Source organism: Cephaloticoccus capnophilus (assembly GCF_001580045.1).
GTDB lineage: Bacteria > Verrucomicrobiota > Verrucomicrobiia > Opitutales > Opitutaceae > Cephaloticoccus > Cephaloticoccus capnophilus.
The window spans coordinates 57,672-114,820 of sequence record NZ_LSZP01000032.1; the positions used below are offsets into that span (position 1 = coordinate 57,672).

Sequence of the window (57,149 nt, forward strand, 5' to 3'; positions counted from 1 at the left end):
TCTCCGCCGAGGCCAAAATCTTGCACAGCGTGCTCACCACGCGCAGGTAATCGCCCGGGCTGGATGGCGGCGTGCCCAACACGAAAAGCAGGTGCACCGGCTCTTCGCAGTTTTCAAAATGTAAGCCCTCTGCACTACGGCCCACTGCTAAAACGACTCGTTTCACATGCGCCGTCCGCGCGTGAGGCAGCGCGACGCTGTTTCCGAGGTACGTGCTATCCAGCCGCTCGCGCTCGATGACTTGCTCAAAGAAAGGCTCGAAGCCGCCCACATCGGGATGCGTGCGGAGCGGCTCGGCCGCTTCGCGCAACGCGGCTTCGTGCGTGGTCGCGCGCAAATAGAGCGTCACCAATTCGGGAGCAAGCAGGGTAGAGAGGCGGGCGTTCATTGGGGCAAGGGGCTTTCGTTTAGTCAGGCCAACTCACTCTTGGTCATTTTCCGGATCAAGGGCCTCGGGCTCAGAGATTGACGGGCCAGACTCAGTAATGGCCGCAGCGTCCGCTCCAGCAGTAGCGGAAGGCGCAGTTTCACTGACGCCATTTTCCGCTCCCGATTCGGCATTGGCCGCGATCGCCGCCGCTTCCTGTTCTTCGTCGGTTTCGACGATGCGCGCGATAGAGAGAATGCTGTCCCCGGGAGCGAGCGTGAGGAGTTTTACGCCTTTGGCACCGCGACCGGTTTCGCGAATTTCGCGCACGCGGGTGCGGATGCTTTGGCCTTTGGTCGTCAGGAGCATGACCTCGTCGCTCTCGTGAACGCTGAGCGCGCCCGCAACCGCCACGCTACCGTCGTCAGGCAGGTCGATCGCGATAACGCCGGTGCCGCCACGCGAGATAAGTCGGTAATCGGCAAAAGGCGTGCGCTTACCCACGCCGTCCTCGCGGGCGACGAGCAGCCGCGCGTCGTGGTCACACACTTCGATCGCTTGCACGTAGTCGCCCTCCAGCTTGAAGCGCATACCGGTGACCCCTTGGGTGCCACGGCCTTGGTCGCGCAGGTCGCTTTCTTTAAAGCGCACGGCTTGGCCGCGATGGCTCACGAGCATGATTTCGTTTTCGCCGTTGGTCAGCACGCAGCCCACGAGGCTGTCGTCGTCCAAGAGCTTGATGCCGCGCAGGCCGCCTTCGCGCGTCGCGTTGGCGTAGTCGGCAAGGCTGGTCTTCTTGGTAATACCGCTCTTGGTCGCCATGACCAGGTGCAGGCCCGGGTCGAAGTCTTTCACGCAAATCATGGCCGCAATCCGCTCGCCCTCGGAGAGCGACAGGAAGGATTTCACGGACTTGCCCTTGGAGGCGCGCGTGCCCTCGGGCACGTCGTAGACCTTCTTTGCGAGGCACTGGCCTTTGGTCGTCAGGAAGAGGATGTAGTCGTGCGTCTCGGCAGTGAAGAGGTGCTCCACAAAATCCTCTTCATACGTATCGGCTCCGATGATACCTTTGCCGCCGCGCTTCTGGGAGCGGTATTCGGCAACGGGCGTGCGCTTGATGAAACCGAGATGCGAGACGGTGATGACGCAGCCCTCGTTGGGGATAAAGTCCTCCATGCGGAACTCGCCCGCCGCAGCCGTAATCTCGGTGCGCCGCGCAGTCGCGTATTTCGCCCTCATTTCGAGCAGCTCTTTTTTGATGAGTGCAAAGAGTTTTTCCTCGGAGGCCAGAATCGCGCGAAGCTCCTCGATGAGCCCCATCAAGTCGCGATACTCGGCCTCGATTTTATCGCGCTCCAGGCCGGTGAGTTGGTAGAGGCGCAGTTCGAGGATGGCGTCCGTCTGCCGCTGCGAGAGCGGGTACTTCTCCATCAAGCGCTCGCGTGCTTCGAGCCGGTTGGCCGAGCTGCGAATGATTTTTACAAAGTCGTCGAGGTTATCGAGGGCGATCAGGTAGCCCTCCAAAATGTGCGCGCGGTCTTCGGCTTGGCGCAGGCGGAACTGCGTGCGGCGCGTGATGACCTCGCGGCGGTGCTCGATGTAGCACTCAATCAGCTCCTTAATATTCATCTGCTTCGGACGCTTTTGGTCGAGCGCGAGCAGCGTAACGCCGAAGGAGGCTTCGAGTGCGGTCTTTTGGTAAAGTTGGTTGAGGATGGGGCGAGCCTGCTCGCCGCGCTTGAGCTCTAAGACGATGCGCGTGTTTTCGTCGGACTCGTCGCGCAAGTCGCGGATCCCATCAATCGCCTTGTCGGAAATCAGCTCAGCGATTTTCGAGACGAGGTTGGCACGGTTTACGTTGTAGGGGATTTCGGTGATGATGATCACCTCGCCGCCCGTCTTCGTCTCCTCGGTGTGTGCGCGCCCGCGAATTCGCACGATGCCGCGCCCCGTCGTCAAATAGCTAAGGATGCCCGCGCGGCCCGCAATCGTGCCACCGGTCGGAAAGTCGGGGCCTTGGACGATCGAGCAGAGCGCATCGACTGATATCGCCGGGTTATCAATGATGGCGCAGGTCGCATCGATGATTTCACCGAGGTTGTGCGGCGGGATGTTGGTCGCCATACCGACCGCGATCCCCGTCGAACCGTTCATCAACAGATTCGGCAACGCGGAAGGCAGGACAGTCGGCTCAGTGGTGGACTCCTTGTAATTGGGGACGAAGTCGACCGTGTCTTCATCGATGTTTCGGATGAGGTCTTCGGCGATTTCGTTGAGTCGCGACTCGGTGTAGCGATAGGCAGCGGGCGGGTCGCCATCGACCGATCCGAAGTTTCCCTGCGGGTCGATCAGCGGGTAACGCATCACCCAAGTCTGCGCGAGCCGCACGAGCGTGTCGTAAACCGAGGAGTCGCCGTGCGGGTGGTAGTTTTTCAAAACCTCGCCGACGACACCCGCGCACTTGTCGAAGGGGCGATTGTGCAAGAGCCCTTCGCGCATCATCGCGTAGAGGATGCGCCGCTGCACAGGCTTTAGCCCGTCGCGTGCATCGGGCAGCGCGCGTGCGACGATGACCGACATCGAGTAATCGATGTAGGCCGTCTGCATGATATCGGTGATGTTCGCAGAAGAGAGTTTTTCGTTGGAGGTAAACACGGGCGAGAAAAGGGAGACAGTGGAGTGCGGCAGGGATTACGACGGTGACAGGCGCGTGGTGTGCGCAGCGCGGGAGAGCGGCCAGTGTGAGTTCAGACGTCGAGGTATTGGACGTTGAGTGCGTTATCCTCGATGAATTGGCGGCGCGGCGGCACTTCGTCGCCCATCAGCAGTGTAAAGAGCGCGTCGGCCTTCGCCGCGTCGTTAATCGAGACCTTCAGGAGTCGGCGTTTTTCGGGATCCATCGTCGTCTCGAAGAGTTGCTTGGGGTTCATTTCGCCCAAGCCCTTGTAGCGCTGAATCGTGAGTCCCTTGCGCCCGAGCGTGCGGATGTGCGCGACAATATCGAGCGGCGCGAAGAGCTCGGTCTTCGACTCGGATTTTTGGCCCGGATTTTCGGTAATGACAAAGCGAGCCTCGGGGGTCGCCGTGAAACGCCTAATATCGAGCCCGATGTCGGCGATCGCTTTGAGGAGCTTGGCCATCTCTGCACTTTCAAAAATCTCGTGCAGGGTGACTCGTGTGCGCGGCGCGTTGACGGCAGGTGCGGCGGACGATGAGGGCGGCGCATCGACGGCAGCGGGCACCGCTTGCGTTTCCGCTTGGGCGAGTGCGTCGGGAGCAGCGTTTAACGCGGCATCCGCACTCTGGGCTGCGTTTTGCTCTGCATTTTCGCTGCTTGGCAAAAGGGGTTCGCCGGCGTCGGCGTCGAGATCGTATGCCGCGACAAAGTCGGCGCGGGCGGCTTCGTCGCGGAGGAATTCGTGTCGCTCGTCGTTACCCGTGCGGATGCGGGCGAGGTAGCGCGGAAGCGCGTGCGTCTCGCGATCGTGCGCTTCGAGGTAGTCGGGGAGCGAGGCCCCGTGGCGGGTGACGCTCGTCCCGAGTTTTTCGAGCGACGCGAGGTGCTCCACAATTTGGTCGATTTGCGCGGGCGCAAAAACGTGTCCGTCTTTTAACCGCGTGAGGACGACGTCCTCGGAGCCGAGTTCGCGCAAGATGCGGTTGAGCTGCTCGTCGTTGTCGACGTATTGCTCACGTTTCTTGCGCTTGATTTTGTAGAGCGGTGGCTGGGCGATGTAGACGTAGCCGAGGTCGAAGAGGCCGCGCATCTGCCGATACAGGAAGGTGAGGAGCAGCGTGCGGATGTGGGAGCCGTCCACATCGGCGTCGGTCATGAGGATGACTTTGTGATAGCGGGCGCGCTCGCCCTTAAACGCCGAATCATCCTCGCCATTACCGATGCCCGTGCCAATCGCGGTGATGAGGGTGCGGATTTCTTGGTTGTCTAAAACTTTGGCGAGCTGGGCCTTCTCGGAGTTAATGAGTTTCCCGCGCAAGGGGAGAATGGCTTGGTAGCGGCGGTCGCGGCCTTGTTTGGCGGAGCCGCCGGCGGAGTCGCCCTCCACGATGTAAAGCTCGGTGAGCGCGGGGTCGCGCTCGGAACAGTCGGCGAGCTTTCCGGGCAAGCCGCCGCCGCTGAGTGCGCCTTTACGAATGGTTTCGCGGGCTTTGCGCGCCGCTTCGCGGGCACGGGCGGCGTTTAGGCACTTATCGATGATGCGCTTGGCAAGCTGCGGGCTGATCTCGAAGTGCTTCATGAGCCCTTCGTAGGAGGCCGAGCCGACGATGCGCTCCACTTCGGGCGAGAGGAGTTTGACCTTGGTTTGCGACTCAAACTTCGGGTCGCTGTGTTTTATGGAGATGACAGCAGCGAGGCCCTCGCGCACGTCGTCACCGGTGATTTGCGGGTCTTTGTCTTTTAAGAGGTTGTTCGACTTGGCGAACTGGTTAATCGCCCGCGTGAGCGCACTGCGAAAGCCGGAGAGGTGCGTGCCGCCATCGGGGTTATGGATGGTGTTGGTGTAGCAGAGGACTTGGTCGTTGTAGGAGTCGTTGTATTGGAGGACGACTTCGACGTGAATCTCGGCGGGTTTGTCGTCGATGGGCTCCGTATTGATTTTTGTAATACGGATCGGCTCCGGGTGCAGGGCAGTTTTACCTTGGTTGAGTTGGCGGACGAACTCTTCAACGCCGTTTCGGTAAAAAAAGGTCTCTGGCTTCGCGTTGGCGGGGCGCTCGTCGAGGAAGACGATTTCGAGGCCCGAGTTGAGGAAGGCGAGTTCGCGCAGCCGCTGGGCGATGCGCTCGGCGACGAAGACCGTGGTCTCGCGAAAAATCTCGGGGTCGGGCTTAAACGTAATGTAGGTGCCGGTGCCGCGCGCCTTACCGATGACGTCGAGCTTTTTGACGGTTTTGCCGCGCTCGAAACGCATGTGGTGAAGCTGGCCTTCGCGCGAAATCTCGACCTCAAACCACTCGGAAACTGCGTTGACGCACTTCGCTCCCACCCCGTGCGTGCCACCGGAGAACTTGTAGCCGCCTTGGCCATATTTACCGCCCGAGTGCAGCGTCGTGAGCACCAGCTCCACCCCGGGCAGGCCCGACTCCTTATTAATATCTACCGGGATGCCGCGGCCATTATCGCGGATGGAGATCGAGCCATCGACATGGATGTTGACCTCGATGCGCGAGCAGTGCCCGGCGAGGTGCTCGTCCACCGAGTTGTCCAACACCTCGGAAACGCAGTGGTGCAGCGCGCGCTCGTCCGTGCCGCCGATGTACATGCCAGGCTTCTTGCGGACGGCCTCCAGCCCCTTGAGCTGGCCGAGCTGGTCGGCGTTATAAACGTGGTCGTTGGTGGGGTTTTCCAAAATATCGGAGTCAGGAGAGTCGGACATGTAGCGCGTTGGTGAAGAGGGGAAAAACGAAACGGGGGAGCCTCGTTTCAAAGCGTCGCGCGAGCGAGGATTTATTTGCGTAAAATTGGGCGAAAAAACACCGCACGTCGCCGCGAAACTGCGCCCCCTGCCGCCCGTTTCGATTGACCGCGCTGCGCCGCCCGCCCCACTGTGCGCACCACCATGCCGAGCCCTGCGATTGAAACTCTCCTCATCTTACAGGCTCGCGACACCCGTCGCCGCGACCTCGAAGCGCAAATCGCCGCCACCCCCGCCGAGGTCGCCGCAGTTGAAGCGCAAATCGCCGCCGAGCGCGCCGCAATCGACCGCGCACGCGACGGACTCCGCCAGTTGGAGTCCGACAAAAAACTCCTCGAAACGGAAATCGGCTCCGCCGAGGCCAAGCTCGCCAAATACCGCACCCAGCAACTCGCCGTTAAGAAAAACGACGAATACCAAGCGCTCACCCGCGAGATTGAGGCGATGGAAGCCAGTATCGGCGCGCTCGAGGAGCGCGAGCTCGAGCTCCTCTACGCAATCGACGCCGCCAAAGAGCGCTTCGACGCGGCCGAAGCCACGCTCCAACAAAACATCAGCGGCCACCAAGCGCGCATCGCCACGCTGCGCGAGCGCGAGCAAAGCCTGCGTGTGGAGCTTATTGACGCGCAGAGCGAAATCGCTGCGGCACGCGCTCCAGTCGCCGATCCGCTCCTACGCCTCTATGACCGCATCGCCGCGCGCCAATGGCCAGTCATCGTGCCGCTGCAAAACGGCATCTGCGGTGGCTCGCACCTGCGTGTCTCTTCCGACGTCGACTCCGCCGCCCGCGCAGCCAGCCGAATGACCGCCCCCGCCGATGACCCCGCCGCGCTGGAGCAACTCGTCCTCTCCGACCAGTCGGGGCAGATTTTGTATTGGGTCAGCGCTCAGTGAGCGCGGCCAAAACAAAACAGTCTGCGACTGTGCACGCTTGGGGCCGGTAAGCCGGATTCTGTTCCGCGCGCCAGCAGCGGTAAACCGCCCCCGCGCGCTTCGATTGTCATTTATCTCAAGCCGAGAGAAAAAAGATCCCCTCGCCTTGGCTCGTGCGGCTCCTCGCAGCCGAGGCCCTAAGGCCCCAGCTCCGCGAACCGCGACGCGCTGCAGCATACCCGAGACCTATAGGACGGGCCGCCCAGTCTCCTATTTTGCCTTGCACCGGATGGGGTTTTTCGTGCCGCCGAACGCTCACGCGCGACGCGGTGGGCTCTTACCCCACCTTTTCACCCTTACCCGCTTGGCGCAGTTACGAAGAACCACGCCGCACAGGCGGTTTGTTTTCTGTGACACTATCCGTCGACGCGCCTTGACGCGCGCCGCCCATGCTTGAGGCCAAAACCTCTCGCACGGCATCCTGCCCTGCGGTGTCCGGACTTTCCTCTCCGTAGCGTTTTGAAAGAACTGCGGAGCGACAATCAGGCCCCAAACGTGCGGCGCGCACTAGGACGCGCCTCCCTCACCACTACGAGCCATTTATTTTGACTAAGCTTAATTTATTGACCTGCGCCCTCAGCTTTGGCTCGTTCGCCGCTTTCGTTTAACGACTCCCCTCAATGGCCAACACCAAATCCGCTATCAAAGCCGCGCGTAAAACCGTGCGCCTCACGGCTCGCAACAAAGCGACCAAGACCCGCCTAAAGACCCTGCACAAGAAGCTCGACGCAGCCGCCAAAGCAGCCGATCCCACCGCACTCAAAACAGCCGCTGCGAACTACGCCTCCGCGATGGATAAGGCGGTAAAAAGCGGCGTCGTTCACAAAAACGCCGCCAACCGCGCCAAATCCCACGCGGCGATTAAGCTCAAGCTCGCCGCCTAAGCGCGCCCCGCAAGGCCAGCCCATACACGCCGCAGCTCACCCGCTGCGGCTTTTTTCGTAGCTTAGCCAAGCACAGACTCTTGCCGCCGCTTCTACGTAGAGCGACTGGCGCAAGTGCCCAGCACATCGCCCATGCGCGCGTAGGTCTCGATATGGACTGCGCTTTGAGCGACGAGGTCAGGCGCAAATTGGATTCGCCCGCGTTGGAAAATCGTAATCACGCAGGAGCCGCCAAACGCGAAAAGCCCCTTCTCCTCGCCTCGCGCAACAGCCCGTCCCTCGACGTAGCTTTGGCGAATGCTCCCGACATTGGTCGCGCCAACTTCGAACATCGCTACGCGCCCAAACGCCTCGGTCTCCATCAGGGTCAGCATCCGTTTATTTTGCACGAGGTAGCCGATGTTTCGCCGAAGCGCGATAGGGCTCACCGAATAGAGCCAACCCTTTATCAGTCGCGCGGGGCCCGGACTGCCCGATACCGGAAAGTGAAACCGGTGATAGTCCACCGGACAAAGGCGTGAGATCAGCATCGCGCCGCCCGAAAACTCCCTCGCTAGTGACGCATCAGCGAAGAGTTCGACGAGCGAAAACTTCGCTCCCTTCACGTAAAACCCAGCCGCCGCGTCCACATCGGGAAACACGAGATGCCGCCCATCCGCCGGAAGCACCGCCACACCCGCGCCCTCTGAAATCGGACGGCACTCCGGCTTTAGCGTGCGATAGAAAAACTCGTTAAAGCTGCGATAGGTAAAAGCCGACTTGGCGAACTCCTCCACATTAAGATCGTACTTCGCAATGAAGGGCAGCACCCGCAATTGGCTCCGCCTCCTGCTCATTTTCCACCCGTAATAGGCCGAGAAAAACTTGCGCCGCGCCAAGAGCCACAGCCCTGCCCGCCCCATCGGGTTCTCATAGGCAAAGCGCAACCAACGCTCGCCAAAGATTTGCTCGGTTTCGAGTGCCTGCGTGTAGCGGTTGTAAAAGCGGATAGGGTCAGCAGCCATATGAAAAGGAGGCGCAGAGAAGGCGGAAAAGAGCGGAGACTGACCAATCGCGACAACCAACACCAGTTTCGAGTTTACAGCCTGCCGCTCAACCGTAGCGTCCGCCTCCGCTGTTCTTTCAGCGACCTTGCCCGGGTGGCGGAATTGGCAGACGCAGCAGACTCAAAATCTGCCGCCCTTTAAAGGCTTGTGGGTTCGACCCCCACCCCGGGCACGTTTTTAGGCGCGTTCTTATCGGCCCATAGCCGCTCGCGGCTGCAGCGCTTTTATAAAAACCGCTCGTCCAAGCGTAAACGCCCCTCCGCCCCTAAAGAAACGAGTCATTACTGGTATTTACTCTTGAAGGGCTGAGTGCCCCTGTGTGCGGTCGGGGCCGTGTCTACACCACCGATTTTGATGATAGGGCTCCCCAAGGGCAGCCTAGAAGAAGCCACCAAAAACTTATTCCACAAGGCCGGCTGGCGCATCACCACCAGTTCGCGCTCCTACCGGCCAGCCATCGACGACCCTGAGCTCGAAGGCCGCTTCGTCCGCGCACAAGAGCTTAGCCGCTATGTCGAACACGGCTTCTTCGACTGCGGGCTCACCGGCAGCGACTGGATTTGCGAAAACGAGAGCGACGTCCACGAAGTCTGCGACCTCATCTACAGCCGCGCCTCCTCAACCCGCTCGAAATGGGTTTTGTGCGTGCCCGAGTCCTCATCGATCACCCGCCCCGAAGAGCTCGCCGACAAACGCGTGGCGACCGAACTGGTCGGCACCGTGCGCCGCTACTTCGCCGAGAGAAAAATCCCCACCCATGTCGAGTTCTCTTGGGGCGCGACCGAGGTCAAAGTCCCCGACTTAGTCGACGCGATTGTGGACATCACTGAGACGGGCAACTCCATCCGCGCCAACAAGCTGCGAATCATCGACACGCTCCTCGAAACCAACACCAAGCTCATCGCTAACAAGCGCAGTTGGGAGAACCCCACAAAACGCAAAAAAATCGAGACCCTTGCGCTCCTCCTCCAAGCCGCGCTCGAAGCCGAGACCAAGGTCGGCCTAAAACTCAACATCCGCAAAGACGCACTCGACAAGGTGCTCGCCACCATCCCCGCGCTGCGCAACCCGACCATCTCCCCGCTGAGCAACCCCGACTGGGCCGCGCTCGAAACCATCATCGACGACCGCGTCGTGCGCGAAATCGTCCCCCAACTCAAGTCGCTCGGAGCCGAAGGCATCGTCGAGTATCCGCTCAACAAAGTTGTTTACTAAAGCGTAGCCACCTAGCGAGCGCGGGCACCTGCCTCTCGCACTACGTGTGACCTGCGCTCCTGTGCTCGCCCTCCGCTCCTCACACACGCCGCGCTGCAAATCTCCCATCATCTGCAGCGACTACGGCGCAGTCGCACACACACGCACCGCCACCTCCCTTCCGGCCCCTCGCCCCACCTGTAATGAAACGCACACTCGGCCTCCTCCAACACGCCTGCACGAGCGCCCCCGCCGCAAACCTCGAAAAAACGCTCGCGCTCGCCGAGCAGGCCGCGCGCGGCGGGGCACAGATTATCTGCACGCAAGAGCTGTTTCGCTCGCAGTACTTTTGCCAGAGCGAGGACCACAGTAACTTCGCGCTCGCCGAGGAAATCCCCGGCCCCAGCACTGCCGCCTTCCAGGCGCTCGCCAAGAAATACGGCGTCGTGATCGTCGCCTCGCTCTTCGAAAAACGTGCCGCCGGACTCTACCACAACACCGCCGTCATCATCGACAGCGACGGCGCGCTTTTGGGCATCTACCGCAAGATGCACATCCCCGACGACCCGCTCTTTTACGAAAAATTCTACTTCACCCCCGGCGACACCGGCTTTCGCGCTTGGCGCACAAAGCTCGGCAAAATCGGCGTCCTCATTTGCTGGGATCAATGGTATCCTGAAGCCGCCCGCCTCACCGCGCTCCAAGGTGCGGACATCCTCTTTTACCCGACTGCCATCGGCTGGCACCCGTCCGAAAAAGCTCACTACGGCGCGACCCAACACAGCGCGTGGGAAACCATCCAGCGCGGCCACGCAGTCGCCAACGGCTGTTATGTCGCCGCCGTCAACCGCATCGGCCACGAGACGCCCATCGGCGGTGACGGACTAGAGTTCTGGGGCCAAAGCTTCATCGCAGGCACCAGCGGCCAGATCCTAGCCAAAGCCAGCCCTGACCGCGAAGAAGTCCTTCTCCACGAAGTCGACCTTGGCTCACTCGACGTCACCCGTACGCACTGGCCCTTTCTGCGCGACCGCCGGATCGACGCCTACGGCGATATTACAAAACGCTTCCGCGACTGAGAACATGGGCCTAACGAGCGAGCCAATTTCCGAGCATGGATTCCGCATGCCCAGTGAGTGGGAGCCGCAAGACGCCGTATGGCTGTCTTGGCCGCACAACCGCAAAACTTGGCCCGGCCAATTTCGCCCCATCCCCTACGCCTTTGCCCAATTCGTCGCCGCAATCAGCCGCTACGAATCCGTCCGCATCAACTGTGCGCAGCCCCTCCAGCCCCGCGCCCAACGACTCTGTGCCAAGGCAGGCGCAGACATGACGCGCGTCCACTTTTACGACCATCCGACCAACGACGCGTGGTGCCGCGACCACGGCCCAATTTTCGTAAAAAAGCGCACGACCGGTGAAGTCGCCGTAACCGATTGGCACTACAACGCGTGGGGTGACAAATACCCGCCCTACGATCTCGATAACCGCATCCCTGCCCTCATCGCCGAAAAACTTGGGCTGCGCCGCTTCGCCTACGAAATGGTGCTCGAAGGCGGCTCCATCGACGTCAACGGCCGCGGCCTGCTCCTCACCACCGAGCAATGCCTCCTACACCCCAACCGCAACCCGCAGCTCAACCGCGCCCAGATTGAGCGCAGACTAATAGACGCGCTCGGCGTCACTCAAATCCTTTGGCTCGGCGAAGGCATCGTCGGCGACGACACCGACGGCCACATAGACGACATAACCCGCTTCTACAGCGCCGCCGGCATTCTCACCTGCATCGAGCCCAACACCCGCGACCCGAATCACGAAATCCTAGAAGCCAACCTAGAGCGACTGCGCGGCTTCCGCACGCCCGAGGGTGCCCCCTTCGACCTCGTCACGCTGCCCATGCCGCGCCCCCTCGCCTTCCAAGGCCAGCGCGTCCCGGCCAGCTACGCGAATTTTTTAATCATTAACGGCGCAGTGCTCGTCCCTCAATTCCGCCAACCCAAGCGCGACGCCGAAGCCCGCGAGATAATCGGCCACTGCTTCCCCGACCGCGAAATCGTAGGCATCGACTGCTACGATCTCATCTGGGGGCTCGGCACCCTCCACTGCCTCTCCCAACAACAACCGCAGTGAGCTGGCAAAAAAAACAGCCTGCGGCTGCGCTCGCGCGACGCGCCCCTTTAGAAAAGTTCGGGCTGCGCGTAGCGACGTTGGGCTTCGGCTTGAGCGCTTTTCATTTCTAGCTCGCCCAGTAAACGAAGCAACTCGCCCAAGTTGATGTGCTGCGATTGCGCCAACTCCTCGCGCGTGAGCGTCGGCAGCGAAAGGTCAAAACGCGTAAGCTGCCGATTCAGTCGCAGCCGCTCCGCCGCGCTGGCGAGTTCTTGCCGAAAGCGCTCGGGCTTTATCTCGGCTGCATTCGCGAGGACGCCTTCCAAGGAGCCATGCGCCTGCAGCCACTTCGCGGCAGTCTTCGGGCCCACGCCCGCAAGGCCCGGGATGTTGTCCGACGTGTCACCCACGAGTGCCAAAAAATCGGCGATTTGCCCGGGGCCGACGCCAAACTTTTCGGTGACACCCACCGCATCGAGATGCCGCCAACCGATGCGCGGATTGGCCGTAGGCGGCGGCAAAAGCAGCGTCACTCCCCCGCCTACGACTTGGGCAAAGTCTTTGTCCGCGCTAACGATTCGGACGGTGTCCCCACCGCCCGCCAAAGCCACCGCTTGGGCCGCGAGCAAGTCGTCGGACTCCACGCCCTCGCGCTCGATACCGCCCAAGCCCATCGCCCGCGTAAGCTCCCGAATAAACGGTAGCTGCTGGGTAAGGGCCTCGGGCGTCTCGCGCCGCTGCGCCTTGTACTCTGGATGCAGCGCGAGCCGCTCTTGCGAACCGCCAAGATCGAAAAACACCAGTGCGCCGCCGGCCGGCCTCTGCTCGTCGATCAGCCGCCACAAGGCTTTTACCCAGCCGTGTAGCGCGCCCGTAGGGAAACCATCACTACTGCGCGTGAGTTCGGGCATCCCGTAGAACGCGCGAAACGCGAGATTAAACCCGTCGATAAGAAGCCAGTTTGCCATATTGGCCGGAGCCCACCCGCGACATAACGCACACGCAACGCGGAACTGGTGGCTGGACGCTAATGCGCGCGGCGGCGCCCAGGCTCCGCCTCTTCGCCTACGGGGTGCGCGACTGGCTGCTTTCGGGCGTGATGATGACGGGGTTTTGAAAGAGAGCGTTCGCGCTCACATTAGGCAGGGCTTGTTTCTTCGGTGCGCCACCGGGGCTAAGCAGGTTGGCCGTTACGAAGATGAGTAGGTTACGCTTTTGCGCGCTCTCGCCCTTCGACTTGAAGAGTCGTCCGAGCACCGGGATGTCACCGACCACGGGCACCTTGTCGTTGACCTTTTTGACCTCTTCGCGCGTGAGCCCGCCCATGATGAGTGTCGCCCCATCCCAGATCGTGACCTTTGTCGAGATGTCACGCACAGAGAAGATGGGTTGGTAAAACCCGGAGGGCACGTTGACGGTCGTGCTGCCGGAAATCGCAACGCTAGGGCCGCCGTACTCCACAAAGCCGTCGAACTCGGTAACACGCGGGTTGAGGTCGAGGCTGATGCTGTAGTCGTCCTCCTCAACGGTGGGCGTGACCTTGAGCTCCACGCCAATGTTACGCGTCGTGAAGTCTTGGGGCGTGCCCGCAGTGATCGCCACACCCGCCGAGCCACCGCCGCTCGCGCTGCCTGTGCCGACTTGGCTTTGCGTTTGCCCAAAACTCTGCGGGTAACGCAGTTCTTGGGCGACGGTGATAGTCGCCGGGTTGCCCGAGAGGACGGTGACTTTGGGCGCGCTGAGCAGGTCCGTCCCCTGCTTTTGCGAGAGTGCGCGAATGACCGCGTTGACGTCGAACTCGCCAATCACACCGGTCACGCTCGCGAGTGCACTCGCGCCGACACCGAGGTAAGGCGCGTTGGGAATCGCCGGCGGACTGTTAGCAAAAACGGTGTCAATGCCCGCCGTGATTTCGCCGCTTGGGCCAATCGTCACGGGCCGCGTGATGCTGCCCTGCTGTGTGGCGACGTTGCTCGCAAAGGCAGTCGAGAGGTTGCGCCCCGAAGTCATGTAGCGGGCCTGTGCGCCGGCGTTGCGCTGCGTCGCTTTGGTATTGAGGTTCCAGTTTACGCCAAGCTCTTCGAGCGCACCTTCCTGCACTTCCATAAACTTGGCCTCAATCTCGACCTGCCGAATGTCGTTGTAGCGGTTCAGGATGTTGCGGATTCGCTCCAAGTTTCGCGCAGTATGCGTGACGATGATTGAGGAACCGTCGTAGGCGAGGCTGCTGTCGGGCACTGCGTCAAAGTTCACGCCCGCCTGCTGTAGAAAGTGGCGCAGTGCCGGAGCCTCTTGGCCTGTTGGCGGCGACTCATTACTCGCACCGAACGAGGAAAACGGGCTCGGCGACACAGAGGGCGTGGAGGCAGCGCCGTTGCCCAAAGTTTGGCCCGTCATCCTCAAAACCGTTGCCCGCGAAACAGGGAAGAATCCCGTTTCGAGCAAACTCGACTCACCGCCCGGCCGCACCACCACCGCATCACTTTGCACTTCGTATTGGTAGCCGACCGCTTGGGTCACGAAGTCCAGAACGCGCCGGAGTGACGTATTGCGCAACGTGAGCGTCACGAGCGGCTGCCGGTTACTCGGGTCGAGCAAGACGATGTTGGCGCCGCGTGGGGCGCGAGTGCCTTCGCCCTCACCCGCCCCTTGGGCACTGCGGTCAAACTCGACTGACGCCGCGCTCAAAGCACTCACCACGCGCCCAATTTCCACGCGGGTGAAGCTCACGTTGGGCAGCACGATTTCGTCCAGCTTGCGAACAAGCGGAGCAAGGGCGGCTTCGTCGAAGGGATCACGCCCCTGCTCTTGGAAGAGCCCCGGCCTGCGCCAACTTTGGTCTACCTCGGCCAACATTTCTTGGCGCGTTTGAAGCCGCGGCGGTGTGCGCCGCGCCTCAAGCTCCTGCTCCAAACGGTCAATCGCCGCCGCCAACTCGCGATTTCCCGGTGAGCGCTGGTCAAGCTCACGATACGTCGCCAATGCCGCCTCGGGCGCTCCCGCCACATACTGGCTCCGTGCCCGCAAAAGCAGAGTTTTAACCTCAGCATCGCCGAGCGACTGGGAGTGCGACGAATCGCTAACCAAAGGCTCGGGCGCAGCCGACGCACTGCTCCCAACGCCCACACTGCCCTGCTGCGCATAGAGTGGCGGGCTGCCGGATGGCGCAGAGCTGAGCCCGACAAACAAGGAACCGAAAAGGAGAGTGTTTTTTGAAAGCATGGGAGTCTTGGGGGAAAGCGTTCAGTACTCGGGGCTAGTGCGGGGAACCGGCAGGTGCGGATTCGAGCGTGAAGACGAGCCACTCGGACTCGGGGGCAGTGGCGTGGCTTTTCATAACGGCACGAGGCTGGGGCGCGCATTGGATTTCTGAGACGGTGAGCAGTGCCCCTTCTTCGCCAGCCACCACGTCGCCCTCGCGTAACTCAAGGCGCTCTCCATACCACTCCACTTCTGCGATTAACGCGTGCCCCTCGGCGCGCTCGCCTTCGTAAAGACTGCGCCGCTCCCCCTGCACGTCGCGAATCCTCGCAACGGCCCGCGGCGCGCGAAATGGGGTGCCTTCATCGTGAGCGACGGACTGCATCTCTACACGAAAGTCGAGCACCTCAATACCGAGTGACTCCACGCGATCACCTCCTCGCAAAAGTAGCAGCTCGCCGCTCTCTCGATTTTCAAAAAGTCCTAAAAATGGGCCAACGCAGTCACCCCTTAAGCCGTCGCTCCCAGCCCCCCCGATATAGCCACTGAGTTGCAGCGGATAGTCTTCGCGGCGCACGCCCAGCAGTCGCGGCACAGTGAGTTCCCCGTTCTGTGAATCAGGCAGTGCGTGGGCCGTAAGCGCAGGATCAGCGGAAGGACGCAGCGCTTTGACGCGAAACTGCTGCTCGGCCGGATGGTAGAAAATCTCCGGAGGCGTAAAGACATCGAAGATCCACTGTGGCCCGCGTACTTGCGACTCCGGCGCAGGCCAAGTCATTACCCGCTCGGGCGAGTTTTCAGAAAAACGGGAAAATCCTTCCGTCAGGGCTTCGACCTCTTCTTCTGCACCTAGCTCCACATAGTCGAGTGTCACGAGGAACTCACTCCCACTCGGTCGCACCAGCAGCTCAAAGCCATCGCTATCACCAGTCTCGCCGAAAGAGCTCAATGAAAGTGCAGCCGTAGGACGACCTCGATCAGGAATGACTTGTCGCTCTGCACCGGGCTCAACTGTCACGCTGCGCACCAGGACGGGGAGCCGATCACTCGCTAATTCGTTAAGCCATGTGCGGAGTACCGCAGTCGTTCCGAGAAACCGGATTTGGAAGCGATAGCTCGCGTCCGCCGAACCGGACTCGTCTTGCCAAGGTGCTTCAGGAGATGCGTTTCGCTCTTCGCGAATGACTGCCAGTAGCCGTTGGGGCTTGCTGCGAAAGAGAGCCCCCAACACTCGCTCAAGGCCGAGCCGCTGCGTGTAGACCCGTAAGATATCCGCTTCAGAGGGCCCTACGTTGGCGTAGGCACGAAACCCAAAGAACTCGTCTTGTGCGATTTCGATACCCTGCTCGCCCGCGAGGCCCGCAAGCGCCTGCCTATAACGCGCGATCTCAAAGTAAGCCGCACGGCTGTTCGGCGGAGGGGGCGAGTCGCAGAGTGCACGCGTAATTGAGTTATCCCGCCACAGCGACTCGGCTTGGCCGACAGCATTGCGCAGCTCGGCGAATTCACGAGCGAGTGCATCCGCCACAGCTTGAGTCGGCGCGGGCTCAGCATTGGCAAGACTCGTTAGCCACCCCTCTTTAGCGGCAAGTTCCGACTTGGCTTTGGCCAAGGTCTTCGCCCCCAGAAACAGACTCACACCTTGCCCCACAAAAGCCACAGCTGCCGCAACGAGCAGAAGTAGCGCAGCGCGTGAGCGAGGTTTTGCGAACATGGTCGGCTAAGGGATTGAGCAAAGTTTTGGCGAAACGACTCAGAGGAGTTTTTCGGGAGCGATGAGGATCGTGGCATCGAAACGAATGACTCCCGGGCGCTTGCGATCATAGCGCTCGCCCACAACTCCCTGCACGAAGTCCAAAGCCTGTAGTGAATCGAAAAACCGCTGCAGCGACTCGTCCGTGCGACCGCTTTCCAAAAGCCAGCCACCGATCTCGATGGTCGCCGCCTGAGGCGAACCCGTTTCGTCGACTTGGTCCGTGCTCGGCGCGTTGTAGTGGAACCGCTCCAACCACACATCGCCCACGCCGATAAGTCGCGCCTGCAAGTCCGCAAAAAAACCGAGCCAGCTTTCCCGTTGAGCGTTGAGTGCATCGAGGTGGGCGAGTCGCACGCGAAGCGCGTCCACCTCTGTTTGCGCTTGGGCGTTAAGCGCTCCTAGCCGAAGAAGCGGAGCTGCCCTTGCATCGACTGCCGCGGCTCGCGTGTGCAGTGCTGCAATCGCCGAGCGTTGTTGGAGCAGCAGCAGAAAAGGTAAAAGCACGAGTAGCGCAGCAGCGGCTAGCCCCCATCGACGCCGGGCTCGCACTTCTCGCGCAACACGCCGCCCCAGCGGAAATAGGTTGAGTACTTGCGCCTCGGGCAAAGCCGCGCCCAAGGCTAGGCCATAAAGCGCATACAAATCGCTAGCGCCAACTGGCGCTCTTCCCACCGACGAAGGCGCGACCTCGATACTAGCGGGTGTCGGCAACTCGAAAACTGGCAGCGAAAGCCTTTCCGCAATTTCCTCACGTAGCCCGAGCAGCACACTCCCTCCTCCACCGAGATAGACCCGAGTCGGACTAAGCACGCCCGACTGGCGAAGGTACGCAAGTTTCGCCAAAAGGAGTTCGGCGCCGAGTTTTTGCACAAAGGGACTGGCCGCCTGCCCAACAGCCTCGCGTAAAAGAGCTTCGCTTTCTTGCGACGGCTTGGCGTTTTCAAGTAACTGCGAGGCGCGTCGCTTGGCTGCTTCAGCTTCGGCAAAATCGCAGCCCAGCCCCTGCGCAAGCGAGCGTGTTACCGTGTTTCCGCCAAAATTGAGCGTGCGCAAGTAAGGGGCCGCCCCACCGCCACCGATAATCACTTGAGTCGACCGTGCGCCAACATCGACGAAAAGCGAGGGCGCGTCGACTTCACGCGAAAACGCACGCCAAAGCGCGAGTGCCGCAGGCTCGCAATGAGTCGGCAATAAATGCGCGGACTCCGCCGCCGCGCAGAGTGGCTCCACAGCGTCGAGCTTCGCCGCAGAAATCAGGATCTCCATTTCCTCTCCCTCGTTTCGCTGCACCACCGCGCCCCATGAAACCTTATCGAGCGGAAACGGGATAGCCTGCCCAACCTCGAAACGCAGCGCTTGGGCGAGGGCTTCACCCGCAACAGCAGGCGTTTTAACCCGCTTGGTAAGTGCAAGATGCCCCGGTATCGTGAGCCGGCATTCACGCTCCCGGCCAAACCCGATCCGCCCCCAAACCCTATCGAGTGCGGCACCGACTTGCGCGAGCCAAGCGCTGCTGTGCGCGGGCGAGCAAACGAAGTCCTCACGCGCATAAGCTTCGAGTCGCAGCGACCTAGCGGCCCCACCACCCGCCTCCCTGCTTTCCCCACGAAGCGAAAATACCCCAGCCGAGACGTGCGCACCGCCGCAATCAATGACCACTCGCTGCTGCGTTCTCTTGGGGAGCATAGGCTTCGGGGGTGAACCTGCCGCGCGGGGTGGCGCGTCTCGCTTGATGAGCGGCAAAGGCTTATTCGGAAACTAACACGCTGTCACCTTATAATGTGCATAAATCCTTTTGCGCGAACCGTGTGCAGTGCGTGCCAATTGGCACGCACAAAAACAGACAGTGGCCTACGCTATTTGGGGCGGCCAACTGTGGCCGATTTCGGAAAACGAAGTGCTCTAAAAAACGAAGCGCTCTACTTTCCAGCCCGCGCACACGTAAAAAACAACGGGCCGCCAGCAAACGACCGGTACGCTACGAGGCGCATTGGCCGGTGCGCCAGCAAGCGACCGGTGCGTCTCGCAGCGGCCAGTGCATCTCGCGACACCCGCTGCGTCTCGCGCCGGCCCATCGCTCCTCGCAGCGGCCGATCAATAAAAGCGGTCTAGGACCGCCGTTTTACGCTTTTGATTGTCCACTTGGTGACGGTGAGGCCCTTGGCGGAGCGGGTGGACAGTGGCACGCGCGTTAGATCGAAGTCCAACTCGCGAATACGCGCGCCGCTGCGCCCGTCGATCGCGATGTGCACCGCCTTGGGCATCGCTGCCTCGCTCTCTGCCACATCCAAATACACCACGCGCGCCGGGCCCTCCGTCTTCGCAAGCGAGTAGAGTTTGTCGCGAGAGAGCCCGCCGATCTGGAAGCGCTTCGCGAAGGCGCGGCCCGTCTTCTCGTCTTGGTAAATCAGCGTGTAAAACCGGCCGTCGCCCTCCTTCGGCCAAACGCCGACGTGTAGGATATTGCGGCCCATAAAAACTTTATCCGCGACCTTCGAGACCTTGAGCGAGCAGTCCGCCATAAGGCACAAAACGCTGTCGAGGATGGTGCACTCTTTTACAAATTCGTGCTGCCGCCAATTCAGCCCGATAAAGCCTTCCTCGCGATTCACGTAGAGTCGCTGGTTTGCCGAGGCGACTTCCGCTGCGCTGATTTGCTCAATCTCATCGTAAGTCGTCCGCCGCTTATGGCCTTTGCCAAACTTTTCCTGCAAGCGCTCAAACCACGCGATCGCGTAATCGATCAAGTGCGCGAGGTCATGCTTCACGGCCTCGATTTCGGCCTCGATTTTCTTAATCCGCTCGTCCGCCTGAAAGCGGTTGTAGGCGGAGATTCGCTTAATCCGAATCTCGGTCAGCCGCGTAATATCGTCTTCGGTCACCTCGCGACGCAGCCCCGCAATAAACGGCTTTAGCCCTTCGCGAATCTCTTCGAGCACCTCCTCCCATGTCTTGGATTTCTCGATACGCCGGTAAATCCGCTCCTCGATAAAAATCCGCTCTAGCGAATCCCAGTGCCACTGTTGGTCGAGCTCGCCCAAGCGGATTTCCAACTCGCTACGCAGCAGCTCGACGGTGTGGTCAACACTCCGCCGCAAAATCTCGCGCACGCCGATAAACTGCGGCTTATCGGCCCCCGTCTCAGGATCGCGCACAATCACACACGCCGAGGGCGACAGATTCATCTGCGCCTGCGTAAACACATAAAGCTGCTGTGTGACTTGCTCGGGGTCGCTCCCGGGCGGTAAATGAACGAGCAGTTCGACTTTATCGGCGGTGTTATCGTCGACATGTTTGACCTTGATTTTGCCCTTCGTGTTGGCGGCCACGATCGACTCGATGAGCGACACCGTATTCGTCCCGTAGGGCAGCTCGGTAATGGCGAGGAGCGTCTTGCTGCGCGTTTCTATTTTCGCGCGCACGCGGACTTTTCCGCCGCGCTCGCCGTCGTTGTATTCGGAAAAATCCGCAATCCCGCCGGTCGGGAAATCGGGGTAAATCCTAAACGCTTTTCCTTGCAGATGGTTAATCGCCGCGCGGCACAGGTCGTTAAAGTTGTGCGGCAGGATCTTCGTCGCCAGCCCCACGGCGATGCCCTCCGCGCCTTCGAGTAAGGTGATGGGAAACTTGGCGGGCAAGGCGACCGGCTCTTTCGCTCGCCCATCGTAGCTGAGCTGCCAAGTCGTCGTTTTCGGGTTAAAAAGCACCTCGCGCGCAAAAGGCGTTAACCGCGCCTCAATGTAACGCGGGGCCGCCGCTTCGTCCGCAGTAAAGGGGTTTCCAAAGTTGCCCTGCGGCTCAATCAGCCAGCCGCGCTGCGCAATCGCGACCAGTGCCGCACCGATGGATGCGTCGCCGTGCGGGTGCAGCCGCATGGTCGTGCCGACGATATTGGCGACTTTGTGAAAGCGGCCATCATCCATGTCCCAAAGCGTGTGTAGGACGCGGCGTTGCACGGGTTTTAGCCCGTCATCGAGATGCGGCACCGCGCGGTCGAGAATCACATAGCTCGCGTATTCGAGAAACCAGTTCCGGTAGTGCTTTCGGAGGGCGGGCTCTTGAGCGGGAGCTGCGTCTACCGGGTTTAACCCTTCATCTTCCAAATCCGCCAAACCGGGGGACGCAGCCCCTTCTTTTGGGCGAGCTTCAGCACCGGTCGCGGCGTCAGCGCTATTCGAAAACTCGAGTTCGGCTTGGTCGGTAGTCTTTTTTGAAATACGTTTAGCCATGAGGGTTTAGGCGGCGGGAGAGAGGGTTTCGACGAGGTCTTTTTCGACGCGCAGGTTATCGATGATGAACTCTTGGCGGCGCGGCGTGTTCTTACCCATGTAGAAGCCGAGGAGTTCCTCGCTGTCGTGTAGGTGTGCAAGTGATACGGGCTCGAGCCGGATGTTCTCGCCGATGAAGTCTTTAAACTCGCTGGCAGAGATTTCGCCCAAGCCTTTGAAGCGGGTGATTTCGTGGCCCGCGCCGAGCGCGGCACTGGCGGCCTGTTTCTCGGTTTCGGAGTAGCAGTAAATGGTGCGGCGTTTGTTGCGCACACGGAACAGCGGGGTCTCCAAAATGTAGAGGTGCCCGGCGGCGATGACTTCGGGGAAAAACTGCAGGAAAAACGAGATAAGCAGCAGTCGGATATGCATGCCGTCGACGTCGGCATCGGTGGCGATGACCACGCGATTGTAGCGCAAGCCGTCGAGCCCGTCTTCGATATTGAGCGCGGATTGGAGGAGGTGAAATTCCTCGTTCTCGTAGATGACTTTTTTGGAGAGCCCGTAGGTGTTGAGCGGTTTGCCTTTGAGCGCGAAGACGGCCTGCGTCTGCACATCGCGGCAGGCGGTGAGCGAGCCCGCGGCAGAGTCGCCCTCGACGATGAAGAGCGTGCTCTGCTCAGCGAGCGCGGCACGGGTACCGAGATGCTGGCGGCAGTCGCGGAGTTTGCGATTGTGCAGCGAGGCTTTTTTCGCGCGCTGGCGGGCGAGGTTGCGGATGCCCGCGAGGTCTTTGCGCTCGCGCTCGCTTTCTTGGATTTTGGCGAGGAGCGCGTCGGCAGTCGCCTTGTTTTTGTGCAGGTAGACGTCGAGCGTCTGCTGCACGAACTTGCCGATAAACTCCTTGATCGTGGGGCCACCCGGGCCGACTTCGGTGGAGCCGAGCTTAGTCTTTGTCTGCGACTCGAAGACGGGCTCCTGCACGCGCACCGAGACGGCGGCGACGATTGCTTGGCGGATGTCAGCGGCCTCGAAGTCTTTTTTGTAAAAATTGCGCAGCGTGTTAACGACGGCTTCGCGAAAGGCGAGCTGGTGGGTACCGCCCATCGTGGTGTGCTGGCCGTTGACGAAGGAGTAGTACTCCTCGCCGTAGTGAGCACCGTGCGTCATCGCGATTTCGATGTCGGGGCCTTCGAGGTGGATGATCGGGTAGAGCGTCTCGACCGTGAGGTTTTTCTCCAAAAGGTCGCGGAGGCCGCCAGCGGAGCGGAAGGCGCGGCCATTGAGCGTGAGGGTCAGCCCGCGATTGAGGAAGGCGTAGTTCCACAACAAGTCCTCAATGAACTCGGGGCGAAACCGCCAGTCCGCGCCGAAGAGGGCCGCATCGGGGGTGAAGCGAATCAGCGTGCCACTGCGCTCGGAGCAGTGCGCGACTTTGCCTTCCTTGACGAGGCGGCCTTGGGCGAATTCGACGATTTTGGTTTGGCCGTCGCGAATGGATTGCGCGGTGTAAGAGAGCGAGAGCGCGTTGACGGCCTTTTGGCCAACGCCGTTTAGGCCGACGGATTTTTGAAAAGTCTGGCTGTCGTATTTCGCACCCGTGTTGATGACTGATACGCACTCGACGAGCTTTCCCAGTGGGATGCCGCGCCCGTAGTCGCGCACGATCACTTCGCGCTCGCTCAGCTCGATCTCGATGCGCTTGCCATTGCCCATCGCAAACTCGTCTACCGAGTTGTCGATCGTTTCCTTGAGCAGCACATAAATGCCGTCCTCGGCGTGCGCCCCATTGCCCAAACGGCCAATATACATGCCCGGGCGCAGCCGGATGTGTTCGGTAGAGGAAAGGGTCTTGATGCTCGCTTCGGTGTAGGCGTTTGCCATGAGAAAAACCCCTAGGCACGAAAAGCCCGCACAGCATGACAAGCGAAATTGCCCCCGCAGCTCTGCGCGCTCATGGCTCCGCGTGCTCCCTAGTCTCCTCCCCCACACATCGCGTATGAAAAAGTTTTTCCTCATCCTCCTCGGCGGGCTCGTCCTGCTCGGGGCCGGGCTCTACTACGGGCTCGGGCCCGTGCTCAACTCGGGCGTGCTCATCGGCGTCAACAACCTCGGCCCTAAAGTTACCCAGACGCACGTCTCGCTCGCCGATGCGCGGCTCTCCCCATTCACAGGACGCGGAACCCTCACCGGCCTCGTCGTTGGCAACCCGCCCAACTGGACCGCGCCGCACGCCTTCACACTCGGCAAAATCGACCTCAAGGTAAACCTGCGCTCGCTGCGCGGCGACGTCATCGAAATCGAGGAAATCGTCATTGAGCAGCCGGAGTTCGTTTACGAAACGCGGCTCGTCTCCAGCAACCTCGGTGACCTGCTCAAAGCCATCGAGCAATTCACTGGCACGAGTGCGCCCACCCCCGACGCGACAAGCGAAAAACCCGCGAAACCGGTGAAGCTGATTGTGCGCAAGTTCCGACTCGTAGGCGCGAAGGCCAGCCTCGGCGTCGGCCCTGCCGCGCTCCCCGTTTCGCTCCCCACAATTGAACTCCAGGACCTTGGCTTAGCTAAAGGCGGAGCCACGCCCGCCGAGCTTTCGGGAGAAGTGCTGAGCCAAGTCTTGGGCGAGATCGCGAAAGCTGCCGCCAACCCCATCAACGCCGGAGCCGCCGCTGGAAAAGGCGTTGGCGGAGCCGTCAAGGGACTCAAAAAGCTCTTACGGTAAGGAGCCATAGGCCGCCCTTTACATTGGCGCGGTGTCGTGGCCCCTGCGTCAGTTTGGTGCTGTAGCGTTGACAAGCGAAACCCGCCCCACCTTCCTCCCTCCCCTCGTTAAGAAAAGACGATGACTCCCTCCGCGAACACGATTCTCAGCCGCTCGGCCCATGACGCCTCCTCCGTCGTGGTACTCTCCGCTGCTGCCGTCGTCGTCGCTATTAAAGCTACGCCGCGAGGGGCCTGATCGTCGAACATCACCAGACACGCTGACAATCACCCGCCCCTCCGGTCAAAAGCCGGAGGTTTTTTTGTCCTCACGGCCAGCGACAGGAGTGGCGCCACACACGCTCAACCGCCACACCGCCATGCATCCTGCCACCGCCACCACGCCCTTCACTTTACTCTGGGCGTCGATCGCAAGAAACGAAGAAGACCCACCGCAGCGGTCACTCGCTCCGGCGCCGCGCGCCCTCGCACAACAGACGAGCCGCGCGCCAATGCCGACGGCTGCGCCCAAGGGGAGCTCCAGCCAATCAATCACACGCGCCACAGCGCAGCCCACAGACGCACGAGCACGGAGTGTGAGCACCCCTGCACGAAATGAGCGCGCCGCCGACGCCTTCATCCCTGCCGACTTTCTCGTTACGAATCTGCGGCCCGACCTGCTCGACTAGTGAGCGGCAAGCGGAGCCTTCTCCCCAGCGCGCACCGCTATCGACAACACATTTTCTGAGGGCGGCAGTGGGCAAGTCGCGTAAGGCGTAAACGCGCAAGGCGGGTTAATCGCCTTGTTAAAATCGATGATTACGCGGCCCGACTCGTCGGGCGGATCGGCATAAACGAAACGCGCCGCGCCATAGGTCTCGTGCCCGCTCGTCTCATCCGCGATGATGAAGAAGAGCGGTTCGCCGAGCGTCTCTTGGAGCGGCAGCAGTGCCAGCCGCTGGCCCTCGCGTTCGAAAACGGCACGGCCCAACACGAGTGCCTGCGACTCTTGTCCGAGCGTGTTGGTAATCGTGACCTCGCGCGGTGCAGCGAAAGCCTCCCACTCAGCCTCCACCCGCCAACTTTCGTCGGTCGGGAAACGCTCGATTCCCGCAAAGCCCCTGCGGCGCGGCGAAGCAGTATCCTGCACGCGAAGTGCCATCCGCCCGCCGCGCACGATCACGTAAAAACTCATCGAGCCGCACGAGACAGTCGTCGTCTGCCCACGCGGCCCGCGCCCTTGAGGGATGAGTTCTTCCGAAAGCACTTCGCGCCCATCGACTCGTACGCCCGCCCCCGGCGTCACGCGCAACATCACGCGCCCGCTGGGTTGTAGGTCGATTACACCGAGACTCAGAGGCCCAGCGCCGAGCACGATATCGTTACCTTCAGCAGTACCGACCTGCTGCTCACCTTCGCTCAAGAAATGAAGCCCGATGAGCGAAAGCCAACCCTCGGCAGCCGTGAGCCGCGCCACTCGCTGTGCGTGCCACTCGGTAAGCTCCGCTTCATAGTCCCCGGGCGGGGACACTGCCAGCCCCGTCGCGAGTAATAACATGAAACAGAAAGCTCTTTGGGAAAACCGCAGCATGGCCCCATGCTAGAAACGCAAAAGACGCGCTGGCAACGACCATGCAGAGGATGAATCTTGAAGCCGCTGAGTACAGCGGCCTTGTTCACCCCCAACTCCCCCACTCCGCACTCAACTGCTCCAGCCCACAATGATCGGTCAACTCCTCGGTGGTATCGGCTTATTCCTGCTCGGCATCTTGTTGCTGACGGACGGGTTGCGCACAGCCGCAGGGCAGACGCTCAAGCGGATCCTCTCACAGTTTACCGAGCGTAAAACTTCGGCGTTTCTTTCGGGGCTCACCATCACGGCCATGGTGCAGTCCTCGAGCGCGACGACGCTGGCGACCATTGGTTTCGTGAGTGCGGGGCTGATTACCTTTTCTCAATCGATCGGTGTCATCATCGGCAGTAGTGTAGGCACGACTACGACGGGCTGGATCGTCTCGCTACTCGGGCTAAAGTTGAGCCTGTTTACCATCGCCATGCCGCTGGTCGGTATCGGGGCCTTGATGCGGCTGATGCTCAAGGGCCGCATCGCCTCAGTCGGCTTCGCCATCGCGGGCTTCGGGCTAATCTTTATCGGGATCGATACGCTGCAACACGGCATGAATAGCCTCGCTGCCCATGTGCAGCCCGAGGCCTTTCCAGAGCCCAGCCTCACCGGGCGGCTCATCCTCGTGGGCATCGGCATCGCACTCACCGTCATCATGCAGGCGTCGAGTGCCGCCGTGGCGACCGCCATCACCGCCTACCACTCCGGCACGCTCGATATCGCCCAAGCCCTCTCGATCGTCATCGGTGCCAGTATCGGCACCACCCTTACCGCGGGTATTGCCGCTATCGGCGCAAGCACATCGGCGCGGCGCACTGCGCTCGTACACATCCTCTTCAACAGTTTCTCAGCCGCAATCGGCTTTGCGCTAATGCCGCTCTATGTGTGGCTACTCACGCACCTCGATCCCGAAAGCAACAGCGCGCCCGGAGCGTGGTCGATTGCGGTTTTTCACACGCTTTTTCACATCGTTGGCGCGGGCATCGCACTGCCCGGAGCGGAGGCGTTTTCGCGCATCATCACGCGGCTCATTCCTGAGCGTAAACCCGCGCCGACTAGCCACCTCGACGACAGCCTCGCCCAAGTGCCCGAAGTCGCCTTCGAGGCACTGCGCCGCGCCCTCGTCGAGTGCACGCTTATCCTCACCGCTTGGATCAAGCACCGCAGTGACTCGCGCCACCCCGAGGCCGCGCTCTCCCCCGAGGCCGTTCACGACAGCCTAGAGCACGGCTACGCATTCCTCTCGAGGCTTCCCGCCACTGTTCCCATCAAGCCTGGAGCGACCAACCCGCGCCTCTCGCTGATCCATGCAATGGATCACCTCGACCAAATCGTCGGCGTGCTCAAGACCGTGCACAGCTACCCCGAAAGTGACCCCTCGGGCCGGCTCGACCAAGCGCGCGAAAAACTCTTCGCACTCTTCACTGAGCTCGAACGGCTCGTTTCTAGCCACAGCCTCAAGACCGACGAAAACGCGGAAGCACAGCGCAGCGACAGCACTGAAGCCCTCGCGCAAATCGAGCAACTGTCCCAAACACTCGCCGCGCTGCGCCGCACAGGCCGACACGCACTTTTACGCGAAACTGCCGAAGCCGCACTCTCACCCGCTAAGGCCGATGAACTCCTCGAAGCCGTCCGCTGGATGGATACCGCCGCCTACCACCTCTGGAGAGCGGCCTACCATCTCGCCCACGCGGCCGACCCCGCCGAGCAAGACCCGCACAAACACGCTCCCGCTCACGGCCCCGAGTGCGCTACGGCAAAGGACTAAGAAACGCACTTTTCCCGATTAGAGCCACAACGCCACGCTGATAGATCAACGGCTCGCGTGCCTCCTCATCACGAGCACCAGCGGCGCCATCAAAAGGGGCGCGACGACTGAAATCACCAAGCCCCAATGCATATTACTCCGGTCGGCGACTATACCCACCGCCCACGGCATAAAGACCCCGCCCACATTTCCCGTTGCTGAAAGCAGCCCATACATACTCGCCCCACCACGCGGATAACGATTGGCCGTCACCCCCAGCATCGTCGGCCACAAACAGCTGCCCGTAAACCCGACCGCAATACACGCCGCCAAAGCCATCCACGGAATCGGCAAAAACGAACCCGCGATAAATAGCACGACCGAGCTCGCGCAGGCCCAAGCCATCATACGATACATATCCCAGTTTTTGCCAAACCAGCCCACCGCCATCCGCCCCAGCGTCATCGTCACCGAAAACAGCAAAAGCGACATCCCGCCCACCCACGGCGCATAGCCCAGCGAACGCTCCGCATATGCCGGTAGCCACTGCGCGATCCCCAGCTCCGCCGCCCCGCCCAGCGAGATTGCCAGCATCGCGCCCCAAAACCACCACTCGCGCGCCAAACTCCGTATCGATAAAACCACTTCACCCTCCGGCACTAACGCGGGGAATTTCATCGGCGCAAAGCATGCGATTAGCCCCACCGGCAACACCAACATCACCAAGCACGCGCCACGCCAACCAAGGCCCGCCTGTAAGGCCACAGTCCCCAGCGCGATCGTCACCACCGCCCCCACGCAGTAAAATGAGTGCAGCCAATTCATCGCGACCGTCCGCCGCTCAGGATTCAATGCGGCCACGACTGGGCTTAGCACCATATCGAGGACGCCCGCGCCCAGCCCCATCCCGAACAACGCCACCGCCAACGACAAGTAACTCGGCGCAAATGCCGCCCACAACAAACTCACCGCCATCAACACATTGCCAATCTGCACAAAGCGCTTCGCCCCCCAACGATCCACGAGCGGCCCTGCCGCCAAAATCCCTAGCACCAGCCCGCCAAACGGGCTCGCCGTTAGCCGCCCCATCTCCTCTTGGCTAAGCCCCGCCTCGCCCCCATAGGTCACCCCGAGCGAGGTCAAAAACACCGGCAGCAAATTTAGCCCGATCGACAGGCACATCATTGCCAAGTAGCACAAGTTCGTGAGTAAGCGCGGCGCGACTTTCATAAACAGTTCCTCAAAAAAACGCGCAGGAGAGTCTGCCCCTTTTTAAAGGCAACTCTGGAAACGTGTTTTATCCCGACACGCGTTTCGCCCTCATCATCGCGACCGCAACTCCCGCTCCCTATGACAGCAAAGCCCCCCGCCGTCCTCCTCCTCGCGCCCTACTCGCTCAACCTCGCTTACGGTGGCCCCGTCCTCGACCGCCTCCGCGCCACGGTCGACCTGCGCGCCATCATCACCCCCGGCGACACCTGGCGCGAACACCGCGCCGCCCTCGCCGAGGCACAAGTCCTCTTCTCCAGTTGGGGCATGCCCGTCCTTGATACCGAACTGCTCGACGCCCTCCCCCAGCTCCGCGCCATCTTCTACGCAGCGGGCTCCGTCCGCTCCTTCGTCACAGACGCCATGTGGGCGCGTGGCATCCGCCTGAGCGCCGCCTCCGCGCAAAACGCTATCCCAGTCGCCGAATACGCGACCGCCGCGCTCATCCTCGGTCTGAAACACTTTTGGCACTACCCTCGCGGACTCTACGCAGCACACTCTACCCACCTCGAAAAACCGCCCGCTCCCACGCCCTACCGCTCCACCATCGGCCTCATCTCCTACGGGAAAATCGCCCGGCTCGTCCGCCAACGCCTCCGCACTTACGACGTCAGCGTCGCCATCTACGACCCATTCCTCAGTGCCGAAGAAGCCCAGCGCGAGTCCGTCCGCAAAGTCGATACCCTCGACGAGCTCTTCGCCACTGCCGACGCCCTCTCTCTCCACACCCCGCTGCTCCCCGAGACCGAAGGCATGCTCCAAGCCCGACACTTTGAGGCGATGCGCCCCGGCGCCTTCTTCCTCAACACCGCACGCGGGGCCCTCATCGACGAACCCGCCATGATCGAGGTCTTCCGCCGACGCACCGACCTCACCGCGGTCCTCGACGTCACCTATCCCGAACCGCCCGCGCCCGCCTCGCCCCTTTTCACCCTACCCAATATCATCCTCACTCCTCACCTCGCCGGCTCCGTCGGCCCCGAGTGCCAACGCATGGGCGACGCCATGATCGACGAATTCCTCCGCTACCGCGCCGAAGCCCCCCTCCACTGGGAACTCAACGCCGCCCAAGCCGAACTCCTCGCCTAAAAAAGACATAACCGCGTGGTCACTGGCCGCGCGCCAAAGTAATCACGCATTCGAGATGCCGTGTTTGCGGAAACAGGTCGAAAGGCTGCACGGCTTTGAGCGCGTAGCCCGCTTCGAGGAACAACCGCAAGTCACGCATTTGCGTTGCCGGGTCGCAGGACACATAGACCACCGCGCGCGGGCCGAACGCGAAAAGCTGTCCCAGGAACCCCTCATCACAGCCCCGCCTCGGCGGGTCGATGATGACCGCCGTTTCTTCAGGCGGAAAATCGAGTCCCGCAAAAATCGCCGCCGCATCGCCCGCTAAAAACCGCGCGTTAGTAATCCCGTTGGCCACCGCGTTTTCTTGGGCAAAGCGGATCGAGCTCTCGCTAATCTCGACCCCCGCCGCCTGCTCGAAGGCACTCGCCGCGCTCAGCGCGAAAAGCCCGCTCCCACAATACGCATCGACCAAAAACCGCCCGCCCGAGCTCGCGGCCTGCTCGCGCACATAGCCCGTAAACGCAGGCAGAATGAAGGGGTTATTTTGAAAAAAATCCCGCGCCAAAAAACGCAGCTTTAAGGGCTCCTGTGCATCCCCTCGTGCCAGCTCTTCGGTAATCACCGCATCATAGTCGGTCACGACGCCCTCGCTCGCGTGCCGCAGTAGCAACGTCGCATCCCGCTTATACTCGCGGCGTTCGAGCCGCTGCCGCGTGCGCTCGCGTACCTCCACTAGCCGCGCATTAATCTCGGGCGTCGCAATCGCGCACTCCGGCACATCAATCACCTCGAAGCGCGTCCCTTGCCGCAAAAACCCGATGGCGGGCCGCCCCACCTTAAAGTGCGGCGTAATTTTCGACCGATACCCGTACTGCCTCGGCGAACCAATCACCGGGGCAACCTCGTGCTCAATCCCCACCATGTGCTGAAGCAACTCCTCCACCTGCCGCCGTTTCCACACTAATTGCTCCGCGTAGTCCAAATGCTGATACTGACAACCGCCGCACTGCCCAAAAAGCGCACAATACGGCTCCACCCGATGCGGAGAGGCACGCAGCACTTTTAGCAAATCTGCCTCCGAGTAGTTCTTATGATTCCGAAACACCCGCACCCGCACCCGCTCCCCGGGCAGACAAAACGGCACCATGACCACCCACTGCCGCAGGCTGTTTTTACTAGGCGTGGAGCGCGTTGGCTCCAGGTCCGGCGGCCCCTCTTTATCGGGCGTACCGGCGTTGTCGGCGCGTCCGGCGTCAAGGCCCTCGCGTGGCGCCGCGCCCTCTTCCGGCAACTCCACGCGGCCGAGCCCGTGGCCGCGATTGGTTAAAGTCGAGATCTCTAGCTCGATCTCAGCGTGATAGGCGAATGGGTAGGCGTTGAATTTCTTAGCCACAGTTCGGTGCAAAGCCGCTCACAATTCAAAAAAACGTGAACTTCCCAATCCTGTTTTTCTCTTCTGCTATGGAAACCGCCGTGCCTGCACCCGCTCCCGAATTCATCACCAGCCTGCAAAACTCGCGCATTAAACTGCTCGTCAAACTGCGCGACCGTCGCCCCCGCGACGCCGCCCGCATCTTCCTCGTCGAAGGCTACCGGCAGATTCGCCGCGCGCTGGATAAATCCATCCCGCTCCTAGAGCTGTATTTCTGCCGCGAGTGTTTCCTGGGCAAAAACGAGGACGCACTCCTCGAAGAGGCCCGCGCTGCGGGTGCAGAGCTCATCGAGCTCTCCAAGCCCGCCTTTGAAAAAGTCGCCTACCGCGAACGGCCCGACGGGCTCCTCGCCGTCGCGCCACAATGGCGGCGCCGACTCAGCAACTTAGCCTTAAGCGAGTCGCCCTTCGTTCTCGTCGTCGAAGGCATCGAAAAGCCCGGGAACCTCGGCACCATCCTACGCAGCGCAGACGCCGCAGGCTGCGACGCCGTAATCGTCTGCGACCCAGTCACCGATATTTTTAACCCCAATGTCGTGCGCGCCTCGACTGGCGTCCTCTTCTCCGTGCCGCTCGTCGTCGCCGAGAGCCGCGAGGTCGCCGCTTGGCTGCGTGCCAAAGGCATCCGCACCGCCGCCACCACTCCGCACAGCGAACAGCTCTACTCGCAAGCCGACCTGCGCGGCCCAATCGCCCTCATCATGGGCAGCGAGCAATACGGGCTAAGCGACTTTTGGCTGCAAGAAAGCGATCTGACACTGCGCATCCCAATGGCCGGACAAGCCGACTCGCTCAACGTCGCAATGGCCACCCTCGTCACCCTCTTCGAAGCAGTGAGACAACGCGGGCTATGACCCTTTTACTTTGCGAAACGGCCCACAACCTTCCGCGCGGTCAGTGACCGCTCTCTCTCTGAGCTTCCACTACGCGTGGGGCGGCAGCGTGTCGCTGCACCCATTTACCGAACGCTTGGCCGCCGTGCATAAGCACGGCAACCAAGCGTTCGGTAGAAAGGACCCCAAACTTGGAGGCGGATGTTTACTGGTGATTTTTCCCACCTCGCCCAAGCGGGTTATCACTCTACTTTCCCCTCCCTGTCGCAACGCGACAGGGAGAATGTTTTCAAATTTGGGATTTCGCTTTCGCGCGATAGCGCGTTGCGAAATCCCAAATTAAATGGAAGCGGTCACTGACCGCCGCCCCACGCGCAGTGGGAAAAAAGCGTATCAGCGCGGCTGCCGTGCGAGCGTCAATGGCTGTGTTCCCTGAGCACGTAGAGCACTGCTGGAATCGCGATCAGGAGCACCACCAGTGCGTAGAGCAGTAGGATGACGCGACGCGCCTTATCTTTTTCAGCCTTTTCAGGGTCGAGCATGCCCGCCTTTACTGCTGCTGGCCCTCCGAATGTCGAGGGCGCAGGCTGCCTTCCCGACCGCCATGAAAAAACAACACTGGCTAGTGAAATCCGAACCGAGTGCCTATGCGTGGGCCGATCTGCTCCGCGACGGTGAGACCGACTGGACGGGCGTGCGCAACTACCAAGCCCGTGCGCACCTCGCGGCGATGCGTGTGGGCGACCTCGTCTTCTTTTACGAAAGTGTCAGCACCAAGGCCGTCCTCGGCATCGCCGAAGTCACACAAGCTGCCTTCCCCGACGCCACCGCCACCGGAGCCGATGCCGCAAAAGGCTGGATTGCCGTAAAACTACGGGCTGTCCGCGCACTCCCGCGCCCCGTCACGCTCGCACAAATCAAGGCCCAGCCCGAGGCGAGCGGGCTCGCAGACATCCCCCTGATCCGCCAAAGCCGCCTCTCTGTCATGCCGCTCAGTGCTGCGGTTTTTGAAAAAATCGAGCAACTTGGCCGCGCCTCAGTGCTTTAAAGACATAATGACTTCCCACTTAAGCATTATCGCCCCCGGGTTACTCGGAGCCTCCGTCGCCAAGGCTGCGCACGAACGAAAGCTCGCCGGACGCGTTTCGATCTGGGCGCGACGCGCAGAAGTCCGCCGCGCAATCACTCAACAGCCGTGGTGCGCCGCCGCGCCCGAAGCCCTCGCCGACTCAGTCCGCGAGGCCTCGCTTGTCGTAATCGCCGCGCCGGTCACGCACATCGTGCCGCTCATCTGCGAACTCGCGCCGCAGCTACCCGCTGGCGCAATCGTCACCGATGTCGGCAGCGTAAAGGGCGAGATTTGCCGCGACGCACACGCCGCACTCGTGGGCACACACGCTCACTTCGTGGGCTCACACCCGATGGCCGGCTCGGAAAAGACCGGCTGGGAACACGCTCAAGCCGACCTCTTCGAGGATCGCACCTGCTTCGTCACCCCACTCATCGAGAGCGACCGCCACGCGACCGAAACCGTCTCCCGATTTTGGCAAGCACTCGGGGCCAAAGTCGTCCAGACCACACCCACTGCGCACGACGAAATCGTGGCCCACATCAGCCACCTGCCGCACGCCCTCGCCGCAACGCTCTGCGCCGCGCTCGGGCGAAAGGATGCGAACTGGCCTGCCTACGCCGGAGGCGGGCTGCGCGATACGACGCGCATCGCAGGCAGCGACCCGCAGCTTTGGCGCACGATTTTTGAGCAAAACCGCGACGCGATTCTCCGTGCGCTCGATCATTTCGAGGCCGAGCTGTGCGGCTTTCGCGCCGCTCTCGCCGCCAAGGATTACGACGCGCTCACCGATACCCTTGCACGCGGCCGACACTACCGACAGCAGTTTTGAAACGCGCGCGCGCACAGCGTCAGCGTCTTTTGCGGCGAGCCAAAGCCCGCTGACTGCGCCGCGCCACCCGCCCTCATTCTATAATACCGTATTCACATACCACATACCGCTTCATGGCCAAGCTGCTGCCCGACCCGCTCCCGATTCTCCCGTTTACCGCGCCTGCTCCGGGCTCGGTCACCCTCCCAGGCTCGAAGAGCATCACGAACCGCGCACTCATCCTCGCCGCGCTTGCTGAGCAGCCAGTCACATTGCGCGGCGCACTCTTTAGCCGCGATACGCGGATTATGGTCGCCGCACTCCGCGCGCTCGGGTTTCGCGTCGAGACCGATGAAGCCGAGCTGACGACTACCGTTTGGGGCCTTGGTGGAGAGATCCCCAACGCGGAGGCGACGATCGACGTGGGCAACGCAGGCACCGCCGCCCGCTTCCTCACTGCGCTCGTCTGTCTGCGCAAAGGCGGTGTGTATCACTTCGACGGAGACGCCGCCATGCGTGCCCGGCCCATCGCGGGACTCCTCGACGCACTCGCCCAACAAGGCGCCAGCGCCGACTCCCAGACCTTTCCCTTCACGCTGCGCACAAACGGACTGCCCGGCGGCACGGTCACGCTCAACGCCTCCGCAAGCTCGCAACTCGTCTCCGCACTGCTCCTCGTCGCACCTCGCGCCACCACTCCGCTGCGCGTCGAACTTTTGGGCGAAACCGTCTCCAAGCCGTTCATCACAATGACCGAGCGGATGGTCGCACAATTCGCCGCCCAAGCCCTTTCCGACTACGCGATCGAAGGCGATGCCACCGCCGCCAGCTACTTCGCCGCACTGCCGATTGTGACCGGAGGACGCGTCCAAATTAATGGACTCACACTCGGCCCCGCCGCGCTCCAAGGCGACACCGCCTTCTTTTCGCTCCTGGAAGAGGGGAAGTTAATTACCCGCGTGGGCGAGTGGGTCGAAAGCCTGGGTAAGTCGCACAAGCGCGGCCTCAGCGCCGACTTCAACGCCTTCTCCGACACCTTTCTCACGCTCGCCGCGATCGCGCCGCTCCTCGACGGCCCGACCAAAATTACCGGCATCGCACACACCCGCCACCAAGAAACTGACCGCGTCGCCGGTATGGCCCGCGAACTGCGCAAGCTCGGCCAAGCGGTCATCGAGACCGAAGACTCGCTCGAAATCCATCCGCGCACGCTCGTCCCCGGCCAAGTAATCGAGACTTACCACGACCACCGCTTCGCGATGAGTTTCGGCGTGCTCGGTTGCCACGACCTTCACGGCAACGGCCAGCCTTGGCTCTCAATCAAAGACCCGGGCTGCTGCGGAAAAACCTTCCCCCACTTTTTCGACGTGCTGGAAAAGCTCCGACGCGCTTCCCTCGCCTAATTCATGACTAAGGCCCCTGCCCCACCCCCTGCATCTGCGCCAATCATCGTCGCAATCGACGGCGGCGCGGCCTCCGGCAAGTCGTCCACCGCACGCGCCCTCGCCGCACGCTTCGGACTCCTGCACGTCGACACCGGCTCCTTCTACCGCCAAGTCTGCGCCAAGCTCATGGCGCAAAGGATCGCTCCGGACCAGACCGAGCCCATCGAGGCGGGCTTGGCCGCAGTCACCTTTTCTACGCAGGTCGTGGGCAACACCGCGCAACTCCTCATCGATGGTCACGCCGCAGGAGACGACATCCGCAGCGAGCAGGTAAATACCCACGTCTCGCACTACGCCGCGCTGCCCGCGGTGCGCGCCGCACTGCTCGCCTACCAACGCTCCCAGCCCGAAGTCGCCCGCAAGCACGGGTTTCGCGGCGTCGTCATGGAGGGCCGCGACATCGGCTCAGTGATTTTCCCCAACGCAGATTTTAGGATTTTCCTGCATGCCGACCAGGCCGCGCGTGCCGCCCGCCGCGCCGCCGAAGGCCGCGTAGACGCAGTCGCCGAGCGCGACCGGCTCGACACCTCGCGCAAAGCCGCCCCGCTCCTTTGCCCGCCCGGTGCAGTCGATATTGATAGCACCCACCTGACGCTCGAAGAAGTCGTCGAAAAACTAAGCGCACTCATCGCGCAAAAACTCCCTCCCCTATCTTCGTGCTGACGCTTCGCCCTGCCCGCCCCTGTTGCCCGCCATGAGTCACGGATTCCGCCAAGTCGAGATGGAGCCAGTGTATGGGCTCTTCCATTACCTTTTTGCGTCCGCTTACGGGATGTTTTTTCGTGGCGAGGTCGAGGGCCAGGCGCACTTGCCGCGCGAGGGCGGCTTCCTCATCGCCGCCAATCACGCCAGCTTCCTAGACCCGCCTATGATCGGGGCACAGGTCTCGCGGCAACTCGCCTTTTTCGCACGCAAAACTCTCTGGGGCAATGGACGCAGCGACAACAAGTGGCTCAGCCTTGGCGGCTTCGCCTCGTGGTGGCTCGACACAGTCGGGACAATCCCCGTCGACCGCGACGGCGGCCAAGACGTGAGTGCGATTAAGCGCGTGCTCGGCGCACTCAAAACCGGACGCGGGCTAATCCTCTTCCCCGAAGGCACACGCACGAGCGACGGTCAGCTACAAGCGCCCAAGGCAGGCGTCGGGCTCATCGCCTGCCGCGCACAAGTGCCAGTCGTGCCAGCGCGGATTTTCGGCTCGCGCGAAGCGATGGGCAAAGGCCAGCCCCTGCGGCTGGGAACGCCAGTCAGCGTGGTTTTTGGCCCGCCGATTTTGGCCAGCAACTACGACCCAGGCTCCAGCGCAGGCAAAGAACGCTACCAAGTCGCCAGCGAGCGGATTTTTGAGCAAATCGCCGCACTAGAAGCACCCACGCGGCACATCATTTAAGCGCGCGGTCAGCAGGGCTCCACTACGCGTGGGGCGCAGCCGCAGGCTGTTTTATTTGGCGGCGGGCTCGTTGGCCCGCCGTCCATCGCTGCACCCATTTACCGAACGCTTGGCTGCCGTGCTCATGCACGGCAACCAAGCGTTCGGTAGAAAGGAGCCCAAACTTGGAGGCGGGAGTTTACTGGTGCTTTTCCCCACCTCGCCCAAACGGGTTATCACTCTACTTCCCCCTCCCTGTCGCAACGCGACAGGGGGGAATGCTTTCAAATTTGGGAATTGGTTTCGTCGCGAAGCGACGAGGCCAATTCCCAAATTGAACGGGTGCAGGCACAGCCTGCGGCCCCACGCGCAGTGGGAAAGCAGGAGAAGCAGTCCTCTAGTCCAAGCCTGTGGCGTTGCGGACGCGTTTCATTACGCTCGAGGCGACTTCGCGAGCGCGGGCTGCGCCCTCGGCCAGCACATGATCGACATAGGCGGGGTCGGCAGCGAGCTCGGCGCGTTTTTTGCGGAAAGGCGCGAAGAACTCCCAGTAATGTTCGAAGAGGGCCTTCTTGAGGTCGCCGTAGCCGAGCCCGCCCGCGCGCAGCCGAGCCTCATAATCGGCGGCGACTGCTTCTGGCGCGACGAGCCGGAAAAGCTGGATCGCCGTGTTTTGGTCGGCATCCGGCTTGGGCTCCTCGCGCGTACGGCTGTCCATCACGATGGACATGATTTTTTGGCGCATCAGTTTTTCTTCGCCGAAGATTTCGAGCGTATTGCCGTAGCTCTTACTCATCTTCTGTCCATCGAGCCCGGGCACAGTCGCCACGCCGTAGCGCGACTCATACTCGGGGATAACGAAGGTTTGGCCGTAAGTTTGGTTAAACTTCGCGGCGAGGTCGCGGGTCATCTCGACATGCTGCTTTTGGTCTTTGCCCACCGGCACGCGCTCGGCGTCAAAGGCGAGGATATCGGCAGCCATGAGCACCGGGTACGCGAAAAGCCCAAAGTGGGGCGAGATGCCGCGCGCGACTTTGTCCTTATAACTGTGCGCACGCTCGAGGAGCCCCATCGGCGCGAGGGTGCCGAGAATCCAAGTCAACTCGCAGACCTCAGGCACAGCACTCTGCTTCCAGAAGACGCTCCGCTCGAGGTCGATGCCACAGGCGAGCCAATCAAGCGCGGCCTCGCGAGTGTTGGCGCGGCGGCGCGGGCCATCCGTCAGCGACGTCATCGAGTGATAATCGACGATGACAAAGAAGCAGTCGCCCTCTGATTGGGCGGCAAGCGCGGGCTTAATCGCGCCAAAGTAATTGCCGATATGCAGGGAGCCCGAGGGTTGAATGCCGGTAAGTGTGCGCATTTTGGGAAGGTCGAGGGGGGAATCGAAAAATGAGCGCGGACTCTTTTGGGCGATATTCGCTAAGTCGAGCGACAAGCAAGGCGGGGCGCACTCGCAGCGGCTCGCCACTCACGTGTGCTGCGCGCGTCGGCCCCGCGTCAGCGGGAAGAGCCGACGCGCCTGCGGCACGCTGTCGGCGACGCAGCCGCAGGCTGTTTTACTTATGTGAAGAACTCCGCCCCTGCGGTCGGAGCTTCTCCTCCACAAGCTAGGGGAGCCTTCGGCTCCATATGACGATGACCTCGCTTGACCTCGCCGTGAACGGCGAGGTGCGCGCTTTGGCGCGTGGTTAGCGGCGACACACCACTCTTCTGGAAATTGTCGGCCGACAGCGCGCGCTAGTATCGGCCTCGAGCACACCGCCGAAAGGCGTGAGCGGCATCACCACGGAGCGCCGCCCGAGCACCGTGCCGGGCATGAGGACCGCATTACAACCGACCTCGGCTTCATCCCCGAGAATCGCCCCAAATTTGCGCAGTCCCGTCATCACGACCTGCTCACCGACATCGACCGCGATCTCCGCTTGGTCGAGTCGCAGATTCGAGCACACGACACCCGCGCCGAGGTGAGTGCGATTCCCCAGCACGCTGTCGCCCACATAGCTAAAGTGCGGCACTTGCACGCGGTCGAGCAGCAGCGCGTTTTTAAACTCGCAGGCATTGCCCAACACACAGCCTGCGCCGACGATAACGTTTCCGCGCAAGTACGCGCCCGGGCGAATTTCGGTGCCCGCGCCAATCCACAAAGGCCCAATCAGCGTCGCATACGCAGGCAACTTCACGCTCGGGTCCAGATGCACCCAACCTTCGATATGTACGCCCGAGGGAATCTCGGCAGGCGGCAAGCTTGGAGAAAGACGCTGCGTTTGCTGCTGTGCGACGGCGAGTGCAGGGCCGATTTGCCGCAACCACTCCCAAGGCGCAGCCTCCGCCGCGAAGTGCGGTGTGAAACAGGAGAGGGATTCTGGGAGGGCGAAAAAATCTGCAGCGTGCATTCTTGCAGAAAGCAGAGAGAGCGCCCGCACGCGGTGCGAGAAATTGTTAGGCGCTGCGCACCGCCGTTTTCGCCGCCGTTTTCGCCGCCGGACTAGCCGCTGTTTTAGTTACGGCCCGATCCGTATATTCGGGTCTTGGGTGTTAATGACGCCGCGCGCCGCGTCAGCCCGGTACAAGGTGTTACCTCCAGTCTCGCTAATCGCCTCGGGCGGCAGCCCCTCATTATTAAAAGGCGAATGGGCAGGGATATCAGTAGGCCCAAACAAAGGATAATCGCGAAACGCGCTGAGCCCCAGTCGGCAAAGCAAGGCCGCAATGAGTAGTGCCACGAAAAAGCGAAAGTATGCCATGATTGCCTCCAAAACTCCGAAATGAGCCCACACCGTAAACCGGAAGCTCGCCCGCAGCACCACGCAGTGCCCTAGTAATTTCCGACGCCCGCCCCCATGAAAAAACTCCGCACGCCCATGTTAATCCTGCTCTGCCTCGCTTCGCTCCTCGGGCTCACTGCTAGCACCGCACTCCTCTATTACTGGGTGCATCCGATTTTCGGCGCGGCTCCCCAAGGCGCACGACTGGATCGCATCACCGCTTCACCCAATTACGCAAACGGCGCGTTCCAAAACCAGATTGAGACGCCGATGCTCACAGCCAACGAGTCGCGGCTCTCACTCATGTGGCGCGGCTTTGCTACGCGCAAACGCCCCGAGACCCGCCCACCGCGCCCGCTGCCCACAATCAAAACCGACCTGCGTGCGCTCGACCCCGCACAAGACCTCGTTATCTGGCTCGGCCACTCGTCGTACTACGTGCAACTCGACGGACGGCGGATTTTGATCGACCCGATTTTTAACGATCACGCCGCCCCTTTCCCTTGGATGAACCGCAGCTTCGCAGGCACCGACCTCTACACCGCAGCCGATCTACCCGACATCGACTTACTCGTTATTACGCACGATCACTACGACCATCTCGACTACAAGACCGCCCGCGCCCTGCGGTCCAAAGCCTCGAAAGTCCTCACCCCACTCGGCGTCGGCGCACACCTCGAAGCCTGGGGCTACCCCGACTACAGGGTTAACGAAATCGATTGGGGAGACGTGTTTCGTGTGGGCGCAATCGGCAGCAACCGCGCGAGTCGCCGCGACGGAAGCGCACAAAGCGGAAACCGCGCAGAAAAACCCGCCCTCGAAATCATCGCCACGCCCGGGCGGCATTTTTCAGGCCGCACTTTTAAACGCAGCCAAACACTCTGGATGGGCCTCATCCTGCGCACGCCTACTCGGCGGCTCTTCTTTAGCGGCGACACCGGCTACGGTCCGCATTTTGCGCAAATCGGCGCGCAGTACGGCCCCTTCGACTGGGTCACACTCGACACCGGCCAATACAACCCGCGCTGGGCCTTTATGCACATGCAGCCCGAAGAAGCCGCACAAGCCGCCGAAGCCCTCCGCGCCCACGCCTACACTCCCGGACACGTAGGCCGCTTCACCATTTCCGATCACGATTGGGACGAACCGTTTAAGCGAGCCAGCGCAGCGAGCGCGGGCCGCAGTTACGCATTGTGGACGCCCGAGATTGGCCGCCCTGTTTACCTCGATGGTCGCCCCCAGCACTTCGCCCCTTGGTGGGAGGAGGAGGAAAACGGTCACTGAAGTGAAGAACTCCGACCTTTCGGTCGGAGCTTCTCCGCCACCAGTCAAAGAGGCGGCAGGCAGGGACGACGCGTAAGCACTCACTCGATACGTGCCCAGTGCCCATGACTTCCGCCTCGCCGCGCGCGCGCCGTTCCGCTTCGCTCCAGCCCGCCTATGACCTTAACCCAAGTCGGACAACGCTGTGTCAGTGAACGCGAACCAGAGCTCGGCCTAGGACTCATCAGCGAGCTCGACCACAATCAGATCACGATCGAGTTCCCCGCGACTCGCGAGCGGAGGATTTACGCGCGCGGCACCCCAGTTTTGCGGCGCGTGCGCTTCAAGGTCGGCGATAAGATCGCCACGCGCAGCGGCACCGCCTTCACCATAGAAGCAGTCCTCGGCAGCGACTCAGCGCCTGACGCAGACGGCAGCAGTCCCAGCGAAAACACCGAGCCCGCGACTGGCCTGCTCACCTACCTCGGCAACGGCGGAGCGCTCCACGTCGCCGAGTCGGAAGTCGCCGACGCGACTAGCGCAAACTCCCCCGCAGACCGCCTCCTCACCGGCCAAGCCGAGCCCAGTGAAGTCTTCGACCTGCGCTACCGCACGCTGCAATGGCAAGCCACGCTCGCCCGCAGCGAGGTACGCGGGATGCTCGGCGGGCGCGTCGATCTCATCCCCCACCAGTTTTACATTCTTGGGGAAGTCTCCCGCCGCCAAATCCCTAGGGTGCTCCTCTCCGACGAAGTCGGCTTGGGCAAAACGATCGAAGCCTGCCTCATCCTTCAACGACTCCTCGCCACAGGCCGCGCCAAACGCGCCCTCATCCTCGTCCCCGAATCGCTCGTCCACCAATGGTTCGTCGAGCTGCTCCGCCGCTTCAATCTGTGGTTCACCCTCTTCGACGAAGCACGCCTCCAAGCGACCGAAGCCAGCGAGCCGGAGAAAAACCCCTTTCATTCGAGCCAGCTTTGGATTGCGCCAACGAGCACACTTGCGAACCACGAAACCCGCCGCGCACAAGCAATCGCCGCTGGCTGGGATCTCCTCATTGTCGACGAAGCGCACCACCTCGGCTGGTCGCCCCAAGACGCCTCTAGCGATTACCAGCTCGTCGAATCACTCGCCCAGACCACGCCCGGGCTCCTGCTCCTCACCGCCACGCCTAACCAACTCGGCGCGAGCGGACACTTTGCCCGTCTCCGGCTCCTCGATCCACACCGCTACAGCGACTACGAAGCCTTCCTCGAAGAGACCGAAGGCTACGCCTCAATCGCAGATGTCGCCGACGCGCTAGTCGAAGGCCGTCCGCTCAGCAAAAGTGATCACAAGGCACTTCTAAAAATCTTTGACCGCGACCCCGAGGGCCTCGCCTCACATCTCAGCGCACTCGAGACAGGAGGCGCCGAAGCCCGAGCCGCGCTCCTACGCACGCTGCTCGATCAACACGGCACCGGCCGCATGGTCTTCCGCAACACCCGCACTGCGATGAAAGGCTTCCCCAAGCGGCAGTACTGCCCAGCGCCGATTGAGGGCGCGACTGCCGAAGTGCTCGATCGTGTGGCACGCGAAATCGAAACCGAGGAAGGCAGCGCCCCACACGCAGCCACTCGACTCGCCTACACCTTTAAAGATGACCCACGGCTCGATTGGCTGCTCGGCTTCCTCAAAAAACACGCACGCGAAAAAGTCCTCCTCATCTGCAAAACCGCCCGCAAAGCACTCGCCCTCGAAGAAGCGATCAAGGAACGGCTCAACCTAAACCTCGCCCTCTTCCACGAAGGCCTCTCACTCATCCACCGCGACCGCCAAGCCGCCTGGTTCGCCGAGCCCGACGGCGCACAACTGCTCATCTGCTCGGAAATCGGCAGCGAGGGACGCAACTTTCAGTTCGCCCACCACCTCATCCTCTTCGACCTGCCGCTCAACCCCGGCCTCGTCGAGCAACGCATCGGGCGGCTCGACCGCATCGGCCAAACAGAGGCTATCCGCATCCACGTACCCTATCTCCCAGGCGGGGCCGATGAAGCCCTCGCCCATTGGTATCACGACGGGCTTGCTGCCTTTGAAGCTCCACTCCACGGCGGTAACGAGTACCGCGACCACTACCACGCCCGCCTCCTCGAACTCGTCGCCGAGTACGCGGCGGGCGACGAAGCGCGCGCTGCCGCTCGGCCCAAACTGGAGAAACTCATCGCCGAAACCCAAAAGTTCCGCGCTGCGCTCAACCAAAAACTCTCCCAAGGCCGCGACCGCCTCCTCGAGCTCAACTCCTACGATGCGCCCTGCGCCGCCGCCTTGCTGGAGAAAATCCGCGAAGCCGACCGCTCGCCGACACTCCGCACAAACCTCACCGCGCTCCTCGATCACTTCGGCGTGCGCGTGACCGACCACGAAGACGGCGACGTCTCACTCGATGCCTCCCAAGCCTACGTCGAAGCCTTCCCTGGCATCCCCGCCGAGGGCGGCATGCTGGCCACCTACTCGCGCACCCGCGCCATCTCGCGCGAGGACATCCGCTTCCTCTCTGCCGACCATCCGCTCGTGCAGGACACGATTGACCTACTCGTTAACTCCACCACCGGCACCACCGCCTTTTGCCTCCTAGAGTCCGACACGCCCAACCTGCTTCTCGAAGCCGTCTTCGTCCTAGAAACGATCGAGGACACACGCTGGCACCTCGACCAATTCCTGCCGCCCACGCCACTGCGTGTCCTCGTCGATATCCACGGCCGCGACCGCAGCGCAGAACTCAGCCCCGAAGCATTCGCACGCGACTTAGAGGACGCCCCGCTACCCCAGTTTTTGGAAAAACCCGGGTTTAACGCCACACTCCTTAAAGCCCTATTGGAGGGCGCAACCGAACGCGCCGAAGCACACGCCGCCCCGCTGCGCCAAGCCGCACGCGAAACCGCCGCCACCGCCCTCACCGACGAACTCCAACGACTCGTCCACTTGAGTAAACTCAACCGCAGCGTCAGCCCGCGCGAAATCGAACTCGCCAAAAAACAAGTCCGCCAAACGCGCAAAGCCATCGAAGCCTCGCGGCTGCGGCTCGACTCTATCCGGCTCATCCTCGAAGGCACTCGCTGAGTGCCTAGCGCTGGCTGATACGCCTTTTTCCCACTACGCGTGGGGCGGCAGGCTGTGCCTGCACCCGTTCAATTTGGGATTTCGGCGTCGCGCTATCGCGCGAAAGCGAAATCCCAAATTTGAAAGTCCCTTCCCTTGTCGCGTTGCGACAAGGAGAGCAGTAAAAGGGGAAGTAGAGTGATAACCCGTTTGGGCGAGGTGGGAAAAATCACCAGTAAGCTCCCGCCTCCAAGTTTGGGGTCCTTTCTACCGAACGCTTGGTTGCCGTGCGAATGCACGGCGGCCAAGCGTTCGGTAAATGGGTGCAGCGACACGCTGCCGCCCCACGCGCAGTGGACGCTCAGAGAGAGCAGCGCTGCCAACGGCGGCTCACGGCGCGGCGTAGTACGGGATGATTTGTTTGAGATGTCCTTGGATGATGCTGCCGATTGTTTGCGCAGGGAGCGTGCCTTTGTGCAGTTCGAAAATCGCCACTAATAGCGCGAGCTCGATATCGACCGTCTGCCCGTTTGTCGCGCGCATCTCGGCGAGCAGCTCCAGGGCTTTTTTCTCAACGCGTTTGTAGTCTTTAAAGTTTTCTTCGGTCGCAGCCATTTAGGGAAATGAGTTTGGAGAGTAACGAAGTGAAAACGGGGCCGGTCAATCTCGGGAAGCCGCGGACGAGCGAGCAACAGGAACTCGCCCATGAGCGCCGTCAAAGACTGTTACGCGGGTGGTATTTTGCGTGGCCTTCGATGAGCCGCTGCGGCTCGACTGCCGTGTAAATCTGGGTCGTCGCGATACTCGCATGGCCAAGCATCTCCTGAATCGCACGCAGATCCGCTCCGCCGGTCAGCAGGTGCGTCGCGAAGGAGTGCCGCAGCAAGTGCGGTTTTACCGGCTTGGTGATTCCGGCGAGGCGAGCGTATTTTTTTACGATCACCCAGAGCGTAACCCGCGAGAGCCCGCGCCCGCGCGCACTTAAGAACAGTTGGCTGCCGGTGTGCGTCCTCACGTAGTAGGGGCGGCCCGCCTCCAACCAGCGCGCAATCGCTGTGAGCGCCTTGCTGCCGACGGGGACGACGCGCTCTTTCGAGCCTTTGCCAAAAACGCGCAAAAACCCGTGCTCAAGATCGATTTGCTGGAGCGTGAGTGCGCCGAGCTCGGAGACGCGCAAGCCGCTGGAGTAGAAAAGCTCGAGGAGCGCCTTGTCGCGGAGCGACTGCGGGTCACCGCCGCTGGGCGCGGCGAGCAGCCGCTCGACCTCTTCGTTTGTCAGCGTGCCGGGCATCTGCCGGCGGTGTTTGGGCGCAGTGAGGAGCGCGGAAAAATCATCCTCGCGCAAGCGCTCACGAACGAGGTGGTGGGCGAGCCCACGCAGCGCGGCCAGCTTTCGCGCCAAACTCGCCACTGCGTAATCCGCCCCGCTCAAACTCTGTATCCACAAGGCCACTTCGCCGCCCGAGACGCTGCGCCAGTCGCTCGCCGTCCCCCGCTTGGCGAGAAAGGCCGCGCATTGGTCGAGGTCGTTTAGGTAGCCCTCTTGGGTGTTCGGCGAGAGGCCGCGCTCTAGGCCGATGTAGCTAAGGAAACGATCGATGTCCTCGGCAAAGTCCCCCGGTGCGGCGCTGCTAAAAGTCGCCCGGCGCGCGGCACTGACCTTTCGCTTGGGCGACGACATAGCGAAAAAAATGCTGGGGCTGGGCTACGGGATTATTTTTCGCGTGTTGCGAAAACGCAGGCCACCAAGCCGAAGCGAGTCCGCTTAGCGGCGGCGGCGCTGGAAGTTGGGCCGGTGGGCGTTTTGCTCGCGCACGCGGTAGGTGATCCGCGCCTTCTCTAAGTCGTAAGGGCTCATCTCCATCTTCACCGTGTCGCCCGTGGCGATCTTGATAAAGTGCTTACGCAGCTTCCCCGAAATGTGGGCTAAGACGACATGCCCGTTGGACAGCTCGACCTTGAACATCGTGCCGGGGAGGACGGCCACGACCTTTCCCTCCACCTCAATCGCGTTTACATCAGCCATACGGGAGCGAGGGGAGCTATTGTGGGTGCTTGGTGCATAGAAAAGAGACAGCAGGAGGAGCCAACGCGCGGTGCGCCGAAAAACGAAAAGCCACCTGTAAGCCCTAGCGCCCGCCCCCAAGTCAAGGTTTTACACGAGGCAACTCCACGCACTGTGTAGGTACGCGTCGTTGCGCTCAAAACGCTGCGCAGCGCGCACGCTACCGATGCAAGCCACCCGAAAGCCCTTTCCCGAGTGCCCGTTTGAAAAACGCTTCCCCTCGCAACTCGTACGCGACGACACGTTTTTTATGAGTTTGGCCTACAACCAAGCGATCGACGCATGGCGACGCGGCGAAGTGCCTATCGGTGCAGTCATCGAGCGCGGCGGCGAGGTCATCGCGCTCGCGCACAACACGGTCGAAACCGCACACGACCCGACCGCACACGCCGAGGTCTTGGCAATCACCCAAGCCGCCGCCGCACTCGGCGATTGGCGGCTGGAAGGCTGCACGCTGTATGTCACCAAAGAGCCTTGCCCGATGTGCTCGGGAGCCGTCCTCATGTCGCGCCTCGCCCGCGTGTGCTACGCAGTACGCGACGCGAAAATGGGCTGCCTCGGCGGTGCGACCGACCTCAACGCCATCGCCACGCTCAACCATCACCTCGAAATCTCCGCGGGCGAAATCCTGGAGGCCGAGTGCCGCACACTCTTGCAGACTTTTTTTAAGCTGAAGCGTGAATCAAGTGCCGCTGGCAGTTGACGCCGCAAGCGACACGCTCAAATTCTGCGCTTCCTCAGTATTAGCTGAACCCGAAACCCTTATAAAATCATGGCATACACACTCAAACCGCTCCCCTACGCCCACGATGCGCTAGAGCCGCACATCGACGCACGCACGATGGAGATCCATCACGGCAAGCATCACCAAGCTTACGTCAATAACCTCAATGCCGCGCTCGAAAGCGCAGGCGTCACCCCGCCGAGCTGCCTGTGCAACCTCATCTCCAACCTCGATAAACTCCCCGAGTCGATTCGCGGCGCAGTCCGCAACAACGGCGGTGGAGTCGCCAACCACAACCTCTTCTGGAAAATCATGGGCCCCGGCAAAGGCGGCGCACCGACCGGCGCCCTCGCTACCGCGATCGATGCGACCTTCGGCTCCTTCGATAAGTTTAAGGAAGAGTTCGCCAAGGCAGGCGCGACCCGCTTCGGCTCCGGTTGGGCCTGGCTCTACGTCACGCCCGAAAAGAAACTCGCCGTGGGCTCGACCGCCAACCAAGACAGCCCGCGCATGGGCAAGGCGATCGCCGGGATCGAGGGCACGCCCATCCTCGCAATGGACGTCTGGGAACACGCCTACTACCTCAACTACCAAAACCGCCGCCCCGACTACATCGCCGCCTTCTGGAACGTCGTAAACTGGGACGCCGTCGCTGAGCGCTACACCGACGCACTCGAAGACTAAGCGGCGCAGGCTGTTTTTATTGGCAGGCCGCCTCTTGGCGGCCTGTCTTTTTTGGGACTGTGGAAAGACCGACCAACATACAACTCATTGGGAAGGAACTCGGCATCGTATGGAGCGATGGTTGCGAGACCTACTACGACCCGGCGCGACTGCGCGCGGCTTCGCCTAGTGCCCAGGCCCAGGGCGAACGCGATATCCTAGGCCAAGTCCACGGCGGCGAAGGCCCCACGACTGCCCGCGACCACAGCGGCGTCACCATTCACGGCTGGCAAATTGTCGGAAACTACGCTGTGCGCTTCGAGTTTAGCGACGGCCATAGAACGGGGCTTTACTCGTTCGATTTCCTGCGCGAGCTCGCCGCAAAACCCTAAACGCCTGCACGGCAGCGGAAAACCCCACGCAACGCGCCAAAGAGCGGTTGCCAACCGTTGCTACACACAGCGCACGCTTCCACTCCACACCTCACACACTCTATTTTAAGCACTCATGAGCTCCTTCGTTTTTCCTGCACGCAGCACTACCGCCGAGATTGAACTCGGAACCACGCTCCAGCCCAAATTCGACGCCGACGGACTCATCCCCTGCATCACCACCGACCACCTCACCAACGAAGTGCTGATGTTCGCCTTCATGAACGCGGAGTCGCTCGCCCACACGCTGCGCAGCGGTAAAGCGACTTACTGGAGCCGATCACGCGGCAAACTCTGGTGCAAAGGCGAAGAATCCGGCAACGTGCAACGCGTCAAAGCCATCCTGACCGACTGCGACCAAGACGTGCTCCTGCTCAAAGTCGAAAGCATCGGCGGCGTATCCTGCCACAACGGCTACAAATCCTGCTTCTACCGCCAACTCAGCGAAGACGCCGACCCCAGCGACGAAGCCAGCCTCAAACTCCAATTCGTCGCCCGCCGCCTCATCGACCCCGCCAAACTCTACAAAAAGTAGATCCACTACGCGTGGGGCGGCAGGCTGTGCCTGCACCCGTTCAATTTGGGATTTCTCATCGCGCTATCGCGCGAAAGCGAAATCCCAAATTTGAAAGCATTCCCCCTGTCGCGTTGCGACAGAAACGGAGGGCTTATTTCAAAATCACGATTTGTGTTCGGTTGCGAAGCGACCGAGCCAAATCGTGATTTAAATGGGAGTGGCAGCATGCCACCGCCCCACGCGCAGTGGGAAAAGTTACCTGCTTTGTCCTGCCGCTTCCTCGGGCCCTTCTCCAAAAATATCGGGCCGCAACTCGTAGCGGGGCACTTCCCCGCCACTCGCCTCATCCAGCCGCCGTGCTAAAACGCCTCCAAAGCGGGAGCCCACGCTGAGTGACTTGCGCAAATACCCGAGCGAAGTCCCCGCCCGCTCCGCATACTCGTGCTGCTGCGGAACAGCTAGTTTCTGCAAGTAGGCTCGAAGCGATTCCATGACAACTCTGCTATTACCTTTATAAATTTTAGTCAATTTACTCGGGTAAATATTAAGCGAATCTGCTGAACGAGTTATTCGGGGAATTTTAATCGTAATTACCCAAAGGTAATAAAAGCGTGTTCCGAATGAGTCATACCCCAACCAGAATTATGGAGGCGCGCCGGGCTCGGTTACGCGCTTGGATCGATGCCCACCATGCTGGCTCGCAAGCGGCCTTTGTTAAGGCGACTGGTATCAATCAAGGGGGGCTTTCTTCGCTGCTTCGCTCCAAGGCTTTTGGGGAAAATCGCGCGGCGGCCATTGAGCGCTTGGCGGACATGCCTGAGGGCTACCTCGTGTTTCCTTTGGATGAGGCGGAAAAAACGCCCGTCGCAGTCCAACTGGTCACGCGTCGCTTTGAGGATTTCGGTCCGAAGCTGAAAACGCTTCTCTGCGAGCTTGGCGAAGCGGCCCAAGCTTCGCCCGAAATCGCGGCCCATCTCGAAACCCTAAAACCCTTGGCGCGTAAACACCTTCAGGCCTGTGCGGCCTCCGCCGAGCTGAAGAAACTGAAGCGGCGTGGGGCGGTTTTGTCATGATACGCATGAGCCGATGCGGACTTCTTGTTTTGCGGATCGTCTTTGTCCTAGGCTTTGCCTCCTTGACGCCGCGGCGCGCGTTGTTGAGCGTTCCGCCGCTCTAAGCGAATCGCGCGACTCAACGGAGGAGTGGCTGAGTGGTTAAAGGCATCTGTCTTGAAAACAGACGTGGGTGTAAGCCCACCGGGGGTTCGAATCCCTCCTCCTCCGCCAGAGTCGCGGGCGTTTCTTATTTGCGGGCGGGTGCGAGGCGCATTGCCGTTCATTGGTCGCCCGTCGGTCGTGTATCGGCGTTTTTTTCACGGCGCATCGCTGCCATACGGGAGAAGCTGCACCAGTGTGGGTAGTTTTCGCATTCATAAGTTATTTTACTTAAATTAATTGCGTAGTTCTCCTTTCTTGCGGCTAAGAAAACGCAGTACTCCTTCCCGAGCTATACAGCAGGTGGCTTCGTAGCGACACACCCACACTTCTCGTTAAGAAGCCAGTTTGCTGTCTTACTGATTGGGGCTTTGAGCCCGTTTTGCTTCAACAAAGGCGCAGTGGAACGCTTTCCCACTGCGCCTTTCCCAAGTCTGCTTAGGGCCTGTTCCCGTTTCAAACTCCCGCCTCCAAGTTTGGGCTCCTTTTCACAGAGCCGCTTGGCTGCTGTGCGAATGCACGGCAACCAAGCGGCTCTGTAAATGGGTGCAGCGACACGCTGCCGCCCCACGCGGAGTGGGAGCGGTCGCTAAGCGCGGCGTGTCTCATTCTGTCGCGGGAACGTCACTGGCTGCGGCCGCCGGCCTCTCTGGCAGGATGATGACTCGTGAGGCGCGGGTGGCAGGGAGGTATGTCTTGGCCAGCTCGCTCAGTTCCTCAGCGGTGATTGATTCGATATCGCTCACGCGCGAACGCGCCCAGTCGATCACCTCGGGCTTCTCCTGCGCACGCGACAGCACACTTCGCAGCCAATACGTGTTATTGCGCAGCGAGTCGCGCACGCTCGTCATCACGGGTTGGCGAGCGCGCTCCAGCTCATCCGCCGTCACGCCGTTTCGCGCGAGGTCGTCGCCGATTTCCACAATCAAGTCCGCGATCTGCTCGGCCTGGCTCGGGTCGACCACGCATATCGCTTGGAAGTAGCCGTAGCCCGGGAACACATTGCTCGCAACGTTGCCCGCATAGGGGCTATAGCTGCCGCCTATTTCCTGGCGCACTTTTAGCCGCAGCCGGTCGTCAAGCACCGCACCGAGCAACGAAAGTCGACGTGAGCGGCGCACATCGAGTGCGTCGTGGCTTGGCCAATACACGCGCACATCGCCCTTATCGATTTCGGTCGGGATTCCGTAATTTTTGTTAAACGGCTGCGCGGGAAAACGAACCTGCTTGCGCTCATCAAGTGCACGCCGTTCCGCGCGCTGCGGCAGTGCCCCCAAGGTCTCGGCCACCGCAGCAATTACGGCCTCGGGCTCGAAGTCGCCCACCACCGCGACCTCAAGCGGACCGCTCGCAAGTTCTGGATCAATCCACTCCCGCGCTTCCTCCAAGTTCCGCGAAAGCATGACATCCTTCTCGGGCAAGCCGAAGCGCGGGTCGCCGCTCGCCAGTAGGTTCGCAACCTCAGTGACGAGCGGCCCGCCCGTCGTGTATTTAAAACTTAAATACAGTTGCTCAAGTTGCTTACGCGCTTGGCGCAGTGCCTCGGGCCTCCAACCCGGGTCGGTGAGCTTGGCCGTCATGAGTTGAAGCTGGAGTCGCAAGTCCTCGCTCGTCGTCGCGCCCGCGAGCGTGAAGGCATCGACACCGACAGTAAAACCTACGCCGACCGTGTGCCCCGCGAGGATGCGCCGCAACTCGTCCGCGCTGTGTGCCCCGAGCCCACCGGCATCAAAGGTGGCGCCTGCCAAATCGCCGATCCCAGGGGCTTGCTCAGCAGGCGCGGTCAACTCGCCCTCCCCCACACGCAGCGACACGTAGATGGGGCCTTTTTCAAAATCCGTCTGCTTAAGGTTGAGCCGCACGCCGTTGGCGAAGCGGACTAAGCGCAGGTCGAGGTCTTCCACTCGCTCGTCGCTGATCACCGCGCCCGGCTCTCCCCAGCTCGCGTAAGCCCACTCGCTCGTCTCACGCACAGCAGGCGGCGCGACCGGCTCGCTGTGCGAGGCTTGAAACGCCGCGAGTATTTCCTGCTCAGCGAGGGCAGCCGAGGCATTGCCAGACTTGTCCACACTGAGCTTCGCGTTGCCGATAACGCTCACGTAAAACCCATCTCCCTCAAAGGCCTCGCGCAGCGCAGCGAGGCAGTCTTCGGGCGTCACTTGTGCGAGCGGCGCCTCAAGCAGTGCGAGGTCAAACTCAGGACTCGTGAACACCGTGTCGGTAAATAAAGCCTCAGCGATCTCGCTCGAAAGCTGCGAGGAGTGCCGCGTCGGCGCACCGCGCACGCTCTGCGCCAATGCGTTTTTAAAATCGGCCACGACCTCCGCAAGCTCATCGGGCTGGAAGCCGTGCTCGAGCGCACGACGAAGCTCCTGCTCGCCAACCTGAAGTGCCTTGCGCCAGAGCTTCGGATTGGTCGACACCGTGATCTCCGCCTCTTCGACGAAGCGATAGTAGTCGCCCGCAGTCGCTCGCGCAGTATTGAAGGGCGCATCCTCGCCCTTCGCTAGCTCGCTGTAGCGGCGGTTGAGCATCGCAAGCGCGAGGTTGCGCGGCAGCTCGGCCAGGCGTTTCTCCACGCTGTCCGGCGCCTCTTTGTAGGGCCGCAGCCATGTCAGGATCACATCCGTCCCCGGCGCCTCCGGTTCGTAGTGATAAAATAAATGCGGCTCTTCCAGCTCGGTCACGCGCCCCATGTCGGGCAGCTCACGAGCCGGAGCGCGCGCCACGAGCGGCACAAAGGTGTCGCGGATCTGCCCCTCGGCCGCCTCCACATCGAAATCGCCCACCGCCACCACAATCATGCGCTCAGGCCGATACCAAGTGTCCCAAAAATCCACGAAGCGATCGCGCCCCGCCTCCTCAATCACTGACTCCAGCCCGATAGGCAGCCGCTGCGGCAGGCGCGCTGCCGGCAGCATCGCCCCAAACTGAGCGACAAAGCTCCGGTAGGCGACGCTGTCGCGTGCACGTTTTTCGTTGAGGATGACGCCGCGCTCGCGGTCGATTTCCTCGTCGAGCAGCAAGAGCCCGCCCGCGTAATCGCTCAGCACGCGCAAGCCCTCGGCGAGCGTGTCCGCATCCGTGCGCGGCAGTTCGAGCCGGTATTGCGTGCGGTCGAAGCTGGTAAACGCATTCGTGTCGCCGCCAAAACTCATCCCCATCCGTTGGAAAAACTCGATAAGCGTCCCGGGCGGATAGTGCGTGCTCCCGTTAAACGCCATGTGCTCCAAAAAGTGAGCGAGCCCGCGCTGCTCCTCGGTCTCATGTAGTGATCCAGCCAATACGACCAGCTGTAGCGACGCTCGGCCCTGCGGCTCCTTGTTCGGATAAATCGCGTAGCGCAGCCCATTGGGCAGCTCGCCCGTGCGCAACACAGGGTCGGGCACAAGCGAGGCAGCGGGATTAGTGGAAGCCGCAAGCGCAGACGCAGTTTCGGCTGCGGGCGCATCGGCTCGGGAGATCAGTCCCGTAAGCGGGAGTAAGAGGGCGAAAGCAAAGAGGCAGTGGAAACGGGCGGGCTTAAATCGCGTCATGGCTCGCAGTTATCGACGTGCAGCGCATACGCCTCCAGCGAAAACGTGGCTCCGGTACTCTCCGCCGAAAATCCCATCTCCGTAAATGCCGCACTCGGGTAGACGCTAGCCGTCACGCAGCGCTCGCCCCGATTGGCGAAACACTCCAGAGAGGTCTTATCGAGGCAGAGCAACATCCGCATCGAATTGCGCATTCCACCTGCAAGCGGGGCGACCATGAGTGGCACAGGAAAGTTCTTCGGCAAGACCTCCGAGCCTGCATCGCTACGGTCAACGAAAAGCTCCGCGCGCGCCGAGCCCTCCACGTTATTGACTCCTAGGCGCAGCTCTTGGCCCCAAGGATTGCGAAAAGTAATCGTGCTTTGGCCTGCGCCCAAGCCGTGCAAGCTGACTTTGATCATGCCGCGCTTCAGGTCGAGCTCCCCAAACGGAATCATCGGCACTTCCTCGTTAGCGACCTCTACTTTACCACAGCGAAACAGTCGGCTCCCCTGCTCACGCCGCGCAAAGAGCTCGGGCACCGGATAACTTTTGAGCACATAACCCTCGCTGTTCACGACTAGCGAAAGCTCACGCGGAATCGTCATTTGGCCGAGCCAGCCGTCCGCCGCGCTCGGGAGTTCAGCGGCATAGTCCCAGTTCGACATCCAGCCAATCATCACCCGCCGGTCACCAGGCACATTGTTAAAAAGCACACCCGCATAGTTGTCTCGCCCCCAGTCCACCCAACGCGCGCTCGCGCAGGGCTGACTCTCATCGAGCGTAAAGGTCGTCCCGTCGAAATCGCCCACGAAGTACTGCGTGGCCGAGCCTTCGTTGGGCCCGCCCGGGTTGATGCTCACCAGCAGCACCCACTTCTCTTTCTCAGGAGCGCAACCCTCGCTGTCATCCGCATCCAAGCCATCCTCCCAAAATTCGTTTTTGACCGGCAGCGAAAACAAGTCGGGGCACTCCCAAACGCCGCCGTGCGCGCCACACTCCGCACCAAACTCGGAGAGGAAGCGCCAGTTAATCAGATCCGCCGACTCGTAAAAATGCACGCGGTCGCCCGCCGCCAAAACCATTAGCCAACGCCCGCACTCCGCATCCCAACTCACCTTTGGGTCGCGAAAATCCGGCAGCCCCGGGCTCTGCAAAACGGGATTCCCCGCATACTGCGCCCACGTCATCCCGCCATCCAGCGAGTAAGCAAGCGCCTGATTCTCGACCTGGTTTGGGTCAGTTTCCGCGATGTCGTGCGCAGTGTAAATCGCCACAAGCGGCGGTGTCGTCCCGTCGCCAAAACCCGACGTGTTCCCGTAGTCCACGACCGCACTGCCCGAAAACATGTAAATGGAACCCTGAGGGCACAGCGCAACCGGCTGCTCCTGCCAACACACGAGGTCGCAACTCGTCGCATGCCCCCAATACATCGGCCCGTGGATAGGCGCATGCGGGTAATACTGAAAAAACAAGTGCCAAGTGCCGTCGAGGTAGAGCAGCCCGTTGGGGTCGTTTATCCAGCCCTTGCGTGGACTGAAGTGATACAGCGGACGGTAGTTTTCGGAGTGAGACGCATTCATGGGAAAAGGTGCCGCACGCGCAGCAGATTCTCCGCGCAGGCACTTTTTTGAGAACGCGAAGCGCCCCTCTTTGTTCGCGCTGCGGGCGGCCTATGTGCGTCATCTGCGTCACAAACAGAGAGCACACATTAACCTTGGGAGAAGGGGCGTGCGGGGCTGCGCGACGAGCCGTCATGGCCACGCCACTACAGCGCGATTTCCTCGACTTCGATTGCGTAGGAGGAGCCCGCTACGTCCGACGAGTACAGCAGCGTCGTGTAGGGCCAGTTGGGGAAAAACAGGACCGTAATCGCACGCTCGCCTCCGTTGCAGAAAATCTCCGCCGAGGTCTTATCGAGGATGATCATGAAGTTCGTCTCCGAACAGCACAGCCCTTGCTCCTCGACCGGCACGATGGGCGCAGCAATCACGGGGCCGGCAAAGTTTTGAGAAAAGTCCCCCTCGCCCGCCGAGTGGCGATTGACGATAACCGGCGTGCCGGGGACGGCGTTGTGTTGGAGAATCTCCAGCCGCTCGCCCTGCTCGTTGCAAAACACAAGCCGGTAGCTCCCCATCGGGCTCATCTGCCTAATCTTAATCCTCATGATTGCCCGCGTAAGGTCGATTTCGCCCGACTCAATCAGCGTAGTGATGGGCGCGATACCCACCTGTGCGAGCGGGCCATTGGCCTTGAGCGTGCCGCTGCGGCGGATCTTGCGTGTCGGGTCAAGGTCGCCCCCAAATTCGCTCGGCAGGTGGCTTTTGATAACGTAACCCGACACGGACGTCTTCGCCAAAATCAGCTGACGCGGCAAAGTCATCTGGCCCAGCCAGCCCTCTGCGGAAGTCGGGAGTTTTTTAGCGTAATCCCAATTCGACATCCAACCGATCATCACGCGCCGCCCATCCGGCACGTTGTTAAAGAGCACGCTTGCGTAGTTGTCCCGCCCCCAATCCAGCCAAGCGTAGGGGCTGCAAATCGTTTCGAGGACAGTCGGGTTATTGAGCGGCTTACCCACGATTTGTTTTGCCGCGTTTTTTTTATGATTCGGCGGCGCGGTAAACTGTTTGTCGGGCGTGAATTTCGTCCCGTCGAAATCGCCCACGAAATACTGTGTGGCCGAGCCGCCATTTGGGCCGCCCGGGTTTAGACTGACGAGCAGCACCCACTTCTCTTCGGCATCCGGCGGGGGCGGCTCACCGTGCACCTTTTCGACCTTCATTGAAAAAAAGTCCGGGCACTCCCAGACACCGCCGTGCGCGCCAATCTGCGCGCCAAACTCCGAGAGAAACGCCCAGTCCTTGAGGTTTGGCGAAGTGTAGAAGTGCACACAGTCGCCCGCTGCGATCACCATCAACCACCGCCCGCGCTCCGCATCCCAGCTCACCTTCGGGTCGCGGAAATCGCGCAAGCCCGGATTAGGCAAGACAGGGTTTGCCTCGTAGTGCGTCCACCTCGTCCCGCCATCCAGCGAATAGGCGATTGCCTGCGTCTCTGCGGCGAGCGCGGCATCGCCGCCCGACTTTGCCTTAGCTGCATCGTGCGCAGTATAAATTGCCACGACTGGCGGCACAGCGCCCTCGGCTCGCTCCGCTTCTGCGGCACCGAAGCCCGCCGTGTTTTGCGCATCGACCACGATGCTTCCCGAAAAAATACTGCGCGACGCATCGGGAAAAAGCGCAATCGGCTGCTCCTCCCAATGCACCAAGTCACGGCTCGTCGCATGCCCCCAGTGCATCGGCCCGTGCTCTGGCGCATGCGGGTAATACTGGAAATACAAGTGCCAGACTCCGTCCAAGTAGAAGAGCCCGTTGGGGTCATTTACCCACCCGTCGCTAGGCGCAAAGTGGAAGTTCGGGCGGTAGTGGTTTTTTTGAGACACGCTCATGGGGCTAGTGCTAGTGCGGGGAGTAGGGGTAATAAAAAAAGCCGCCGAGTTTACGCGGCGGCTTTGCGCAAAAGGCAAAGGTTCTATTTGGGTAAATACGCCAGTAACGGCTCAATCCCGACTGCGGCCTCCTGCCAAGATGAGCAAGATGTGCAAAAGCGAGCCGAGCGCAGCGACAAAGGCGGCGACATACGTCAACGCCGCGGCGTCGAGCGTCTCGTGCACCCCCTTCATCTCGTCTTTCTCGACAATCCCGAGCGTCACGAGCTGCGCCTTCGCACGGCGGCTCGCATCAAACTCCACCGGCAAGGTCACGAGTTGAAAAACCACGATTACGCCAAGTGCCCATGCCCCCAAGGCGAGCAGGTTGTAGCCAAAGGCCGAGCCCGCAAAACTGAGCAGCAAAATACCCGCCATAATCACGTAACTCGAGATGCTGGAGGCGATTTGCGTCGCCGGTACCAGCGTTTGGCGAACCTTCATCATGGAGTAGCCAACCTTGTGCTGGATGGCATGACCGGCCTCGTGCGCAGCGACGCCCAACGCAGCGAGGCTCGTCCCGTGGTAGTTCATCTCAGAAAGCGCAAGGCGGCGGCGGATCGGGTCGTAGTGATCGGTGAGCTCGCCCGGCACCTTGATAATCTCCACGCCCTGGACGCCCGCCGAGCGCATGACCGCTTCGGCCGCCTCACGGCCCGTAATCCGCCCACGCGAAGCGATCCTCACATTTTTGTTATAGGCACTGCGCACACGAGTCTGCGCATAGAGCCCGAAGAGCATGGGGACGATGATAAGAATGATCCAAATAAGCATGATAAAAAAATGGGGGGAGCTCTGCTTCGAGTCTGCGCTACCTTATGAGGTTCCTCAAAACGTCAAGGCGCGAGTCGCACATAACGCGCGCCCACGAGCCATCCACGACGCGCCGCTGGAAGGAAAACGGCGCGCGGCACT

47 protein-coding genes, 2 tRNA genes and 1 other RNA gene (1 of these 50 only partly in view) are annotated in these 57,149 nt (G+C 61.4%); 24 read left to right on the top strand and 26 right to left on the bottom strand.

Annotated features, from left to right (window positions below; genetic code table 11):
- The 3 genes from AXK12_RS03675 to AXK12_RS03685 all read right to left on the bottom strand — a co-directional run.
- Window positions 1–388: the 5' portion of a PTS sugar transporter subunit IIA gene (locus AXK12_RS03675; RefSeq protein WP_068711564.1), read on the bottom strand. 95 nt of this gene lie to the left of the window's left edge; 388 of the gene's 483 nt are visible here — the first part of the coding sequence; its start codon is at window positions 386–388; its stop codon lies beyond the left edge, outside the window.
- Between the two features lie 33 nt (window positions 389–421).
- The gene (gyrA, locus tag AXK12_RS03680) at window positions 422–3,022 is read right to left on the bottom strand and encodes a DNA gyrase subunit A (RefSeq protein ID WP_082782626.1); all 2,601 of its coding nucleotides are present in this window, start codon (window positions 3,020–3,022) and stop codon (window positions 422–424) included.
- Window positions 3,023–3,114: 92 nt separating this feature from the next.
- Complete coding sequence (locus AXK12_RS03685) at window positions 3,115–5,763, bottom strand: DNA gyrase subunit B (protein WP_068711566.1); 2,649 nt, start codon at window positions 5,761–5,763, stop codon at window positions 3,115–3,117.
- A 183-nt stretch (window positions 5,764–5,946) separates the two neighbouring features.
- On the opposite strand from AXK12_RS03685, the gene AXK12_RS03690 reads away from it, so the two are divergent.
- The gene (locus AXK12_RS03690; RefSeq protein WP_068711568.1) at window positions 5,947–6,696 is read left to right on the top strand and encodes a zinc ribbon domain-containing protein; all 750 of its coding nucleotides are present in this window, start codon (window positions 5,947–5,949) and stop codon (window positions 6,694–6,696) included.
- Window positions 6,697–6,727: 31 nt separating this feature from the next.
- On the opposite strand, the gene rnpB is transcribed toward AXK12_RS03690, so the two are convergent.
- Window positions 6,728–7,230, bottom strand: an RNA gene (gene rnpB, locus AXK12_RS03695) — RNase P RNA component class A.
- A 125-nt stretch (window positions 7,231–7,355) separates the two neighbouring features.
- Here rnpB and rpsT point away from each other — a divergent pair.
- Window positions 7,356–7,619, top strand: coding sequence for a 30S ribosomal protein S20 (gene rpsT, locus AXK12_RS03700; RefSeq protein ID WP_068711570.1), 264 nt, complete (start codon window positions 7,356–7,358; stop codon window positions 7,617–7,619).
- 92 nt (window positions 7,620–7,711) lie between these two features.
- On the opposite strand, the gene asd is transcribed toward rpsT, so the two are convergent.
- Window positions 7,712–8,623: an archaetidylserine decarboxylase gene (asd, locus tag AXK12_RS03705; RefSeq protein ID WP_068711676.1), complete on the bottom strand. Its 912-nt coding sequence runs from the start codon at window positions 8,621–8,623 to the stop codon at window positions 7,712–7,714.
- A 129-nt stretch (window positions 8,624–8,752) separates the two neighbouring features.
- Here asd and AXK12_RS03710 point away from each other — a divergent pair.
- The 4 genes from AXK12_RS03710 (at window position 8,753) to AXK12_RS03725 (ending at window position 11,989) form a co-directional block, all read left to right on the top strand.
- A tRNA-Leu gene (locus AXK12_RS03710) sits at window positions 8,753–8,837 on the top strand.
- Window positions 8,838–9,019: 182 nt separating this feature from the next.
- The gene (gene hisG, locus AXK12_RS03715; RefSeq protein ID WP_068711572.1) at window positions 9,020–9,880 is read left to right on the top strand and encodes an ATP phosphoribosyltransferase; all 861 of its coding nucleotides are present in this window, start codon (window positions 9,020–9,022) and stop codon (window positions 9,878–9,880) included.
- Between the two features lie 182 nt (window positions 9,881–10,062).
- Window positions 10,063–10,938 (top strand): carbon-nitrogen hydrolase, encoded by an 876-nt coding sequence (locus AXK12_RS03720; protein ID WP_068711574.1) that lies wholly within the window; start codon window positions 10,063–10,065, stop codon window positions 10,936–10,938.
- A gap of 46 nt (window positions 10,939–10,984) precedes the next feature.
- Complete coding sequence (locus AXK12_RS03725) at window positions 10,985–11,989, top strand: agmatine deiminase family protein (RefSeq protein ID WP_156468830.1); 1,005 nt, start codon at window positions 10,985–10,987, stop codon at window positions 11,987–11,989.
- A gap of 47 nt (window positions 11,990–12,036) precedes the next feature.
- Here AXK12_RS03725 and AXK12_RS03730 read toward each other — a convergent pair whose 3' ends face one another.
- From AXK12_RS03730 to AXK12_RS03755, 6 genes are all read right to left on the bottom strand, one after another.
- Entirely contained in the window at window positions 12,037–12,936 is a 900-nt protein-coding gene (locus tag AXK12_RS03730; protein WP_068711579.1) for a 5'-3' exonuclease, read from the bottom strand.
- A gap of 97 nt (window positions 12,937–13,033) precedes the next feature.
- Window positions 13,034–15,190: a hypothetical protein gene (locus AXK12_RS03735; protein WP_068711582.1), complete on the bottom strand. Its 2,157-nt coding sequence runs from the start codon at window positions 15,188–15,190 to the stop codon at window positions 13,034–13,036.
- A gap of 34 nt (window positions 15,191–15,224) precedes the next feature.
- Window positions 15,225–16,808, bottom strand: coding sequence for an Amuc_1100 family pilus-like protein (locus AXK12_RS03740; RefSeq protein WP_156468831.1), 1,584 nt, complete (start codon window positions 16,806–16,808; stop codon window positions 15,225–15,227).
- A gap of 114 nt (window positions 16,809–16,922) precedes the next feature.
- Window positions 16,923–18,611, bottom strand: coding sequence for a pilus assembly protein PilM (gene pilM, locus AXK12_RS03745; RefSeq protein WP_082782627.1), 1,689 nt, complete (start codon window positions 18,609–18,611; stop codon window positions 16,923–16,925).
- A gap of 422 nt (window positions 18,612–19,033) precedes the next feature.
- Entirely contained in the window at window positions 19,034–21,154 is a 2,121-nt protein-coding gene (locus tag AXK12_RS03750) for a DNA gyrase/topoisomerase IV subunit A (protein WP_068711588.1), read from the bottom strand.
- 6 nt (window positions 21,155–21,160) lie between these two features.
- Window positions 21,161–23,017, bottom strand: coding sequence for a DNA topoisomerase IV subunit B (locus AXK12_RS03755; protein WP_068711590.1), 1,857 nt, complete (start codon window positions 23,015–23,017; stop codon window positions 21,161–21,163).
- 115 nt (window positions 23,018–23,132) lie between these two features.
- Here AXK12_RS03755 and AXK12_RS03760 point away from each other — a divergent pair, with 115 nt between their 5' ends.
- Together AXK12_RS03760 and AXK12_RS03765 are read left to right on the top strand one after the other, a co-directional pair.
- Window positions 23,133–23,855, top strand: coding sequence for a hypothetical protein (locus tag AXK12_RS03760; protein WP_068711592.1), 723 nt, complete (start codon window positions 23,133–23,135; stop codon window positions 23,853–23,855).
- Between the two features lie 301 nt (window positions 23,856–24,156).
- On the top strand, window positions 24,157–24,522 hold the full coding sequence (locus tag AXK12_RS03765; protein ID WP_231863521.1) for a hypothetical protein: 366 nt from the start codon (window positions 24,157–24,159) through the stop codon (window positions 24,520–24,522).
- Here the strand turns inward: AXK12_RS03765 and AXK12_RS03770 are convergent.
- Window positions 24,519–25,391 (bottom strand): DUF1684 domain-containing protein, encoded by an 873-nt coding sequence (locus AXK12_RS03770; RefSeq protein WP_231863522.1) that lies wholly within the window; start codon window positions 25,389–25,391, stop codon window positions 24,519–24,521. The two genes, AXK12_RS03765 and AXK12_RS03770, sit on opposite strands and share 4 nt — an antisense overlap.
- Before the next feature lie 163 nt (window positions 25,392–25,554).
- On the opposite strand from AXK12_RS03770, the gene AXK12_RS03775 reads away from it, so the two are divergent.
- Complete coding sequence (locus tag AXK12_RS03775; RefSeq protein ID WP_068711598.1) at window positions 25,555–27,228, top strand: Na/Pi cotransporter family protein; 1,674 nt, start codon at window positions 25,555–25,557, stop codon at window positions 27,226–27,228.
- 45 nt (window positions 27,229–27,273) lie between these two features.
- Here AXK12_RS03775 and AXK12_RS03780 read toward each other — a convergent pair whose 3' ends face one another.
- On the bottom strand, window positions 27,274–28,437 hold the full coding sequence (locus AXK12_RS03780) for an MFS transporter (RefSeq protein WP_068711600.1): 1,164 nt from the start codon (window positions 28,435–28,437) through the stop codon (window positions 27,274–27,276).
- Between the two features lie 120 nt (window positions 28,438–28,557).
- Between AXK12_RS03780 and AXK12_RS03785 the strand changes: the two genes are divergently transcribed.
- The gene (locus AXK12_RS03785) at window positions 28,558–29,565 is read left to right on the top strand and encodes a hydroxyacid dehydrogenase (RefSeq protein WP_068711602.1); all 1,008 of its coding nucleotides are present in this window, start codon (window positions 28,558–28,560) and stop codon (window positions 29,563–29,565) included.
- A 19-nt stretch (window positions 29,566–29,584) separates the two neighbouring features.
- Here the strand turns inward: AXK12_RS03785 and AXK12_RS03790 are convergent, their stop codons facing one another.
- On the bottom strand, window positions 29,585–30,940 hold the full coding sequence (locus AXK12_RS03790; RefSeq protein WP_231863523.1) for a class I SAM-dependent RNA methyltransferase: 1,356 nt from the start codon (window positions 30,938–30,940) through the stop codon (window positions 29,585–29,587).
- A 68-nt stretch (window positions 30,941–31,008) separates the two neighbouring features.
- Between AXK12_RS03790 and AXK12_RS03795 the strand changes: the two genes are divergently transcribed.
- Window positions 31,009–31,833, top strand: coding sequence for an RNA methyltransferase (locus AXK12_RS03795; RefSeq protein WP_068711607.1), 825 nt, complete (start codon window positions 31,009–31,011; stop codon window positions 31,831–31,833).
- A 395-nt stretch (window positions 31,834–32,228) separates the two neighbouring features.
- Here AXK12_RS03795 and AXK12_RS09490 read toward each other — a convergent pair whose 3' ends face one another.
- Entirely contained in the window at window positions 32,229–32,354 is a 126-nt protein-coding gene (locus AXK12_RS09490; RefSeq protein WP_269446580.1) for a hypothetical protein, read from the bottom strand.
- A gap of 62 nt (window positions 32,355–32,416) precedes the next feature.
- On the opposite strand from AXK12_RS09490, the gene AXK12_RS03800 reads away from it, so the two are divergent.
- The 5 genes from AXK12_RS03800 to AXK12_RS03820 all read left to right on the top strand — a co-directional run bounded on the left by AXK12_RS03800 (window position 32,417) and on the right by AXK12_RS03820 (window position 36,527).
- Complete coding sequence (locus AXK12_RS03800) at window positions 32,417–32,860, top strand: EVE domain-containing protein (protein ID WP_068711678.1); 444 nt, start codon at window positions 32,417–32,419, stop codon at window positions 32,858–32,860.
- Window positions 32,861–32,867: 7 nt separating this feature from the next.
- On the top strand, window positions 32,868–33,713 hold the full coding sequence (locus tag AXK12_RS03805) for a prephenate dehydrogenase (protein ID WP_231863525.1): 846 nt from the start codon (window positions 32,868–32,870) through the stop codon (window positions 33,711–33,713).
- 113 nt (window positions 33,714–33,826) lie between these two features.
- Complete coding sequence (gene aroA, locus AXK12_RS03810) at window positions 33,827–35,095, top strand: 3-phosphoshikimate 1-carboxyvinyltransferase (RefSeq protein WP_068711609.1); 1,269 nt, start codon at window positions 33,827–33,829, stop codon at window positions 35,093–35,095.
- Between the two features lie 3 nt (window positions 35,096–35,098).
- Window positions 35,099–35,800 (top strand): (d)CMP kinase, encoded by a 702-nt coding sequence (gene cmk / locus AXK12_RS03815; protein WP_068711611.1) that lies wholly within the window; start codon window positions 35,099–35,101, stop codon window positions 35,798–35,800.
- Between the two features lie 31 nt (window positions 35,801–35,831).
- Window positions 35,832–36,527, top strand: coding sequence for a lysophospholipid acyltransferase family protein (locus AXK12_RS03820; protein WP_231863526.1), 696 nt, complete (start codon window positions 35,832–35,834; stop codon window positions 36,525–36,527).
- A 376-nt stretch (window positions 36,528–36,903) separates the two neighbouring features.
- Here AXK12_RS03820 and trpS read toward each other — a convergent pair whose 3' ends face one another.
- The 3 genes from trpS to AXK12_RS03835 all read right to left on the bottom strand — a co-directional run bounded on the left by trpS (window position 36,904) and on the right by AXK12_RS03835 (window position 39,253).
- Complete coding sequence (trpS, locus tag AXK12_RS03825) at window positions 36,904–37,869, bottom strand: tryptophan--tRNA ligase (protein ID WP_068711682.1); 966 nt, start codon at window positions 37,867–37,869, stop codon at window positions 36,904–36,906.
- Between the two features lie 328 nt (window positions 37,870–38,197).
- Complete coding sequence (locus AXK12_RS03830; RefSeq protein WP_068711615.1) at window positions 38,198–38,902, bottom strand: acyltransferase; 705 nt, start codon at window positions 38,900–38,902, stop codon at window positions 38,198–38,200.
- 108 nt (window positions 38,903–39,010) lie between these two features.
- The gene (locus tag AXK12_RS03835) at window positions 39,011–39,253 is read right to left on the bottom strand and encodes a hypothetical protein (RefSeq protein WP_068711617.1); all 243 of its coding nucleotides are present in this window, start codon (window positions 39,251–39,253) and stop codon (window positions 39,011–39,013) included.
- 96 nt (window positions 39,254–39,349) lie between these two features.
- Here AXK12_RS03835 and AXK12_RS03840 point away from each other — a divergent pair, with 96 nt between their 5' ends.
- Together AXK12_RS03840 and rapA are read left to right on the top strand one after the other, a co-directional pair.
- Window positions 39,350–40,558 (top strand): MBL fold metallo-hydrolase, encoded by a 1,209-nt coding sequence (locus AXK12_RS03840; protein ID WP_068711619.1) that lies wholly within the window; start codon window positions 39,350–39,352, stop codon window positions 40,556–40,558.
- A gap of 156 nt (window positions 40,559–40,714) precedes the next feature.
- Complete coding sequence (rapA, locus tag AXK12_RS03845; RefSeq protein ID WP_068711621.1) at window positions 40,715–43,636, top strand: RNA polymerase-associated protein RapA; 2,922 nt, start codon at window positions 40,715–40,717, stop codon at window positions 43,634–43,636.
- A gap of 369 nt (window positions 43,637–44,005) precedes the next feature.
- Here the strand turns inward: rapA and AXK12_RS09270 are convergent, their stop codons facing one another.
- The 3 genes from AXK12_RS09270 to infA all read right to left on the bottom strand — a co-directional run bounded on the left by AXK12_RS09270 (window position 44,006) and on the right by infA (window position 45,641).
- Complete coding sequence (locus tag AXK12_RS09270) at window positions 44,006–44,230, bottom strand: hypothetical protein (protein WP_068711624.1); 225 nt, start codon at window positions 44,228–44,230, stop codon at window positions 44,006–44,008.
- A 100-nt stretch (window positions 44,231–44,330) separates the two neighbouring features.
- The gene (locus AXK12_RS03855; protein WP_068711626.1) at window positions 44,331–45,296 is read right to left on the bottom strand and encodes a site-specific tyrosine recombinase; all 966 of its coding nucleotides are present in this window, start codon (window positions 45,294–45,296) and stop codon (window positions 44,331–44,333) included.
- An 84-nt stretch (window positions 45,297–45,380) separates the two neighbouring features.
- Window positions 45,381–45,641 carry a translation initiation factor IF-1 gene (gene infA / locus AXK12_RS03860; RefSeq protein ID WP_068711628.1) on the bottom strand — a complete coding sequence of 87 codons (261 nt, stop codon included), beginning with the start codon at window positions 45,639–45,641 and terminating at the stop codon, window positions 45,381–45,383.
- Window positions 45,642–45,846: 205 nt separating this feature from the next.
- On the opposite strand from infA, the gene AXK12_RS03865 reads away from it, so the two are divergent.
- The 4 genes from AXK12_RS03865 to hisI all read left to right on the top strand — a co-directional run bounded on the left by AXK12_RS03865 (window position 45,847) and on the right by hisI (window position 48,033).
- Window positions 45,847–46,383: a nucleoside deaminase gene (locus tag AXK12_RS03865; protein WP_068711630.1), complete on the top strand. Its 537-nt coding sequence runs from the start codon at window positions 45,847–45,849 to the stop codon at window positions 46,381–46,383.
- A 69-nt stretch (window positions 46,384–46,452) separates the two neighbouring features.
- On the top strand, window positions 46,453–47,088 hold the full coding sequence (locus AXK12_RS03870) for a superoxide dismutase (protein WP_068711632.1): 636 nt from the start codon (window positions 46,453–46,455) through the stop codon (window positions 47,086–47,088).
- 59 nt (window positions 47,089–47,147) lie between these two features.
- A complete protein-coding gene (locus AXK12_RS03875) occupies window positions 47,148–47,459 on the top strand; it encodes a gamma-butyrobetaine hydroxylase-like domain-containing protein (RefSeq protein WP_068711634.1) in 312 nt (103 codons plus the stop codon).
- Between the two features lie 115 nt (window positions 47,460–47,574).
- Entirely contained in the window at window positions 47,575–48,033 is a 459-nt protein-coding gene (gene hisI / locus AXK12_RS03880) for a phosphoribosyl-AMP cyclohydrolase (RefSeq protein ID WP_068711636.1), read from the top strand.
- Between the two features lie 237 nt (window positions 48,034–48,270).
- Here the strand turns inward: hisI and AXK12_RS03885 are convergent, their stop codons facing one another.
- The gene (locus AXK12_RS03885) at window positions 48,271–48,507 is read right to left on the bottom strand and encodes a helix-turn-helix domain-containing protein (RefSeq protein WP_068711638.1); all 237 of its coding nucleotides are present in this window, start codon (window positions 48,505–48,507) and stop codon (window positions 48,271–48,273) included.
- A 128-nt stretch (window positions 48,508–48,635) separates the two neighbouring features.
- On the opposite strand from AXK12_RS03885, the gene AXK12_RS03890 reads away from it, so the two are divergent.
- On the top strand, window positions 48,636–49,088 hold the full coding sequence (locus AXK12_RS03890; protein ID WP_156468836.1) for a hypothetical protein: 453 nt from the start codon (window positions 48,636–48,638) through the stop codon (window positions 49,086–49,088).
- Between the two features lie 123 nt (window positions 49,089–49,211).
- A tRNA-Ser gene (locus AXK12_RS03895) sits at window positions 49,212–49,301 on the top strand.
- Window positions 49,302–49,834: 533 nt separating this feature from the next.
- On the opposite strand, the gene AXK12_RS03900 is transcribed toward AXK12_RS03895, so the two are convergent.
- The 4 genes from AXK12_RS03900 to AXK12_RS03915 form a co-directional block, all read right to left on the bottom strand.
- A complete protein-coding gene (locus AXK12_RS03900) occupies window positions 49,835–52,765 on the bottom strand; it encodes a M16 family metallopeptidase (RefSeq protein WP_068711642.1) in 2,931 nt (976 codons plus the stop codon).
- Window positions 52,762–54,327 (bottom strand): glycoside hydrolase family 32 protein, encoded by a 1,566-nt coding sequence (locus tag AXK12_RS03905; protein ID WP_068711644.1) that lies wholly within the window; start codon window positions 54,325–54,327, stop codon window positions 52,762–52,764. The genes AXK12_RS03900 and AXK12_RS03905 overlap by 4 nt, the downstream gene beginning before the upstream one ends.
- 185 nt (window positions 54,328–54,512) lie before the next feature.
- The gene (locus AXK12_RS03910) at window positions 54,513–56,195 is read right to left on the bottom strand and encodes a glycoside hydrolase family 32 protein (RefSeq protein ID WP_068711646.1); all 1,683 of its coding nucleotides are present in this window, start codon (window positions 56,193–56,195) and stop codon (window positions 54,513–54,515) included.
- A gap of 111 nt (window positions 56,196–56,306) precedes the next feature.
- Window positions 56,307–57,008 (bottom strand): zinc metallopeptidase, encoded by a 702-nt coding sequence (locus AXK12_RS03915; protein ID WP_068711648.1) that lies wholly within the window; start codon window positions 57,006–57,008, stop codon window positions 56,307–56,309.
- Window positions 57,009–57,149 lie beyond the last annotated feature (141 nt).

What these genes read in the sequence shown, in the direction of transcription:
- AXK12_RS03865 (WP_068711630.1), top strand. Translation starts at nt 45,847, where the DNA reads ATGCAAGCCACCCGAAAGCCCTTTCCCGAGTGCCCGTTTGAAAAACGC.
- AXK12_RS03785 (WP_068711602.1), top strand. Translation starts at nt 28,558, where the DNA reads ATGACAGCAAAGCCCCCCGCCGTCCTCCTCCTCGCGCCCTACTCGCTC.
- AXK12_RS03720 (WP_068711574.1), top strand. Translation starts at nt 10,063, where the DNA reads ATGAAACGCACACTCGGCCTCCTCCAACACGCCTGCACGAGCGCCCCC.
- AXK12_RS03780 (WP_068711600.1), bottom strand. Translation starts at nt 28,437, where the DNA reads ATGAAAGTCGCGCCGCGCTTACTCACGAACTTGTGCTACTTGGCAATG.
- AXK12_RS03730 (WP_068711579.1), bottom strand. Translation starts at nt 12,936, where the DNA reads ATGGCAAACTGGCTTCTTATCGACGGGTTTAATCTCGCGTTTCGCGCG.
- AXK12_RS03830 (WP_068711615.1), bottom strand. Translation starts at nt 38,902, where the DNA reads ATGCACGCTGCAGATTTTTTCGCCCTCCCAGAATCCCTCTCCTGTTTC.
- AXK12_RS03775 (WP_068711598.1), top strand. Translation starts at nt 25,555, where the DNA reads ATGATCGGTCAACTCCTCGGTGGTATCGGCTTATTCCTGCTCGGCATC.
- AXK12_RS03890 (WP_156468836.1), top strand. Translation starts at nt 48,636, where the DNA reads ATGAGTCATACCCCAACCAGAATTATGGAGGCGCGCCGGGCTCGGTTA.
- asd (WP_068711676.1), bottom strand. Translation starts at nt 8,623, where the DNA reads ATGGCTGCTGACCCTATCCGCTTTTACAACCGCTACACGCAGGCACTC.
- AXK12_RS03805 (WP_231863525.1), top strand. Translation starts at nt 32,868, where the DNA reads ATGACTTCCCACTTAAGCATTATCGCCCCCGGGTTACTCGGAGCCTCC.
- AXK12_RS03725 (WP_156468830.1), top strand. Translation starts at nt 10,985, where the DNA reads ATGCCCAGTGAGTGGGAGCCGCAAGACGCCGTATGGCTGTCTTGGCCG.
- AXK12_RS03690 (WP_068711568.1), top strand. Translation starts at nt 5,947, where the DNA reads ATGCCGAGCCCTGCGATTGAAACTCTCCTCATCTTACAGGCTCGCGAC.
- rapA (WP_068711621.1), top strand. Translation starts at nt 40,715, where the DNA reads ATGACCTTAACCCAAGTCGGACAACGCTGTGTCAGTGAACGCGAACCA.
- AXK12_RS03905 (WP_068711644.1), bottom strand. Translation starts at nt 54,327, where the DNA reads ATGAATGCGTCTCACTCCGAAAACTACCGTCCGCTGTATCACTTCAGT.
- AXK12_RS03855 (WP_068711626.1), bottom strand. Translation starts at nt 45,296, where the DNA reads ATGTCGTCGCCCAAGCGAAAGGTCAGTGCCGCGCGCCGGGCGACTTTT.
- AXK12_RS03900 (WP_068711642.1), bottom strand. Translation starts at nt 52,765, where the DNA reads ATGACGCGATTTAAGCCCGCCCGTTTCCACTGCCTCTTTGCTTTCGCC.
- AXK12_RS03685 (WP_068711566.1), bottom strand. Translation starts at nt 5,763, where the DNA reads ATGTCCGACTCTCCTGACTCCGATATTTTGGAAAACCCCACCAACGAC.
- hisG (WP_068711572.1), top strand. Translation starts at nt 9,020, where the DNA reads ATGATAGGGCTCCCCAAGGGCAGCCTAGAAGAAGCCACCAAAAACTTA.
- aroA (WP_068711609.1), top strand. Translation starts at nt 33,827, where the DNA reads ATGGCCAAGCTGCTGCCCGACCCGCTCCCGATTCTCCCGTTTACCGCG.
- AXK12_RS03885 (WP_068711638.1), bottom strand. Translation starts at nt 48,507, where the DNA reads ATGGAATCGCTTCGAGCCTACTTGCAGAAACTAGCTGTTCCGCAGCAG.
- AXK12_RS03840 (WP_068711619.1), top strand. Translation starts at nt 39,350, where the DNA reads ATGAAAAAACTCCGCACGCCCATGTTAATCCTGCTCTGCCTCGCTTCG.
- rpsT (WP_068711570.1), top strand. Translation starts at nt 7,356, where the DNA reads ATGGCCAACACCAAATCCGCTATCAAAGCCGCGCGTAAAACCGTGCGC.
- AXK12_RS03910 (WP_068711646.1), bottom strand. Translation starts at nt 56,195, where the DNA reads ATGAGCGTGTCTCAAAAAAACCACTACCGCCCGAACTTCCACTTTGCG.
- AXK12_RS03760 (WP_068711592.1), top strand. Translation starts at nt 23,133, where the DNA reads ATGAAAAAGTTTTTCCTCATCCTCCTCGGCGGGCTCGTCCTGCTCGGG.
- AXK12_RS03820 (WP_231863526.1), top strand. Translation starts at nt 35,832, where the DNA reads ATGAGTCACGGATTCCGCCAAGTCGAGATGGAGCCAGTGTATGGGCTC.
- AXK12_RS03750 (WP_068711588.1), bottom strand. Translation starts at nt 21,154, where the DNA reads ATGGCTAAACGTATTTCAAAAAAGACTACCGACCAAGCCGAACTCGAG.
- AXK12_RS03800 (WP_068711678.1), top strand. Translation starts at nt 32,417, where the DNA reads ATGAAAAAACAACACTGGCTAGTGAAATCCGAACCGAGTGCCTATGCG.
- AXK12_RS03915 (WP_068711648.1), bottom strand. Translation starts at nt 57,008, where the DNA reads ATGCTTATTTGGATCATTCTTATCATCGTCCCCATGCTCTTCGGGCTC.
- AXK12_RS09490 (WP_269446580.1), bottom strand. Translation starts at nt 32,354, where the DNA reads ATGCTCGACCCTGAAAAGGCTGAAAAAGATAAGGCGCGTCGCGTCATC.
- trpS (WP_068711682.1), bottom strand. Translation starts at nt 37,869, where the DNA reads ATGCGCACACTTACCGGCATTCAACCCTCGGGCTCCCTGCATATCGGC.
- pilM (WP_082782627.1), bottom strand. Translation starts at nt 18,611, where the DNA reads ATGCTCCCCAAGAGAACGCAGCAGCGAGTGGTCATTGATTGCGGCGGT.
- AXK12_RS03735 (WP_068711582.1), bottom strand. Translation starts at nt 15,190, where the DNA reads ATGCTTTCAAAAAACACTCTCCTTTTCGGTTCCTTGTTTGTCGGGCTC.
- AXK12_RS09270 (WP_068711624.1), bottom strand. Translation starts at nt 44,230, where the DNA reads ATGGCTGCGACCGAAGAAAACTTTAAAGACTACAAACGCGTTGAGAAA.
- AXK12_RS03795 (WP_068711607.1), top strand. Translation starts at nt 31,009, where the DNA reads ATGGAAACCGCCGTGCCTGCACCCGCTCCCGAATTCATCACCAGCCTG.
- AXK12_RS03755 (WP_068711590.1), bottom strand. Translation starts at nt 23,017, where the DNA reads ATGGCAAACGCCTACACCGAAGCGAGCATCAAGACCCTTTCCTCTACC.
- AXK12_RS03835 (WP_068711617.1), bottom strand. Translation starts at nt 39,253, where the DNA reads ATGGCATACTTTCGCTTTTTCGTGGCACTACTCATTGCGGCCTTGCTT.
- cmk (WP_068711611.1), top strand. Translation starts at nt 35,099, where the DNA reads ATGACTAAGGCCCCTGCCCCACCCCCTGCATCTGCGCCAATCATCGTC.
- AXK12_RS03770 (WP_231863522.1), bottom strand. Translation starts at nt 25,391, where the DNA reads ATGTTATTACTCGCGACGGGGCTGGCAGTGTCCCCGCCCGGGGACTAT.
- infA (WP_068711628.1), bottom strand. Translation starts at nt 45,641, where the DNA reads ATGGCTGATGTAAACGCGATTGAGGTGGAGGGAAAGGTCGTGGCCGTC.
- hisI (WP_068711636.1), top strand. Translation starts at nt 47,575, where the DNA reads ATGAGCTCCTTCGTTTTTCCTGCACGCAGCACTACCGCCGAGATTGAA.
- AXK12_RS03870 (WP_068711632.1), top strand. Translation starts at nt 46,453, where the DNA reads ATGGCATACACACTCAAACCGCTCCCCTACGCCCACGATGCGCTAGAG.